Here is a 56,280-nt window from a genome sequence, read left to right as displayed (position 1 = left end):
CCGCGATCGCACTGCGGAACATCGGTGCCCAGAACGTACATGTCTACGAGCAGGCACCCGCGCTGGGCCAGGTTGGCGCCGGTATTGGCCTGCGGCCCATCACAGTGGAGCTGTTCCGGCAGTGGGGCATCTTCGAGGAGATCGCTGCAGTCAGCTCGCCCAGCGACTACCTGGAAATCCTGAGCGCGGACGGCGGGCAGGTCCTGGCCCAGGAAGTCTGGCCGCAGCTAAACGACTTCGAACAGCCCAACCACACCCGCATCATCCACCGCGGGGACTTCATTGAAGCCCTGCTCGGCGTGCTCCCGGCTGAGGTGGTCCACCTGGACCACAAGCTCACCTCCATCGAGGACCTGGGCGGGCAGGCCAAGCTGACCTTCGAAAACGGCAACACGGTTACCGCGGATGTAGTCATCGGCGCCGACGGCATCCGGTCCCTGGTCCGCAAGCAGCTGTTTTCCGACCAGGAGCCGGTCTTCGCCGGAGAGCATGCCTACCGTGCCGTCATTTCCCTGGACGATGCCTTCGGCCTGGGAACCGAGGACAACAACCCGCGCTTCTACATGGGCCAGAACGGCACCATTGCCTACAACCTCCCGCTGCCGCACCGCGGCCAGCTCTCCTACGACATCACCGCCCCGTCCGAGGACGGCTCCTGGGCACCGGAGATCACCAACGATTACCTGGTGTCCCTGCTCGAAGGCTTTGACGAGCGGATCGTGAAGATTGCCCGGAACCTGGACCTCAGCCAGGTCACCAGCCGTTCCGTTTTCGACATCGATCCGGTAGCAAACTGGCACACGGACAGTGTGGCCCTGCTCGGCGACGCCGCGCACGCCATGCTGCACCACCAGGGCCAGGGCGCAAACTCTGCGATCCAGGATGCCGGCGGCCTTGCCGATGCCTTCCTCGAAGCGGGATCCGTAAAGGAAGCACTGGCCCTCTACCAGGCCACCCGCAAGCCGGCCACCGACGAGCTGCAGCGTCTTTCCCGGATGGGCTGGAACGCCAACGCCGTTGAGAACGCCTTCCCCGAGCAGGCTGCGGCCAAGTAAGCGAAAATCAGATATGCCTATTCATCCCGAAATTGCCAAGATCCTTGCCACTATTCCGGCGCCCCCGGAGGGACCGCTGAATCCTGCAGCCATGCGTGCCGGCGAGGAGGCGCAGGTTCCGCCCCTGGCAGACCGTACTCCGGTGCACCGTGTCCAGGACACCGTGGCAGCAACTGCGGCCGGTGACGTGCCGGTGCGGATCTACACCCCGGAGGATGCCGATTCCTACGGTGTGCTTGTCTACTTCCACGGCGGCGCGTTCTTCCTCGGCAGCCTGGACACCCACGACCACGTGGCCCGTGCGCTGGCAAATGAGAGCGGCTACAAGGTCATCTCGGTCGGTTACCGGCTGGCACCGGAAGCCGCTTTTCCGGCCGGGCTCGAAGACTGCTACGGCGTCGTGGAATGGGTCACGGAGCAGGCCGGGGAACTGGACTGGAACGGCAAGGACCTCGCGGTCGCGGGCGACAGCTCCGGCGGCACCTTCGCCGCCGCCGTTACCGCCATGGCCAAGGATCGAGGACTTGGCGCGATTTCGCACCAGATCCTCTTCTACCCGTCGCTGGACCTGGACTTCGACGCCGACCGCTATGCCTCGATGCGGGAAAACGCCGTGGGCTACGGGCTTGAAACCGCAGGGCTGAAACCCTTCAACGCGTTCTACCTGGACAGCGGGGCCGACCCCTCCGACCCGCTGGTCTCACCGATCAAGCGCGAGGACCTCAGCGGCCTGCCCAAGGCGCTGGTCATTACCGCGGAGTTTGATCCGCTGCGCGATGAAGGTGAGCTCTACGCCCAGCGCCTGCGCAGCGCCGGCGGCGAGACCGTGCTGAGCCGGTACGACGGCGCGAACCACGGGTTCGTCGCCAACTTCTCCTGGATTCCGGAGTTCTACGGTGCCCTGGCGGAAGCCGGAAAGTTCCTCCGCGGGGGAGCCTCACAGTGAGTGCCGCAGTCCATCCGCTGGTCTCGCCCTGGGGCCGGTTCGGGCTGTACAGCTACTTCATCGACGCACCGGAGCCGGCCATTGTGGACACCGGCATCGCTTCTTCCCCGGCGGAAGGACTGCTCCCTGCCCTGGAAGCGCTGGGACGAAGCATCGAGGAGGTCCGCTGGATCCTGCTCACGCACGGGCACATCGACCACCTGGGGGGAGCACAGGCACTCTACGACCTCACCGGGGGCAAGGCGAAAGTCGTCATCCACGAGGCGGACGCGCCGCTGCTGCGCTCGCGCCGGGCGCACGTGGAGGAGTACGTCCACGGCCGTCACCGGTACCTGAACGCGCCCGACGGCGTGGAGCAGCAGGCCAGGTCCGCCCAGGCCGTGATTTCCGGCGAGATGGAACCGGCTGTGCTGCTGCGCGGCGGGGAAACCCTGTCCCTCGGCGGAGACGTGCGAGTACAGGTGCATTCCGTTCCGGGCCACACGGCGGGGTCCGTGGCGTACCAGCTGGACGGTGCCGTCTTCGTGGGCGACGCCGTGCAGATTCACGGTGCCGCCAACCGGTTCCCCGGTTACACGGATCCGGCCGCGTACCGTTCCAGCCTCGTGTACCTCCGGGATGAGGTCCGGCCGGAACGCCTGTACCTGGGCCACCCGTACCGCGGGGCGGACGGTGAGCCCTACGGCGTCGAACTTGATGCAGCGCAGGCCCGGCGCGCACTGGACGAGTCCCTGGCGCTGGAAGCACGGATCCGGGCCAGCGTCACCGGGGCGCTCGACGCCGGGCTGGAAGAAACCGGTTCGGTTTACTCGCCCTTCGAAAAGGTCGCCGCGGAGCTCGGCTACACCGCCGACCCCACGCTTGAGCCCTCGCCCTTCTTCACTACCCTCGACGGCTACCGCAGCCGGTACACCCAGCAGATTTCCTAGAGGAGCCGCACCACTCATGGCCACTTTCCAGACGATTAATGCCGGCGGAATGCCCATCACGGTCCAGAAGGACCTACGCGTTCCGATGCGCGACGGCGTCGAACTCGCTGCCGACGCGTACCAGGGTGCCGGGGACAAACCGCGCCCCGCGCTGGTTGCGCTGAGCCCGTACGGCAAGGAACTGCAGGCCATGGCGCTGACCATGCCGCCGCAGCGCCGGCCCAGCCCTATGTGGGACGGCTGCATCGAGGCCGGGGACATAGCCAGGATCGTGAAGGAAGACTACGTCCACGTCATCGGCGACCTGCGCGGTTCCGGCGACTCCGGCGGCGAGCACATCGGCAACTACAACGCCGGCGGGGTGTCCCTGGGCCAGGACGCTTATGACTTCATCGAGTGGGTGGCCGCGCAGCCCTGGTGCGACGGCAACGTGGGCATGGTCGGCATCTCTTACTTCGGCTCCATGCAGGTCCTTGCCGCCGCCGAACGGCCCCCGCACCTGAAGGCGATTTTCGTCTCCGGCGGGCACTACGACTTCTACGAAACCACCTACCACGGCGGCGTGATGTGGTTTATGCCGCGGGCCGCCCGGGAAGGCCGCGGCGGTGACTCCGGCTGGGCGTTCACCGACCGGGTGAAGTCCCGGATGGTGGAAAAGTACTCCCCGGAAGAGCTGAAGAAGCTGGTCGCCAAGCGCCTGGCCGATCCCGATATTGCGGCCTGGCCGAACCTGGTCCATGTGCTGAACTACCCCGTGAACCACGAAGCCTGGTTCGACATTGTGATGAACGACGTCGACGGCGAGTGGTACGAAGAGCGCAATCCGATCACCCTGGCACCGAACATCGACATCCCGGTCTGGCTGCAGCTGGACCAGGGCCGCGGCTGGACGCTGGACGGCACAATCGAGCTCTTCGACGCCCTGAAGGGTCCGAAGAAGCTGGACATTGGGCCCTACCCGCCCATGCAGTCCCGGCCCTTCATCGAAGAGCACGACAAGATGTTCCGCTGGTACGACTACTGGATCAAGGGCATCGACAACGGTGTCATGGACGAGCCCGCGGTCAGCGTGTTCGTGGAAGGCTCCCGCGAGGTTGTCACTGCTGATGCCTGGCCGCCCAAGGAAGTGGAGTACAAGCCGCTGTACCTGCGCACCCGCCGCAAGCTCGGCGTCGAACCCGAGCTGATGGGCACGGAATACGCGGCACCGGACGGCTTCTACCAGGCCCCGCTGACCGTGACGGACAAGGTGGAAATCCTGTCCTGGAGCACCGACGTGTTTGAGGAGCGGGTCGAAATGATCGGCACCGGAGCCGCGCACCTGTTCGTGGAAATTGACCAGCCGGATACCAACTTCATCCTGCGGCTCTGGGATGCGGCGCCGAACGGCAAGCGCCAGCTCATCACTACGGGGTACCTAAAGGCCTCGCACCGGGAGCTGGACGAAGAGCGCACCACCGAGGGCAACCCGTACCACCCGCACACCCGTTCAGTGCCAGTGGAACCGGGGAAGGTCGAAGAGTACGTGGTGCGGCTCTACCCGTTCGCGAACACGTTCCTGCCCGGCCACAAGCTGGTCGCGGAACTCTCCAACAACGAGCCGCTGGCCGACGAGCACAACGCACTGCTGCCGCCGGATGCCTTCCACCTGCCGGTGGGCCGCCCGGTGACGCACAAGGTCTACCGCGACGCCGAGCATCCGTCCCGGCTGGTGCTGCCCTTCACGGTGTCCTAGCCGGCTTCTTCGCCGAGCCTCCCTTCCACCGAGAGGCCAGTTACGGCCGGTTTGAGCGCTCAAACCAGCCGTAACTGTCCTCTCGGCGGGAGGGGGCGTTTTGGTCAGGCCACAAGGTTGCTCGTACCGTTGTCCTGCGAACGTACGGGGCTTGTCCTCGAGAGAGGACACCGAAGACATGGACAACACCCTGATGCAGGCACCGGAGCGCACGGCGCCCTCGCAGGCACCAACCCGGCGGACCGCATCCGTTCTGCTGGCCGTCTGCATAGTGCTCATTGGCTTGAACCTCCGCACCGTCTTTTCCAGCTTCTCCGCGATCCTTCCGGAGATCACTGCCGCTTCGGGAATGCCTGCCGTCCTGGTGACTGCCCTGACCACCGGGCCGGTCCTGCTGCTCGGAATGGTGGCCCCCGCAGCACCCGCGCTGGCCCGGAGACTGGGCATTGAACGGACCATCCTCATCGCCATGATCGTCCTGGCCGCCGGGCTGGCAGTCCGCGGTACCGGCGATTTCGCCGCGATGGCCGCCGGAACCGTCGCCGCCGGTGCGGGCATCGGCATCGTGAACGTCCTGCTCCCAACCCTGGTGAAGCGCGACTTCCAGCACCGCCTGGGCCTCATGAGCGGCCTGTACACAGGATCCATCTGCGCTGCCGCCGCGCTGGGGGCCGGATTCACCCAGCCGCTGCTTGGAGCCTCCGGATCGTGGCAGGCAGCGCTGGGCTTCTGGGCGCTGCCTGCCGTCGTGGTCGTGCTGCTGTTCGCGCCGCTGGCGCTGCGGCGCCGTCCCGCGCCGGACCGCAAACAGGACGACGCCGGCCCTTCCGTCTGGCGCTCGCCGCTGGCCTGGCAGATCACCGGTTTTATGGCCCTGCAGGCCATGATGTCCTTCAGCGTCTTCGCCTGGCTGGCGCCGATCCTGCGGGAACGGGGGATCGACGGCGCCGCGGCCGGCTACGTGGTGGCGGGCTCGATCGTGGTCCAGGTGCTGGGCTCCTTCCTCGCCCCGCCGCTGGCCGCCCGGCTCCGCAGCCAGGGCTGGTTGAATGCCGGCATCGCCCTGCTCACCGGAGCAGGGTTCGCGCTCACGATCCTCGGACCGCTGGACCTGATTTGGGTGTGGGCAGTGATGCTGGGCGTGGGGCAGGGCAGCCTGACCGCACTGGCCCTGACCATGATTGTGCTGCGGACCCGCGATGCTCCCACCGCCGCCCGGGTGTCGGGAATGATGCAGTGCCTCGGTTACGGAATCGGGTCCTCCGGCACGCTCCTGGTCGGGGTCCTCTACACGGCCACGGGATCCTTTACGCCCGCTGCGCTGATGTTCCTGGGCATCGGTGCTGCCGCGGCGGGGATGGGTTTCCTCGCCGGACGCAGCCGGTTCGTCGGCAGGTAGCCGGCTTACGCCACGAAGCCCGGCAGTACCCGGGACAGCGGCGCTCCGAGCGTAAAGCCGTCCAGCGCGGCCGGTTCCTTCAGTCCCGTCAGCGCGCTGGTGACCAGCAGCAGGGGATCCGGGCCCGTAGTGACGAGCACGCTGGTTGGCTGGCTCACCGGCAGCGGGACAGAGCCCAGCAACTGGGTATCTTCGGCGTACACGTCGAGGCGGGCTGCTCCCCACACCGCATTCCAGATCCGCCCGCGGGCGTCGATGTGCATGCCGTCCGGAGACCCGCCGGCTACATCCGCAAACGGCGTGACCGCCGCCGGATCGGCCACCGTGGTGTGCAGGATGCGGCCCGCGTCCGAGTCCGCCACCAGCACGCCGGCACCCTGGGGAAGGAACGCCGGGCCGTTGGGTGTGCTGATGCCCTCAAGAAGTTTCACGACGTCGTTGCTCGCCGGGTCCCAGCGCCAGACGGCGCCGGCGGGCTCCGACCCGTCGTGCACCATCGTGCCGAACCAGAAGGAACCGTCCGGGGCGAAAGCGCCGTCGTTCACGCGGTAGCGGGCAGGATCCAGTCCGGTATCGGCCAGGACACGTTCCCCGCCGCCGTCGAGAAGCTCGGTGATGCCGGTGCCGGCGGCGGCGATGAGCCGGCCCGCACGGTCCAGTTCAGCGACGCCGAGGGGCCGGTCCAGCTTGTGGGTGAGCACCGGCCCGCCGTTGCTTCCCGGCGTCCAGGCATAGAGCTCTCCGGCCATCAGGTCCACCCAGCGGACCCCGCCCGGCGCTGGGCGCAGTCCTTCGCCCAGTGCCAGGGCGTGCGTGCTGACAGGCGTCCATGCTTCGTGGGCCATGCTGTTCCTTCCGATGGTCGAACCAGCGACAAACTAACACGCCAACTGAAGCCGGCACACGCCGGGATGTTAGTCTGATCACTGCGAAGGCGGGCACGAACAGGTGCTAACAACCTGGCATTTTCCCGTGCGGAAAGACCGCCGGGGCTTTGATCGCAGGGGGCAGTACCCATGAGAACTGATGCCGATTACCTGGCCCGGGCCATCGACCTGGCCACCGCAAACGTCGCCGACAGCGGCGGACCGTTCGGGGCCGTTATCCTCACGGCGGACGGACAGACCTTCGACGGCGTGAACCGCGTAACCTCCAGCAACGACCCCACCGCCCACGCCGAAGTCACGGCGATCCGCAACGCCTGCGCTGCGCTGGAGACGTTCGACCTGAGCGGGGCCGTGCTCTACACCAGCTGCGAGCCGTGCCCCATGTGCCTCGCGTCCGCCCTGTGGGCCAGGATCGGCCGCGTCGTTTTCGCCGCGGACCGGCACGACGCCGCGCGCGCCGGCTTCGATGACGCAGTCTTCTACGAGTACTTCGACACTCCGCTCGAGGAGCGCTCCATGCCGGTGGTCCAGGTTTCCGGAGACACCCGCACCGCGCCCTTCGAAGCGTGGAACGCTGCGGTCAGCCGGATCGACTACTAGCCGGGTCCTTCCGGGCGGGCGCGCCGGGGAGCGGATCGGCTCCGGCCAGCCACCGGCTGTTGTGCACGGTCATAATCCTCACCTCCTCATCGGTAAACCCCTCCCGCAGCAGCAGGTCCGCGGCGATCGCCAGGCCGTCCTCTACCGGAGGATTGAACGGCTGGCCCAGGTCGCTGCTGATCACGGAGTGCTCCGGTCCGGCGGAGCGGATATTGGAGAACCACAGGTCCCAGTCGACCTTGCCGGTGAGGGGAGTGGTCAGGCAGCGCTCCAGCAGTGCACCCTGGGCCGCCAGCTCGACCTGCCGGTCCAGGGCCATGCGCTGGGACGTGAATTCCGGGTGGGTGATGACGATGCGCCGTACCCCGCGCTCAAGGGCAGCGGGAACGACCGCCGCCGACTCAGCCGCATGCAGGTGCCCCGTGGCCAGGGTGAGGTCATGCTTGGCGATCAGGTCCAGCACCTGCAGCGTTTCGGTCCGCAGGGACCCGTCTTCGGCCAGCGGCTCCACCGCGTCAGCCGCCATGCCGGCGTTCCGCAGGTCCTCCTGGAGCTGCGCCCACATGGGCGGGGTTGCGCCGTCGGGCTCCTCGGCCAGGCAGCTGCGCTGGTTGGAACTGTCCACGGTGGGCAGCCAGACAAACTGCGCTCCGCTCCGCGCTGCCACTTCCACGGCTATGGGATTCATCCCGCCCACCGAGGCGTTGAGGGTGATGGCGCCCAGCACGTCGACATCCGGGCTCACCTTGCGGACCACTGCCGCCCGCTCCGCCGTCGGCACGTAGTGGGACTTCAGGACAAAGCCGGCCATCCCGAGGTCGCGGAACCTCACGGCGAGATCCACATCATCAATCCTCCGCTCCATCACGTCCGGGGCAATGTGGACGTGGACGTCGTATCCGCCCTTCACCAGCTCCCGGGCGCGGGCCGACGGTTCAGTAAGCTCACGGCGCATCGTTCGTTCCTTCCTGTCCGCCAACCGGAAGCCCGTTCGCTTCGATCCAGGCCAGCCAGTCCAGGGTCCCCTCGGTCATCGAAGACCTGGCGCCCACCTCCCGCGCGTAGTCCAGCGCGTCCTGCACCTCGTGCCTGCGCCGCGGGGCATGGGCAGCCGTACCGGAAAACAGCCGCTCCAGCATCGCATCGCCGTCGGGCCCCAATTCGGCTGCCATCTGTTTGCGGATCCAGTCCCCGACGCCGGCGATGTCCCCTACCTGCGCGGTCTCGATCACCAGGGCAGCCAGCCCCTTCATAAAGATACTGCGAACCAGTTTCCGGGCAGCGGCGTCGCCGGCCTCGGCTCCGATCGGCTCGATGGGGACACCACGGCGGGAAAAGAGCTCGACGGCGGCTTCCGCACCGTCTCCGCTGGCCAGCAGGGGAGTGTGGATCCCGCTGCGGGGAACGGGTGCCAGCACCGCGACGTCCGCGAACCGGATGCCGAGCACCTGCGCGGCTGCAGCCATGGCCTTCTTGGCGAGCGGAGAGGCCGTGTTGAAGTCCGCATACACGGCCGACGGCGGTGCAAGCTCCAGTGCGTCGGCGGCTACGGCTTCGGCGGCCGCGGCACCCACCAGGCTGATTACGACATCGGACCCCGCAAGGGCTTCGTGCAGGGTGCTGCGCTGGTCTATGCCTTCCGCCCGTGCGTCGGTATAGGGATCGTAGGCCAACACCCGGAACCCCGCCGCGGCGAGACCAGCCGCGTAGATCCGCCCGGCTTCGCCGAGACCCAGAACAGTAGCCGTTGTCATTGATGGTCCTTCAAAAGGTTCAGAGTGTTCCCGAATACTCCACCGGATTCCGGCCAAGTGCAACGACCCGCGCACCCGGCAGGGCCACCGTTTCCTGCAGATGCTACCTTTTTGTCAACAAGATAGTTGTGAAACCTGGAGAGTGATGGCTCGTACTTCTGCGGTATCCACGGACATCGGAGCGGTGGTTGCCGCGATCCGCTCGGCTATCCGCGCCGGTGAGCTCGCACCCAACCAGCGCCTCGTGGAGGCCGACCTCTGCGGCGACTACAACGCCAGCCGGTCCACGGTGCGCTCGGCGCTGGCCGAGCTGACGGTCGAAGGACTGGTGGAACGGATCCAGAACCGCGGAGCACGCGTCCGGGCTGTCTCCAAAGAAGAGGCCATCGAGATCGTCGAAGTGCGCTCCGCCGTCGAAGCCCTGTGCGCGGGCAAAGCCGCCGAGAGGATTACCGAGGAGGGCATCTCCGAGCTTCGCGGCCTCGCACGGCGGATGGAAGAATCCGTGGCTGCCGGGGACCTGCTCAGCTACTCGAAGGCCAACCAGGAACTGCACCAGAGGATCATCGACATCAGCGGCCAGCGCACCGCCGCGGCCACAATCGAGCGGCTGCGCGGACAGAGTGTGCGGTACCAGTTCCGGCTGGCCATGCAGCCCGGCCGCCCGGCCGTCTCGCTCCCCGAACACCTCGCCGTCGTCGATGCCATTTGCTCCCGGAACCGCCGGAGGGCGGAGGAAGCGATGGCAGCCCACCTGGCCAGCGTCGCCCGGGCCATCAAAGGCTCTGACGACTCCGCACGGATGTAGCGCCCGCAACGGCGGAAGGCCGGCAAAGCCTGCCGCCGGCGCCGGTACCGCCGTATTCTCCAAGGATGGACCCGGTTCGTGTCTGTCTCTGGACCTTTGCCGCAACCGCCCTGGCCACCTGGGTGCTATCGCTGATCACCCGCGAATACTCCTGGACCGACCGCATCTGGTCGCTGACGCCCGTGGCCTACGTGTGGGTCTTCGCCGCGGCGTCCGGCTGGGATGCGCGGCTGGTGCTGATGGCCGTGCTGGTTAGCCTGTGGGGCGCCAGGCTGACCTTCAATTTCGCGCGCAAGGGCGGGTACGCGCCGGGCGGGGAAGACTACCGCTGGGGTATCCTCCGCCGTCGTATGCGTCCCTGGCAGTTCCAGCTGTTCAACCTGGGCTTCATCAGCCTCTACCAGAACCTCATCATCTGGCTGATGACGCTGCCGGCGCTGACAGCGTACGAGAACCCGCGTCCGCTTGGTCCCTGGGACTGGATCCTGGCTGCCCTCTTTCTCGCTGCCCTGGCGGGCGAGACGACGGCAGACCGGCAGCAGTGGAACTTCCAGCAGTGGAAGAAAGCGGAGAAGGCCGCCGGAAGAAAGCCGGAAACAGGTTTCGTGCAGACCGGCCTCTTCCACTATTCCAGGCATCCCAATTTCTTCTTCGAACAGGCCCAGTGGTGGCTGTTCTACGGTTTCGCGATTGCGGCTTCCGGAACCTGGCTGCACGCCACGATTACCGGCCCGCTGCTGCTCACGCTGCTCTTTGCCGGGTCCACTGTCTTTACCGAGAGCATTTCGAGGGGCCGCTACCCTGCGTACGCGCAGTACCAGCAGCGGACGTCCCCGATTGTTCCCCTGCCGCCGTGCGGGCACGCCCGCCCGCTCGAGGCCGGCTAGAACGCATCCGGAGAAATCCGCCGGGACTTCCCGGCCCCCGGGAAAGAGGTGCTCAGAGCCGTCGACCGCAGCCCGGGCTCAATCACCTTGGCATAACAGGTGGAATGCGGAAGGCCGGTGTACAGACCGAAATTCGGAACCACCATGTAACCGGCATGTTCGTAGAACTTCCGGCCGTCCGACTGGGCTGATCCGGCCTCCGCGGTGATGACCCCGTAGCCCGCTGCACGGGCACGGAATTCCAGTGCGGACAGCACCGTCGTCGCGACCCCGGAGCCCCGGGCGTAGGGCAGGACATAGATTCGCTTGACCTCGGCGGTGGACTCGTCGAGCCGCCGCAGCCCGCCGCAGCCCAGCGGCTGGCCGGAGCTGCGCTCGTAGGCAATCACGAAGACCGCCGTATCCGCCTCCGTCGGGGGAGCGGGATCATGGTCGATCCCGCCGAACCGGGCATCCAGCTCAGCCTGCTGCGCCCGCCGCAGGTCGGCGCCCACCGGGTTGGACCACGGCACCTCTCGGATGCTCAGGCTCGGGGTTAGCGGGAACTGCACATGTTCCTCCTGGGGCGAGGCTGCCGGACTGGTTCACCTCAATCTACGAAGCGCCGGTTTCCTGCGTGTTTCCGCTGTGTGAGAACTGGGCTAAGCCAAAAACGGGATTCCGCGGGGCGTGCAAAAATGGAAGGGATGACTTCCCCCAAGAATTTTCCCGCTGCCCCGAGCGCCGGCGCCGTGCCGCAGGTGCGTCCCGCAACTGAAGGCTGGGAGCAGGCCAAAGAACCCGACGGCCGGCCCCTGCTGCAGTTCAAGTCGCCGCGCGTATCCCAGCCGCCGGAACACCTCGCGGACCTGACCCTGGCGGAGCGCCAGGAGAAGCTGAAGTCCCTGGGCCTGCCGGCGTTCCGCGCCAAGCAGCTCTCGGTGCACTACTTCCAGCACTACACCACCGACCCCGAGAAGATGAGCGACCTCCCCAAGGAGCGCCGCGATGAGCTCGTCAAGGAAATGTTCCCCACCCTGCTCACCGAGGTGAAGCGCCTGACCACGGACAAGGGGGACACCATCAAGTTCCTCTGGCGGCTCTTCGACGGCTCGCTCGTGGAATCCGTGCTGATGCGCTACCCGGGCCGGATCACCCTGTGCGTGTCCAGCCAGTGCGGCTGCGGCATGAACTGCCCGTTCTGCGCCACCGGCCAGGCCGGGTTGACCCGCAACATGTCCGCCGCGGAAATCCTGGACCAGATTGTCCAGGCCAACCGGGTCATCGCCGAAGGCGGACTGGGCGGCAAGCGGCGCGACGGCGGCCACGACGCCGAGCGCGTCACCAACATTGTCTTCATGGGCATGGGTGAACCCCTGGCCAACTACAAGCGGGTCATGAACGCCGTCCACCGGATGGCTGCCGAAGCCCCCGAGGGTCTGGGCATGAGCGCCCGGAACATCACCGTGTCCACGGTGGGCCTGGTTCCCGCCATCAAGAAGCTGGCCGATGAGAACATCCCGGTCACCTTCGCACTGAGCCTGCACGCTCCGGATGACGAGCTGCGTGATGACCTGATTCCGGTCAACAGCCGCTGGAAGGTCGACGAAGCGCTCGACGCCGCGTACCACTACTACCGCACCACCGGCCGCCGCGTCTCGATCGAATATGCGCTGATCAAGGACATGAACGACCACCCGTGGCGTGCCGCCCTGCTGGCCAAGAAGCTGAACTCCCGCGGCCGCGGCTGGGTCCACGTGAACCCGATTCCGCTGAACCCGACCCCGGGCTCGATCTGGACGTCCCCGGAACCCGAGGTGATCCAGGAGTTCATCGACACCCTGATCGACGCCGGTGTTCCCACCACGGTCCGCGACACCCGCGGCAAGGAAATCGACGGCGCCTGCGGCCAGCTGGCTGCAGCGGACTAGCGTTCGGCTGTGACCGCTTAACAACGACGGCGGGAGGCCGGGTACTCAACCCGGCCTCCCGCCGTCGTGCGTTAAGGCTTACTTCTTCAGGTGATCCACCAGCGCGTCGGCAATGCCGGTGTAGGTGGCCGGGGTGAGCGCGAGCAGGCGTGCCTCGGCTTCGGCGGGCAGGCCGAGGCCGGAGACGAACTCCTTCATACGCTCGGCATCCACGCGGTGGCCGCGGGTCAGTTCCTTGAGCCGTTCGTAGGGGTTCTCCATGCCCGGTGCGCCGGCAATCGCTTCGGCGCGCATGACCATCTGGATAGCTTCTCCCAGGACTTCCCAGTTGGTGTCCAGGTCCGCTGCGAGGACGTCCTCGGCGACGTTCAGGCGCTCCAGGCCCTTGGCCACGTTGGAGATGGCCAGAAGGGAGTGGCCGAAGGCGACGCCGATGTTGCGCTGGGAAGAGGAATCCGTCAGGTCACGCTGCCAGCGGGAGGTCACCAGAGTGGAGGCAAGGGTGTCCAGCAGCCCGTTGGAGATCTCCAGGTTGGCCTCAGCGTTCTCGAAGCGGATCGGGTTGACCTTGTGCGGCATGGTGGAGGAGCCGGTTGCTCCGGCCACGGGGATCTGGGCGAAGTAGCCGATGGAGATGTAGCTCCAGACATCCGTGCAGAAGTTGTGCAGGATCCGGTTGAAACGGGCCATGTCGGCGTACAGCTCAGCCTGCCAGTCGTGGGATTCGATCTGGGTGGTGAGGGGGTTCCAGGTCAGGCCCAGGTGCTCCACGAAGGACTTGGCGACCTGCTGCCAGTCCGCTCCGGGAACAGAGGCGTAGTGCGCGGCGAAGGTTCCGGTGGCACCGTTGATCTTGCCCAGGAACTCGGTGCCGGCAACGCGGTCCAGCTGCCGGGTCAGGCGGTGGGCCGTCACCGCCAGTTCCTTGCCCAAAGTGGTGGGGGTGGCGGGCTGGCCGTGGGTGCGGGAGAGCATCGGCACGGCGCGGGTGTCTTCGGCCATGGCGGCAATCCGGTTCACCAGGTCGCGGGCTGCGGGCAGCCAGACGTTCTCCACGGCGCCCTTGACGCCCAGGGCGTAGGAGAGGTTGTTGATGTCCTCGGAGGTGCACCCGAAGTGCACCAGGCTGGTCAGGTCTTCGATGCCGATAGCGGCCAGGCGGCGGCCGATGAAGTACTCGACGGCCTTTACGTCATGGACGGTGACCTGCTCGATTTCGGCCAGTTCGTTGACGGAGCTGCCGTCGAAGCCGGACACGATTTCGCGCAGGGCGGCCTGCTGTCCGGCGGTGAGCGGCGAGGTGCCGGGAAGTACGGAGTTCGAGGTCAGGTGGATCAGCCACTCCACCTCAACGTGGGTCCGGTCGCGGTTCAAGGCGGCTTCGGAGAGGTAATCGACCAGCGGGGCGGTCGCGGAGCGGTAGCGCCCGTCCAGCGGGCCCAGCGCGATCGCTGGGGTCACGGAGGCAAGGGGGACGCGGGGTGCGGAAGCAGAATCGGCCATAGGGCAATTCTTCCACGTTCGGCCTGGCGGCCTGCTCTGTGACGGCGGGCCGGATGTTCCCCCACAGTGCCGTGATGACGGGCTCCCTGTCCACAGCTGGTGGTTCCGGCGGTTTGTCCAACGGCACCCGTACTTAGTTTTGCCTCTGGGGCCAGGATGCGGCGTCTGGCTGGCGGGCGGGGCGCCGGCGGCAGGAAGAGGAAGGCAAACAGGATGGACGAACCGTGGGAAAGATGCCTTCCCGGACAGGGGGAGGAAATCCGGCGTGGTGCGCTGAAGCTGGACGGGCTGGCGGAAGAACTGCGGGACATACAGCGCAGCCTGGTCTCCGTCGACGAAAACGCCTGGCGCTCGCCGGCTGGCCGGCAGTTCGAGCAGTGCGTGCAGCAGGGTGCACGGACGCTCGCCTCGTGCCTTGAATCGCTGGCACTTTCGGTGCAGGCCCGCCGGGAAGTGGCTGCCGCAGCCGAGGAGGAGGCGTGGGCATGGAATTAGGCATGCAGGGCAGCGCCCCGGCCACGGAATACCGGGTGCGGGGCGGTGCCGGGTCGGTCATGGTGGAATTCGAGTCCCTCGAATCCCGGGCAGCGGTCCTCCGGGGCGCAGTGGAACGGATGGAGGGGATCTCGCGGGAGCTCCGGCGTAGCCAGTATGCGGAGGACGGATATATCCGGAACAGCGCCACTCCGGCCGCTGCTGCTGCCATGGAGAAACTCTCCGAGGCAGCCGCACAGCTGGAGCGGTGCCGGCTCATGGTCGACGAGGCCGCACAGGATCTGATGACCGCGGTTGCGCGCTACCGCGAGGTTGAGGGCCAGATGGAGCGGACGGACCGGCTTCCGTTGGTCACCGCTCTCAGCCTGCTCGCCCTGGGGCGGGGAGCCGCAGGGTTCCCTGAGCGCGCCGTCGCCGAAACCTTGCCTTTGCGGGTCTTCGACGAGGGTGTCCTCAAAGTGCTGGCGGGAGCGGTTTCTCCCGGACGGAGGGGGCTGCGCAGGATCGAGGTCGAAAAATCCGGCCGGTCCGGTGAGCAGGTGTACGTGGAAGCAACCGCTGCCGGATTGCTTGAGCGGAGTGCCGTCCTGCTGGAGGAGAATGATCCCGGCGTGATCGAGGTGCTGCGGCTGGAAGGTCCGGAGGGCCCGGTCTTCGTGGTGACGCTCCCGGGAACCCAGGCAGGCGGGCTCACCGCCGGAGAAAACCCCTTCGACACTTACGGCGTTGTTGAAAGCCGCGCCCATCAGAGCCGGTATCTTGCGGCAGCCGTCGCGGAGGCACTGCGCCAGGCGGAACTGGAGGCCGGGGACGCCGTGATCCTGGTCGGCTACAGCCAGGGCGGAATCCATGCCGCCAATGCCGTCGGACCGATCCAGGACACCACGGGCGCGGAGGTTCGGTACCTTCTCACAGCCGCCGCTCCGGCTGGTGACGCCGAGATCCCCGCCGGGACCCAGGCGCTGCACCTGGAGCATGTGCTGGATTGGGTTCCGGGAGCTGACGGTACCTCCAACCCGGACCGCCCCAATCGTGTCACCATGACCCTGGGCGGCCCCGTTCCGGGAGTGGCCGTCGAGGATCAGGGGCTTGGGCCGGCACACAAGCTGCCGGTCTACACCGCGGGCGCGGCAGCCGCCGATGCCAGCACGGATCCGTCCCTGCGGGAGTCCTTGGACGGGTTGGCGGCAGTGATGGGAGCAGGCGGCACGGCAACGCGGCAGTTGTACCGGCTCAGCCGGGCGGCGCCTCCCTTTGCGGCGGTTGTGCCGAAGGGAGCGCCGCAGCAAGCGCACAAGCCGGCGCAGCAGCAGGCACCGCCGGGGGCGGATGGCAAAGCTGCAGGAAGGAAAGGCTAGCGGCGTGATCCGGTGAGGGAACCCGCCACCATGGACACGATGCTGATGATGATCGAGGCGAGTATTGCGGTCCAGAAGAAGGAATCGACCGCGAAATGCACCGGCGTGAAACTGGTGAGCCAGGAGGTGAGCATCAGCATGCCGGCATTGATGATGATGGAGAAGAGTCCCAGGGTCAGGATCGTCAGCGGCAAGGCCAGCAGACGGACGATGGGGCGGACCAGGGCATTCACCACGCCGAAGACCAGGCCGATGAACAGGTACGCCAGCACTACGTCCAGCGTCTCGTTTCCGGTCATGGTTCCTGATTCACTGACGGTGATTCCGGGCAGGATCCAGCCGGCTACCCAGAGGGCCAGGCCATTAACGAGGATTTGCAGCAGCAGGCGCATGCTCCCATGCTGGCACAGCCGGTGTTCTGTTCCCAAGACCGTGGAGCGGCCGGCTGTGGAGCACGTCACAATGGCACCACCATTTGAGCATTAGTCTTAAGCCATGACCACTACCGAGAATGACATCAACGCTGCGTCCGTTCCGGCGCCCGGTATCCGCCCGCGCCCCGTCGTAGACCGGTTGCCGCGCTACGCCGCCGGGAAGCCGCCCGTGGTGATTGAAGGGCTCGAGAGCTACAAGCTCTCCTCCAACGAGAATCCCTTCCCGCCGCTGCCGTCGGTGCTTGAGGCCATCAGTGCCCACCCGAACGTCAACCGCTATCCGGACCCGCTGGCCACTGCGCTCCGCACCGAGCTTGCGTCCTTCCTTGATGTTCCCGCCGAAGACATCGTTACCGGCGCCGGCAGCCTTGGTGCCCTGAACCAGCTGCTGGCCACTTTCACGGGCCAGAACGAGGACGGTGTCCAGGATGAAGTGGTCTATCCCTGGCGCTCCTTCGAGGCCTATCCCATTTCCGTCGGTCTCTCCGGAGCACGGGATGTCCAGGTTCCGCTGCGCAGCGACGGGCACCATGACCTTGACGCCATGGCGGCAGCGGTGACCCACCGGACCAAGATGGTTCTCCTGTGCACCCCGAACAATCCCACCGGGCCGGTGCTGACCCGGGATGAAGTGGAAGGTTTCCTGGCGAAGGTCCCCGAGGACGTCATCGTCGTGATCGACGAGGCATACGAGGACTTCGTCCGCGACCCGGGGGCGGTCAACGGTGTCGATGTGTACCGCCGGCACCAGAACGTCGTGGTCCTGCGTACCTTCTCCAAGGGTGCCGGACTGGCAGGGCTGCGGGTGGGTTATTCCATCTCGCATCCCCACCTGACCCAGTACCTGCGGGTGGCAGCCGTGCCTTTTGCCGTGTCGCAAATTGCCGAACAGGCCGCCGTCGCTTCCCTGCGCCACCACAGCGAACTTGTGGAAAGAATACAAGCGCTCGTCGCGGAACGGACCCGTGTTGTGGGCGGGCTGAAGGCCTTGGGATGGGACATTCCGCAGGCTGAAGGGAACTTCGTCTGGCTGGCCCTCGGCGAGAATACGCCCGAGTTTGCAGTGCTGGCGGAGCAGCAGGCACTGTCCGTCCGGGCTTTCGGAACCGAAGGCGTCCGGGTAACGATCGGCGAGGCGGAAGCCAACTCCCGTTTCCTCGCTTTATGTGCAACCTATACAAAAGGCCCCCGGGTTTCCTAGCGTGTCTTAAGTGCTTGTTGGGGCACTGCCCTCGTTAGGCTGTGGGAAGTAACTTCCACGTATATGTCATGACAGGTATGTATTCCTGGTGTGGCATATTTCTAGCGGGGGCAGGGCAACGGCCCGCCCGGCGAGGAGAAGTATGGCCCTGGAGCACCTGCCCGCCAGCGAATTCGATTCGGCGGAGCTGGACGAAACCCTCATGCGTGCTGCCGGCAGCGCGCCCGAGGGAATGGTCCAGCTCCTCACGCCGGACGGCGAACGGGTTGGCCACCAGCTGTATGAGCAGTACGCCCTGGACGTCGACGCCGAGGTGCTCCGGTCCTTCTACCGGGACATGTTCCTCATCCGGCGCTTCGATATCGAGGCAACCGCCCTCCAGCGGCAGGGCGAACTGGTCATGTGGGTTCCCCTGACCGGGCAGGAAGGGGCGCAGATCGGTTCCGGCCGTGCCCTTGCCGCCCAGGACTACGTCTTCCCCACGTACCGCGAGCACGGCGTTGCCCTGACCCGCGGGCTTGAACTCTCCCACCTCCTGCGCCGCTTCCGCGGCATCTCCCACGGCGGCTGGGACCCCAGGGAATCCAACTTCCACCTGTACACACTGGTCCTCGCCGCACAGGTGCCGCACGCAGTGGGCTACGCCATGGGCATGGCCAGGGACCAGGCAGCAGATCCGTCGGTCCCCGCGGGCGCCACAGTTGCCTACTTCGGCGACGGCGCCAGCTCGGAGGGCGACGTCCACGAAGCCATGGTCTTCGCCGCCTCCTATGACGCTCCGGTGGTCTTCTTCTGCCAGAACAACCACTGGGCCATCTCCGTTCCGACGGAAGTCCAGTCACGGATTCCGCTGGCAAACCGCGCCCAGGGTTACGGGTTCCCGGGTATCCGGGTGGACGGCAACGACGTCCTGGCCGTGCATGCCGTGACCCGGTGGGCCCTTGAACACGCCCGCTCCGGCAAAGGCCCCGTGCTGATCGAAGCGTTCACCTACCGGATGAGCGCCCACACAACAGCGGACGACCCCACCAAGTACCGTTTGTCTGCGGATGAGCAGGCGTGGACCACGCGTGATCCGCTGCTCCGGCTGGAAAAGTACCTCCGTTCCAGCGGCGGCGGCGACGATGCTTTCTTCGCTGCGCTGGCTGCAGAGGGCGACGAGCTTGCGGCAAAGCTTCGTGCCGACGTCCAGGCGATGGAACCGCCGGTGTTCGAGGATTCCTTTACTGACGTCTACGCGGACCCCCACCCCTTGATCCGCGAGGAGCTGGCGTTCCACCAGGCCTACGAAGACGGATTTGCCGACGATGACGAGGAAGACGCGGAGGAAGCCGGCGAATGAGCACCATGACCATGGCGAAGGCCATCAATGCAGGGCTGCGCGCCGGCCTCGCTGACAACCCGAAGGCACTGCTTATGGGGGAGGACATTGGTTCCCTGGGTGGGGTCTACCGGATCACTGAAGGACTCAAGGCGGAGTTTGGTGCCGACCGCGTGGTCGACACGCCCCTGGCCGAATCCGGAATTATCGGCACGGCGATCGGCCTGGCGCTGCGGGGTTACCGGCCCGTCTGCGAGATCCAGTTCGACGGCTTCGTCTTCCCCGGCTTCAACCAGATCACCACGCAGCTGGCCAAGATGCGCTCCCGCAGTGAAGGGGCGCTGAGCGCTCCCGTGGTCATCCGCATTCCCTACGGCGGCGGCATCGGATCGATCGAGCACCATTCGGAATCTCCGGAGGCGCTTTTCGCGCACACCGCCGGAATCCGGATCCTCACGCCGTCCAATCCGCAGGACGGCTACTGGATGATCCAGCAGGCCATGTCCGGCCAGGATCCGGTCATCGTTTTCGAGCCCAAGCGCCGCTACTGGCTCAAGGGTGAAGTGGACACCGCAGCCCCGGCAGGTGATCCCTTCTCGGCGCACGTGGTGCGCCCGGGCACCGACGCCACCATCGTCGCCTATGGGCCGCTGGTGCCTGTTGCCCTGGCAGCCGCAGAGGCGGCGGCGGAGGACGGGCGCAGCATCGAGGTGATCGACCTGCGGTCCATCTCGCCCATCGACTTTGACACCGTCACGGATTCTGTCCGCCGCACCGGACGCCTGATCGTCACCCATGAAGCCCCCACCTTCGGCGGGATCGGCGGAGAGATCGCGGCCCGCGTCAGTGAACGGGCCTTCCTGCACCTGGAGGCACCGGTGATCCGGGTGGGAGGCTTCCACATGCCCTATCCGGTGGCTGCCGTGGAGGAACACTACCTTCCGGATATCGACCGGCTCCTGGACGCCGTTGACACCGTGTTCTCCTACTGACCGCGTCCCTGACAGATTCCCGCCCGCCGGTCCGCCGGCCATCGCCAGATCGAGAACTTCCATGACAGAGAAAACATTCAAACTGCCCGACGTCGGTGAAGGACTCACTGAGGCCGAAATCGTCCAGTGGAGGGTCAAGGAAGGCGATACCGTCGCCGTGAACGACGTGATTGTCGAGATCGAGACGGCCAAATCCCTCGTCGAGCTTCCCTCACCGTTCGCCGGGACGGTCAGCAGCATCCTGGTTGAGGAGGGCCGGACCGTCGAGGTTGGAACGCCCATCTTCCAGGTTGCGGTGGACGCCGAGGGCAAGGCGCCGGCGAAAAAGGCTGCCAAGACCACCAAGCGAAACCAGGGCACGGCGCAGGCCGCCGAGCCGGACGGTCCGCCGGCGTCGTCCCTGACCGGGACCGGCCCGAAGGCCGACGCCGTCAAGCGCCGTCCGCGGCGCAGCGGGCTGCGTTCCTCCGCCGGACAGCCGCCTGCCCCGAGCGCGCCCCCGGCCCCCAGCGCGCCCGTTGCTTCCGCTGGGCCTGCCCGGCCGGAACCTGCGCCCGTGCCTCCGCGGCAGGATCCCCGCAGCCAGGCTGTTGCCGCGGCGGGTGCAGCCGTTCAGGACCGGTTCAACCAGCTGCTCCAGCGGGTCTTGGCCAAGCCGCCCGTCAGGAAGGCGGCCAAGGATCTTGGCATCAACCTCGCAGACGTGCCGGCGACCGGTGCCGGCGGCGAGGTGACCAAGCAGGACCTCATCAGCTACCAGGCCCAGCGTGAGTCCGAAGTGGACTCCGCGGACACCTTCTGGACTCCGGCTGCGGGTCCCGAAGACACCCGGATTGAACGGATCCCCGTGAAGGGTGTCCGGAAAGCCACGGCCAAAGCCATGGTGGACAGTGCGTTCAGCGCGCCGCACGTCAGCATTTTCGTGGACGTAGACGCTTCCCGGACCATGGAGTTCGTCAAGCGGCTCAAGGCCTCCCGCGACTTTGAGGGCATCAAGGTCTCCCCGCTGCTGATCCTGGCCAAGGCGGTCATCTGGGCAGCCGCCCGCAACCCTTCGGTCAACGCCACCTGGGCGGGCGACGAAATCCACGTCAAGCACTTCATGAACCTGGGCATTGCTGCGGCGACACCCCGGGGGCTGATGGTTCCCAATATCAAGGACGCACAGGACCTCTCGCTGAAGGAGCTCGCGCTTGCGCTGAACAACCTGGCGGGTACGGCCCGGGCAGGGAAGACACCGCCGGCCGACATGCGCGGCGGAACGCTGACGATCACCAACATCGGCGCCCTGGGCATCGACACGGGAACGCCGATCATCAACCCGGGCGAAGTCGCGATCGTGGCGTTCGGAACGATCAAGCAAAAGCCGTGGGTGCTCGACGGCGAGGTCATTCCGCGGTGGATCACCACCCTCGGCGGGTCATTCGACCACCGGGTGGTCGACGGCGACCTTTCGGCCCGTTTCATGGCCGATGTTGCTGCCATCCTGGAAGAACCCGCACTGCTTCTGGACTAGTCTCGAAGGAGGACAACGATCGGAGAAGCATGGCAATGAATCCCGGACCGGGCAACGGCGGCGGCCCGCAGATTGACTGGAAGCGTACGGCCTGGATCCTGGCTGGCGCGTTCATCGTGTCCAGCCTGCTCATCATCCTGTTTCCGAACCTCGGCATGCTGTGGCGGCTGGCGATCATGGCCCTGCTGTTCGTGATCGTCGTCCCCTTCTTCGACCGGCGGCGCCGCAAGTAGCAGGGGACTGGCCGTCCCGCGGCCAGGACGTGCGCTCAGCCGTCCCCGACCGCACGGCGGATCACGGGTGCCAGGCGGCGCACGCCCTCCCGGATGTCGTCAGGGGAGACTGCGCTGAACGCCAGGCGCAGCCGGGAACTCGGTTCATCTCCGGGAGTGAATGCGGCTCCGGGAATGAACACAGTGCCCGCCTCGATGGCCTCCGTGAGTAGCGGGTACGTGTCGATTCCTTCCGGCAGGGACACCCACACAAAAAAACCGCCTTCGGGCACGGTCCAGGTGACGCCGTCGGGCATCTGGTCTTCCAGTGCGGAGAGCATGGCGGCGCAGCGGTCCGCATAGAGTCTCCGTGAGTCGCGGATGCGGCCCATCCAGTCGAAGTCGCGCAGGTACGCCGCGGTGATCATCTGGGTCAACGGCGAAGGGCAGAGAAGCACGGCCTCGCAGGCGAGATAGAAGCGGCGGAACAAGTGCTTCGGTACGAGGGCCCAGCCCAGCCGCAGGCCCGGCGCGAAGATCTTGGAAAAGGAACCCAGGTACAGCACGTCCTCCGGGTGCGCAGCCCGCAGCGGCGTCAGCGGCTCGCCGTCGAACCGGAGCAGGCCGTACGGATTATCTTCGAGCACCAGTATGTTGTTCTCGCGGCAGATACGGACCACCTCATCCCGCCGGTCTGCTGAGAGGGTGACCCCGCTGGGATTGTTGAAACTGGGAATCGTGTACAGCATCTTGACCCGTTTGCCCGCAGCCTTCAGGGACTGGATCCGTTCTTCGAGGGCTTCGGGAACGAGCCCGTAGGCGTCCATCGGTACGGGCTGCATGTCTACTTCGTAGGCCTCGAACGCGTTGAGGGCGCCCACATAGGTCGGGTCCTCGCACAGCACCACGTCGCCGGGGTTGCAGAACACTTTCGCGGCAACATCCTGCCCGGACTGCGAACCGGTGGTGATGACCACGTCCTCGGGATCGGCGCCGGTGATTCCTTCGGCTGCCATGACCTCGCAGGCCAGTTCGCGCAGTTCCTGGAGGCCCTGGCCCGGTCCGTACTGCAGGGCGGCCAGCCCCTGGGTACGGATGATGGCGGCCGCGGCGTCGGCCAGTCCATCGAGCGGAAGGGACTGGAGGTACGGGCTGCCGCCGGCGAGCGAAATGAGCCCCGGCCGGATGGAGATGTCAAAAACGTCCCGCACCGCCGACTGTTTGATGTGGAAGGCCCGGTCTGAAAGCAGCTCGTGGTGCCGGTGGGCCGAGCCCGTTGCGCGGTCCAGGGCAACCTGTGCTTCCGGTGTCAGCACCGACCCCGTGGTTTCCTCAAAAGTCATGCCACATCATGGCATCCGAGTTGACCGCCAAGCAACACAGGTTTCCTAGATCCAGCCTGCCTTGTGGGCCTTGATCCCCGCCTGGAACCTGCTTTCCGCCCTCAGCTCCTCGAGCATCCACGCGATGTGGCGGCGGCAGGTGCGCACGCTGATGCCGACGCGGCGGGCAATGACCTCATCCGAGTGCCCTGCCGCCAGTCCGGCCAGGACGGAACGCTGGGTGCTGCTCAGCACCGCTTTCCGGGGTTCCTCATCGAGGAAGGGATCTGCAAGGCTCCAGGCGAATTCAAAGAGCATGGAAAACAGGGCGATGAGGTTCGGATCGCGGATGACCAGCCCGGCACGGTCATAGCTGTGCAGCTGCCGGGCCACCACTGCTACTTTGTCATCGAAGATGAGCGTGCGCAGCGGAACGTAGGGGAGGGTTCGGAACTCCCCGCCGGCGTGGCTGATCATTTCCACAGCCTTGCGCGTTGGGACATGGTCCCTGGTGCTGGCATGGTACAGGGTCTGGCGCTTGACCCCGCCCCGGAGCAGGTCCAGGTCCTTTTGGACGCTCTCTTCCTGGAAATCGGCGTTTGAGCCTTGTCCCGGACGTGCAATCAGCACCCGTTCGGACGCCGAGCGGCCATACTCAATCAGTACCCGCTGGACCTGCTCCGGGTCCTCCAGGACCTCGACGGAAGCATCCGCTTCGACTTGGCGGCGTGCCTCAGCGAAGGTAGGCACCAGACTGGCGAGTTCCCGGCGTTTGGCGCCAATGCGCGTGCGCAGTTCCAGCATGGCCCGTTCGTCGGGGTCCACGAGTTCGGCCAGGGCGACATCCGGCGAGACTGCGGTGTAGATCGGAGTCTCCGATCCCTCGATAAACAGCAGGCAGCGGGAGCGAAGCTCGTCAACGGCACGGTCTATCGCACGCGTTGTGTATCCGAGCGCATCCGATGCCTCCGCCGGCGTCCAGCCCGGGTGGGAGACAGCATAGCGGTAGACCTCAACCGACACCTGATCGAGCAAATCTTCCTCCTGGACCGCGGTTCGCCCCGCTGGTAACTGGTACCTTATCCGTCTGCCGGCCGGGATGGCTGGCCCCCGTGGAAATCGTTCCGTGTCGAAATTGGAACCCGGAGAAACTGACATGGCAGGTTAATGCCATTGTCCACCGAAACCAGCTTTTTCGGCACCCAAAGAACACAAAACCGCAGTTCAGAGTCATTTCCGGGGGTGTTTTGGAGTGTCTTCGGGGCTCGTCCGGGCATCATCCGGACATGACAGGAAGCTGAAATTGGTAACTGTGGACAGCCCTCCGCGGGGCGGGGGAAGCTTTCGGAGTCAAACACGACCGGCTGTGCAACCAGCCGAATAATAAGAGGGGATACGACATGAAGAAGACCACGGCATCGGTTTCCACCAAGAGCTGGGAGTGGTTCTAGTACTCACCCCTCGTATTGGGGGGAAGAACCAACCAGTAGCAACTATCTAGACCCGCCCCAGTGGGGTAACCAGCTTTGAACCCGGAGGAAGAAAGCCATGAGCCAGCTAACAGCAGTTCGAAACGCCTCGCGAACTAATGCAAGCACTCATTGGTGGACACTTTCCATCTATACCGGCGGCTTCGATGTAGCGGACGGCATCATTGGAGAACTGGTTACCCCACTGGCGGCGCAGGCGCAGGTTTGGGGCGCCCAGCGGTGGTTCTACACCCGCTGCTCCGAACCCTCCAACGCCCATGTGCAAATGAAGATCCTGGCGCCGCAGGAGACGCTGGACCGACTGCACTCACTGCTTGGTGCGTTGCAGGAACAGGCAAGCGGAGTCATTGGGCACCTCACCGTTACGCATGCGTTCGGGGAGCCGGCTTCGGATCGCCTCGGCCCCGGGGGAGCTGAACAGCAGGACCCGAGGGTTGAGGCCGCCCTGGCCAAGTATGGCGGCGTTGAGGGCCTTGCCCTCGCCGAAGAAGTTTTCGAACTCTCATCGGATCTCGGCACCTGGGCTACTGCCCGCTTCCCGAAGGTTCAGAACAGGTGGGCACTGGGCTCGCTGCTCCTGTTCGATTCGGCGCGCAGCATGATGAAGGGTCCCCGTGCCTCCAGCTGGCCCGACCGGCGGCGGCTTTCCTGGGACTACTACTGGGACAGCCACCTGCGCAGCTGCACCGCGGGGTTTGGCCCCCGTGCCGCAAGCGTCAGGCAGGCCATGACGGTCCAGGTCAGCGCCAAAGTCATGCCCACGCACCGGCTGATGGCGGCAACAGCCGCAGAGTCCGCGGTGGAGAACTGGCGCCGTCGATGGTTCCGCACCATGGATACCTACCTATACCGGGCAGATAAGGCCAGGGTCAGCCGCAGTGCCCAGCACTTGACGGTTTATCAGGCGCACATGCTCCTGAACCGCCTTGGTTTATCCCTGCGGGAAGAGGCAGCTATGGGCCTCTACGCCAGGACGTGGAGCACTGAGCGCGAAGCCATGCTCCTGGATAAGCACTAAGGCCTTCCGGATGGACCGGGGGGAGCCCTTGAAGGATCAGGAGGTCGTCATGGGAGCGCGGCACGAAGTCGTTCTGGTGGGGGACGGCAAAGACTTGGGAACGGTTCTTGGCTGCAGCGAAGACACCGTCGAGGACATGCGGGACATGGGGTACGTTGAGTCCCGCGGGGAACTCTGGAGCGTCGGCCCGGCCCGTGATTACCTTCGGGATCAGGCATGGGCGGACGGTTTGTGGGACTAAAGCGGTCCCAGCAGCAGATTTCGGGACGAGTGGCGCAGGGGCCGCTCGAGCTCGGCTAAGGATGTCCATCCGGCGCGGTGCCCATTGCGGCTCGGTCGGATGGCAGGGGCTAGCGCCCCGTAAGGACGGATTTGCCTGTGCCCCCCCTACAGGCAGATCCGTCCTTTTATTTTGCCCCGGCCAGCCGACACGGGCGGGCCCGCGTGCAATGTGTTAAGTACCCTTACTAATTTTCGATAAGGTGGTGGCGGGGCGGCGCCTCAAGCGCGGCCAGCATGTTCGACGAGATGGAGGCCTTATGCCTGATCAGAGCACACCCGCCAACGAAGTTCCCATCCCCGGGGCACCAGCACCCCAGGCACCATCGCTAACGGAGCCCACAGAGCCCCACGATCCGCTGCCGCCAAAGCCGGATCAGGACGCCCCGGAAACGGTTTCACCCACTGGTGTTCCCAGCGGTGCGCCCAAGACATCAAACGCGCAGTCCGGACGGTACCTGACTACCGCACAGGGAGCCCGGCTGCAGAACACCGACCATTCGCTCAAGGCAGGCCCCCGCGGCCCGGTGCTGCTGCAGGACCATCACCTGCGGGAGAAAATCACCCACTTCGACCATGAGCGGATTCCGGAGCGCGTGGTGCATGCCAGGGGTGCGGCAGCCCACGGCGTTTTTGTTGCGAACGGCGCCGCCGAAGGCATTACCCGCGCAGGGTTCCTCGCCAAGGACGCCCAGACACCCGTGTTTGTTCGGTTCTCCACGGTGCTCGGTTCCCGCGGATCCGCCGACACCGTGCGTGATACCCGCGGCTTTGCCACGAAGTTCTACACGGACGAGGGGACCTTCGACCTGGTGGGCAACAACATCCCGGTGTTCTTCATCCAGGACGCCATCAAGTTCCCGGATGTCATCCACGCCGGCAAGCCCCACCCGGACCGGGAAATCCCCCAGGCACAGAGCGCCCATGACACCTTCTGGGACTTCGTGTCACTGCACACCGAGGCCCAGCACCACACGATGTGGAACATGTCCGACCGCGGCATTCCCCGCTCCTACCGGACCATGGAAGGATTTGGCGTCCACACGTTCCGCGTTGTGAACGCCAAGGGTGAGACGTCCCTGGTCAAGTTCCACTGGAAGCCCCGGCTGGGCGTGCACTCCCTCGTATGGGAGGAAGCACAGATCATCAACGGCATGGATCCCGATTACCACCGCCGCGACCTCGCCGATGCCATCGAAGCCGGCGCCTACCCCGAGTGGGACCTGGGCGTGCAGGTCTTCCCCGATACCGAGGAAGAGATGTTCGCGGGCATCGACCTGCTGGATCCGACCAAGATCGTTCCCGAAGAACTGGCACCCGTCCAGATCATCGGCACGATGACACTGAACCGGAACACCACGAACTACTTCGCCGAAACCGAGCAGGTCGCGTTCCATCCGGGCCATCTGGTTCCGGGGATCGACGTCACCAACGACCCGCTGCTGCAGGGCCGGCTGTTCTCCTACATCGATACGCAGCTGACCCGGCTCGGCGGACCGAACTTCCACCAGATCCCGATCAACCGTCCGCACGCGCCGGTCAACGACATGCTGCGGGACGGCTTCCACCAGGATGCCGTGCACAGCGGCGTGGCTCCGTACCAGCCCAACTCGCTCGACGGCGGATGTCCCTTCCTGGCGGGCGCTGACATGGGTGCCTTCATCGACGTTCCCGTGCCGGTGGCTGAGTCCCGCAAGGTCCGGCAAAACCCGGCAACATTTGATGACCACTACAGCCAGCCGCGGCAGTTCTTCCGCTCCCTCACTCCGGTGGAGCAGGACCACGTGATCCAGGCCTACACGTTCGAACTCGGCAAGTGCTACGAGGAGAACATCAAGGTACGCCAGCTCCAGGCGCTCGCAAACATTGATGAGCGCCTTTGCACGGAAGTCGCGGCAGGCCTGGGCCTTCCCGCACCGGCACCAACTGTGCAGCCGGAAGACACGGACCCGAGCCCTGCACTGCGTCAAGTGGGCCGGACCTGGCCCGTGGACGGCCGCATCATTGGGATCCTCGCAGACGACAGCACCGACCTGGCGGACCTGGAACGCCTCCGGACTGCGGTCGACGCAGCCAACATGGTCCCGCTGGTCATCGCACCCAAGGGCGGCATGCTCGGCGGCCAGGTGCCGGTCCAGCGGACCTACCTCACCGCCCGGTCCACGGAGTTCGACGCCGTGATCGTCGCCGGTGCAGGTGAGCATGGGCCCGATGCCTTGGACAGCCTCGATGCCAAGGCCGGGAATCCGGCCGGACATCCGGCTATCGACCCGCGCGTCGCCATACTCCTCACGGAGGCGTACCGGCATTCCAAGGCCCTGGCGGCCTGGGGCAGCGGCACAGCTGTGCTGGCCGCGTCCGGGATCCCGGAGGAAGCCCCGGGCGTGCTGATGGAAGATGTGGACTCGCTGGTCCCCCGATTGACTGAGCTCCTCGCCCAGCACCGGGTCTGGGAGCGTTTCCCCGTCGCGCAATCGGCATAGCGGCACAGACAGAAACAGCAGGTCCGGAAGGTCTTCCGGACCTGCTGTTTCGTTAAGTACCTAAGCCAGGTCCGGAAGACTGGTGTCCATGGATTGGAGCAGCAGGAGCAGCGCCCTGCGGAGTTCGGACTCATCTGTCCGCTCGGAACAGGCTTCATGCAGCTTCTCCAGCACGTGTGTTCCCGAGGAAGTGCGGGCCCACCGTTTCCTCGGAGCGGTGCGGACATAGCCCGCGCCGAGCAGGGACGCGAGGGCAAAAGCAGTCTCCGGGACTCCCATCTCGGCCTGCCAGGCGATTCCCGGGAGAAGCGACTCCTCCTCCGGCATGGCGTTCAAGACCAGCAGGGTCTTCTCCGTCAGCGCGAGGTCATCAAGGAGGCGGCGGTCGGCCAGCTCTCTGAGGTGTGCTGCCGCTGACAGCAGCCAGGCGAGTTCTCCGGCGGGGGCGGGCGAGTCAGTGCCCAACACGCCACCCTGGGGGAGACCAGCCGGCGGGAACTTCGTGCCCCGCAAAGGTTTCACACGCTGAACAGGTGTAGCTCACCATTCCCGGAGCGTCATCGGAGGGAGCAGTGTAGAACTCGTAGATCAGATAGTCGTCAACACCGCAGTGGTGGCAGGACGGCAAATGCGCCGGTAGGCCCATTGATTACTCCATCAGGGTACGAAGGAAGCCATGGCCGCGTCTTGACCGTCTCCAGTTATCGTAGTATCTAAGCTCAGACACGACAATCAGGGGGACCGAGTGCCTGCATCAGGGCAGGAAACGGATGTGGACGACCTCAGGTCTGCCACCGCTACGGCAGCGCAGCTGCAGGACCTTTTGGTACATCACGAAGACGTCTTGGAGTTCCTGCAGCAGCTGGCCCGGCTCAGCGCATCGTCGCTCTCTTCCCGGGGCCAGGTCTTCTGCGGAATTACGCTCCAGCGTTCCAGGGAACACAGCTACACCGTCGCAAGCAGCGACAGCACCGCCCTGGAAATGGATGAAATGCAGTACGCGTTCGATGACGGTCCGTGCCTGCATGCCCTCCGCGTCCATGAGGCCGTGTACGTTCCCGACACTTCGGCTGACGACAGATGGCCGCAGTACCTGCAGCATGTCGTTGCGCAGGGAGTGCGGTCAATGTACGCGGTGCCGCTGAGCCTGGAAGGCCACGCCCGCGCCGCGCTGAACCTGTACTCGCGCTCAGCCGGCACCTTTGACGAGGATTTCCAGCGGACCGCCCGCACCTACGGCGCGGAGGCTTCCCTGGCCCTGCGCCTCGCCGTCCGGATGTCGCAGCGGGCCTCCACGGTCGAAGACCTGCAGGCGGTCCTGCAGTCCCGCACCGACATAGACCTTGCCATCGGAATCATCATGGGCCAGAACCGCTGCTCCCAGCGTGAAGCTTTCGAAACGCTGAAACGGGCGTCCAACAGCCGTAACCTCAAAATCAAGGTGCTCGCCGGCGAGATTGTGGCCCGGCTGAACGGCGCTCCTTCCGTAACGCACTTCCAGAACTCGTGAGTGCTCCGCCGATCCGCACCGTCCTCTTCGGCTACGGCCTGGGCGGCCGGGTTTTCCATGCTCCCCTGATCGCCCGGGACCCGCGGTATTCGCTGGACGTCATTGTCACGGCCGATCCCGTGCGCGCCGCAACTGCAGCGGCTGCGTACCCAGCCGCCGTCGTTGTTCCCACTGCGGAGGCCGCGCTTCAGCGTGCCGGGAGCCTCGACCTCGCTGTCGTCAGCACCCCGCCGGCCACCCATGGGCCGATCGCCCTCAAGGCCCTGGAATCCGGGCTGGCCGCGGTGGTGGACAAGCCCTTTGCCCACTCGGCCCAGGCTGCGGCGGACCTCATTGCCGCAGCAAAGTCCCGCGGACTGGTTCTCTCGGTGTTCCAGAACAGGCGCTGGGACGGTGACTTCCTCACCCTGCGCAGGCTCGTGGAACAGGGAGCGTTTGGAACCGTGAGCCGCTTCGAGTCACGGATGGAGTCTTACAAACCCGTGGTCGCCAAGGAGTGGAAACGCAAAGCAGGCGCGGACGACGGCGGCGGCATCCTCTTCGATCTGGGCCCCCACCTGATCGACCAGGCGCTCGCCCTTTTCGGCCCGGCCGAGCCGGTGCACGCCGAAGTCCGCGCCCGGCGCGTGCCGCAGGGACCGGATGACGACGTGTTCGTTGTCCTCCGGCACGACTCGGGCGTCATGTCGCACCTGTGGATGAATTCGCTGGCGCCGCAGCCGGGGGAGCGGTTCCGTGTTGTTGGCTCTGAATCGTCCTGGGTAAAGAGCGGAACAGACCCGCAGGAAGGACAGCTGGACGCCGGACTCCTGCCCGGCGATCCCGGGTACGGGGCGGAGGACCCGGCACTGTGGGGCCTGCTGGGCACCGGTGCGGATACTGCTGCGGTTCCCACGGCAGCCGGGCGGTACCAGGACTACTATTCCGGCCTGGCGGGGGCGCTGCTGGACGGCACAGAGGTACCGGTTGACCCGGCCGACTCCCTGCGCGGGCTGGAAATCATCCAGCGGATCCACGCCGGGCTGTAGCCGCGCGGACGGCTGCGCCGACCTTGTCGCAGAGCGACCCAAATCACGTTGTGGGCCTCGTCTCCTTTATTATTTGAGGAATGCACCTCAAAGACCGGATCGAAGATTCCACCCTGAGCCGGCGGCAAGTCGGAATCATTGCAATTTGTACAGCCCTCTACATGATCGACGGATTCGATGTCCTGGTCATGGCCTTCAGCGCAGCGGATGTGTCCCGGGAGTGGGACCTGAACGGCGCGGAACTCGGTTTCCTCCTCAGCGCGGCCCTTGTGGGCATGGCGGTTGGCTCCATTTTCGTGTCCACCATCGCAGACGTGATCGGCCGGCAAAAGACACTGCTGATCGGAGTCTGCGTCGTCGCGGCCGGAATGCTGGCCTCGGTCTTTGCCCCGTCCTACGCAGTCCTGCTGATTCTGCGCCTGATAACCGGCGTGGCCATCGGTACCCTGCAGGCGACCATCAACGTTTTCGCCTCCGAGTTCTCCAATGCCAAGCGCCGCTCGACGGCCCTGGCGATCGTCAGCATCGGCCAGCCCGTCGGCGGAGTTCTGGGCGGACTCGTCACCGGGGTATTGATTGCCTCCTTCGGCTGGCGCTCCGCATTCCTTTTCGGAGCCGTAGCCACGGTCCTGATGATCCCGCTTGTCATGAAGGTCCTGCCTGAATCGATCGACTACCTCTCTGTCCGCCGGCCGGAGAACGCCCTGGAACGCATCAACAAGACCCTCCGTTCCATCGGCCAGGAACCTGTCACCGAACTCCCTGATCCGGCGCCGCGCACGGAGAAGAAGTCCCGCTTTGCGGACGTCCTGACAGGCAGCAACGCCCGCCGGACCATCCTGCTTTCGCTCGCGTACTTCATCCTCATGGCCAGCTTCTACTTCGCGAACTCGTGGACACCGAAGCTGATCACCGCCAGCGGATTCAGCGCCCAGGACGGCATCAACGCCGGCGTGTTGTTCAGCGTCGGCGCCATCACCGGCGCCGTTGTGCTGGGCGTTTTTGGATCGCGCTTCGACATGCGCCGCGTCCTGGCCGTCTTCTTCGTCATCGGCGCTGCTACCTTCGTGGTCTTCGCCAACTCCACCCAGGGCTCCCTGCCGCTGGCACTGTTCGCGGCGGCGCTCGTGGGCTTCGGCTCCAACGCCCCGATCGCCGGCATGCTGGCGATCAGCCCCACGTATTACGACTCTGAGGTCCGCGGAACCGCGCTCGGCCTGGTCATCGGCATGGGCCGCGTTGGCGCGATCATCTCTCCAATTCTTGCCGGCAGCCTGATCGACGGCGGCTGGACACCCGGAGACCTGTACTTCCTGTTCGTTATCCCCATGGCGATGGGCGCCGTCGTAATTTCCCTGCTGGGTGCCCCTGTCCTGCGGGGCGCAGCAGCCAAGGTGCCGGTGGCCCACTAGCACCGCAGTCCCGGACAGACCGGAGGCCGGCAGCTCCGTCGACGGAGCTGCCGGCCTCCGGCCGTTGCTGGAAACTACGGAGCCACAAGCTCCAGCCAGCCGTCAGCGAGTTCCAGGCCGTGGGCGTCGGAGACGGAGTGGTGCGTCACCGCCCCGTTGGCGATGTTCAGGCCGCGGGCCAGCGCCGGGCTGTCCTCGAAGGCCTGGCGGACGCCCTTGTCTGCCAGTGCGACGGCGTAGGGCAGGGTGACGTTGGTCAGCGCGTAGGTGGAAGTGTTCGGCACTGCACCCGGCATGTTGCCCACGCAGTAGAACAGCGAACCGTGCACCCGGAAGGTCGGGTCCTCATGGGTCGTGGGGCGGCTGTCCTCAAAGCATCCGCCCTGGTCCACGGCAATGTCCACCAGGACACTGCCGGGCTTCATGCGCGCGACCATGGCGTTGGTGACCAGCCGGGGTGCGCGTGCCCCCGGGACCAGGACCGATCCGATGACCAGGTCCGCATCCAGCAGGGAACGCTCAATTTCGAACGCGTTGGATGCGACGGTCTTGATCCGGCCGGCGTACTGGGCGTCCAGTTCACGCAGCCGGTTGATGTTGATGTCCAGCACGGTGACATCGGCGTGCGCTCCGACGGCGATCGCCACGGCGTTCGTGCCTGCCACACCGGCACCCAGCACCACGACCTTGGCCGGACGGACGCCGGGAACACCGCCGAGCAGCAGGCCGGGTCCGCCGGCCGGAGCCATCATGCACTGTGCGCCGACCTGCACTGCCAGCCGTCCCGCAACCTCGGACATGGGTGCCAGCAGCGGCAGGGCCCGGCCCTCCTGGACGGTCTCATACGCGATGGCCGTAACGCCGGAGTCCAGCAGCTCCCGGGTCAGTTCTTCGGTGGCGGCAAGGTGCAGATAAGTAAAGAGGATCAGACCCGGCCGGAAATGCCGGTACTCGGAAGCGATCGGCTCCTTGACCTTCATGATCATGTCCGAGCGGCTCCAGACAGCCTCCGCTGCGGCCACGATTTCGGCTCCGGCAGCCGCATATTCCGCGTCGGTAATATTCGAGCCCAAGCCGGCTCCCGCTTCTACGAGGACCTTGTGGCCGCGGCCTGTCAGTTCATGCACTCCGGACGCCGTTATGGCGACGCGGAATTCGTTGTTCTTGATTTCTTTGGGAATGCCGATAATCACGTGGGTAACTCCGTCTTCAGGGTCTAAGTGGTGGGACTAATACAGTGCTGGAAAGCAGATAGGGCGAGCCCGCGGTCCTGCGGTGCTCCTATGTATCAGTCCCCCCTGAAATCTCCGGTGCTGCCTGGCCTGCAGCCTTTGCGGCGGCCGCCGCGCGCTGGGCTTGAAGCCAGGACTCGACGTCGGACATGCGGATGCGCCGGTGCGTTCCACGGTATTCCACCGGGATCACGCCCGCGTCCGTCAGGTTCCGAAGGTAGGTGTGGGAAATCCCTGCCGCTGCCGCCGCCTGCGACGTGGTGAGGAGCGGGTTGTGGACCGGGGACGGCGCGGGTTCTGCCGAAGCTGACGTGATGCTGACCGAGTCGCCGGCGGCCAGCCTGCCGAGCAGATCCAGGACGGCGTCCCGCGCGGCCGGCGGAAGCCGGAGCGCGGTGCCGTCAACGAAGACCGTGACATCTCCCGCGGCCAGCGCACGGACCAGCGCCTTGGCCTCTTTCCCGGGAAGTGCCGGGGTGGTCGTCGTCCTTTGGGTCATGCAGAACATCTTGCCAAATGAAATGAGAAGGAAACACACCACCGCGTCACAGATTTGCAGGCGCGTCGCCGCCCGGGTCCTTTTCGAGATGCAGGTACCGTGCTGGAATGGTTGCCAGCGCCCGCCGGGACCCCTCGCGCGTGCCGGTAAGCGACGGATTCGAAGGGGAAACCATGAGCAGCCGAACCATCCGCGGAGCAGTCCTGGAACGCACCGGGGAACCGGGACCCTACTCCCGGACACGACCGATCACGGTGTGCAGCCTGGAACTGGACCCGCCGGGCCCGGGGGAGGTGCTGGTGCGGATCGAGGCCGCGGGAATCTGCCACTCGGACCTCTCCGTGGTGAACGGGAGCCGGGTCCGTCCGGTGCCCATGCTGCTCGGCCATGAAGCAGCAGGACGTATCGAGGCGCTGGGACCGGACGTGCCGGGCCTGGAAGAAGGGCAGCGGGTGGTGATGGCCTTCCTGCCCCGCTGCGGAACCTGCGACGCCTGCCGAACCGACGGTAAAATGCCCTGCACCCCGGGAAGCGCGGCGAACAACGCCGGAACCCTGCTCGGCGGCGCTCGGCGGCTGCGCCGCAACGGGGAAGAAGTCCATCACCATCTCGGGGTGTCTGCCTTCGCGACCCACGCCGTCGTCAATTACCGATCCGTGGTGCCGGTTGATGATGACGTTCCGCCCGCCGTGGCCGCGCTGCTTGGCTGTGCCGTGCTCACCGGAGGCGGGGCAGTCCTCAACGCTGCCCGCCCAGGCCCGCAGGACGACGTCGCGGTGGTGGGGCTTGGGGGAGTGGGCATGGCTGCACTGCTGACGGCGCGTTCGCTGGGTGTGCGCAGTGTCGCCGGGATCGACGCGGTGGACGCAAAGCTCAAGCGCGCCCTGGAACTGGGGGCGGACACGGTCTACACGCCCCGGGAGGCGCTCGAGGCCGGCATCCGGCCGGCACTGGTGGTGGAGGCAGCGGGCCATCCGCGTGCATTCGAAACCGCCGTCCAGATCACCGCTCCCGGCGGAACCACCGTGACGGTGGGATTGCCGGCGCCGGAGGCGCAGGCTGAGATCACACCGCTGACGCTCACCGCCGAGGCACGCACGATCATCGGCAGCTACCTGGGCTCGGCTGTACCCTCGCGTGACATCCCGGTCTACGCAGACCTGTGGCGGCAGGGAAAACTGCCCGTCCAGGAGCTGGTCTCGGCAGAAATCGACCTGGAGGACATCAACGGGGCAATGGACACCCTGGCGGATGGACAGGCCATCCGCCAGGTCATCCTGTTCGACTGACCGCTAGTCGATGAGCTCGTAGGCGGGCAGGGTGAGGAAGTCAGGGTAGTTCTCGGCCAGGCTGATGCGCCCGATAAGCTCGCTGGCCGGGGCGTAGTACTTCGAGAAGGCTTCCTCCCCTACTTCCCCGCGCAGGCGTTCGGTTTCCTCGGCCAGCAGGCGCTTGACCAGATCCTCCGTCACGGTTTCGCCGGTGTCTTCCAGCGTGACGGAGTTGCGGACCTGCTGCCACACCTGGGAACGGGAGATCTCCGCGGTCGCGGCGTCTTCCATCAGGTTGTGGATGGCCACGGCGCCGTTGCCGGAGAGCCAGACGGCCGTGTAAGCCACCGCGACGTAGAGGTTGGAACGCAGTCCGGCTTCGGTGATCGCCCCTTCCGCGGTGGTGACGTCCAGCAGGTCCTTTGCCGTTACGGAGACTTCCTCGCGGAGCTTGTCCACCTGGTTCGGCTTCTCGCCGAGGACGGAGTCGAAGACTTCGCGGCAGGTGTCCACCATGTCAGGGTGCGCCACCCAGGAACCGTCGAAGCCGTCATTGGCTTCGCGGGTCTTGTCTGCGGTGACCTTCTCGAAGGCCTTGGCCGTGATCTCGGGTTCGCGCCGGTTGGGGATGAAGGCCGCCATGCCGCCCATGGCAAAGGCGCCCCGCCGGTGGCACGTCTTGACCAGCAATTCCGTGTAGGCGCGCATGAACGGGGCAGTCATGGCAACATCGGCGCGGTCCGGGAGCAGGAAGTCCTTCCCAGAGTCACGGAAGACCTTGATCATGCTGAACAGGTAGTCCCAGCGTCCGGCGTTCAGGCCGGCGGCATGCTCGCGCAGTTCATAGAGGATTTCCTCCATCTCGAAGGCTGCCGGAATCGTCTCGATCAGGACCGTGGCGCGGACCGAACCCTGCGGGACGCCAACGTAATCCTCAGCGAAGGTGAACACGTCGTTCCACAGCCGGGCTTCGAGGTGGCTCTCCATCTTGGGGAGGTAGTAGTACGGCCCCTGTCCGTTCTCCAGCAGCTGCTTGGCGTTGTGGAAGAAGTGCAGGCCGAAGTCGACCAGGGCGCCCACCGCGGGTTCGCCGTCGATCATCACGTGCTTCTCCGGCAGGTGCCAGCCGCGCGGGCGCATCACGACGACGGCGAGCGGCGCGTCCGTGCGCAGGGCATACTCCTTGCCCTCGGGTGAGGTGAAGGAGAGGTCACCGCGGGCAGCCCGGTACAGGTTGTACTCCGCATCCACCACGTTGTGCCACGTCGGAGTGGAAGCGTCTTCCAGGTCGGCCAGCCAGACCTTGGCTCCGGAGTTCAGGGCATTGATCGCCATTTTGGCCGGTGACGCCGGGCCGGTCATCTCCACCCGCCGGTCCTGCAGTGCGGGCGGCGCGGGCGCGACCTTCCAGTCACCTTCGCGGATTTCGGCGGTCTCGGGCAGGAAATCCAGGGTTTCCCCGGCGGCAATAGCCTCGCGGCGTGCCGTGCGGGCAGCGAGGAGGTCGTTGCGGGTGGAGGCGAAGCGCCGGTGGAGTTCTTCCACAAAGGCAAGCGCTTCCGGAGTCAGGATGGTTTCGGCACCATCTGCGGGACGCGGATCGGATAGTTCAATGGCCATGGCGTTACTCCCTCTTGCAGGTCTGCTTCGTTGCGGTTCTCCGCCGGTGAACGTCATCAGGTCGGAATCAAAAAATCTGGAATCCGTCAAAAATGAAAAAGTTCTTTCGTATCGTGAATATTATGGTCCGTCCGGGGTAAGGGCAAGGGTAGCGCACGGTTCCCGCGGCACAGTTGGCCCGCAGGGCTGCGCTGTAAGCGTGGGAGGAATTGCCTTCGACGGCGGCAGGGAATCTTGCCGCCGTCGGCATAAATAATGGGGCGAAGGGTGACGCTACGGGCACCGTGCCGTCTTAATGGAAGTACGTGATCCGATTCCGGACACCATTTTTCAGGAGATGAGTGCGATGTCAGAATCCGCAAATAACCCTGGACATTCTTCCTCCACAACAGCGCAGCCTGCATCCAGCAGCACTCAGGGCAGCACTGAGGGCGCCATCGGAGATGAACGCCGTTCGGGTCCGCTCCACACGCCGCGGGGTGATACGACCATAGAAGAAACGGTGGTCCAGAAGCTGGCCGGTATCGCGACCCGGGAGGTACCCGGTGTCGCTGCGATGGGCAACGCGACCAGGCGGGCGTTCAGCGCCGTCACGGACCGGATACCCGGTTCGCAGACCAACGTCAGCAACGGCGTCTCGGTGGAGAAAGGCGAGCGGCAGACAGCGATCGACGTGAGCATCGTCGTCGAGTACGGGTACTCCATCGTGGAGGTCAGCCAGGGAATCCGCCGCAATGTGATCCGCTCGGTGGAGAATGCCACCGGCCTGGAAGTACTGGAAGTGAACGTGAACGTTACCGACGTCCAGCTGCCCGGTGAAGGCAGCGAGGGCGACGATAGCGGGAGCCACAGCCAGAAGCCTTCGGACCGCCTCCAGTAGGCGGTCCCGCCGGCCCGCGATAACGGGCCGGACCCACAAATGTACTAAGGAGAGCGTCCATGTCTGCAACGAGATGGTGCTTAGCAGTTGGTGTGGTCTTGGGAATTGTCCTGGCTTTCGGCGGGTGGTTCGCCTTCCTGGTGACCATCCTGTTCGGACTCGTCGGCCTGCTTGTCGGCATGGCAGCTGACGGGAAACTGGACATGGCGGGGATGTTCGGAAGGGCGTCCAGCAGATGACCACAGCGCAGGTCCAGGCCGCCCGGCGCCCGCGCCGTGATGTCGGAGACCGCGGCAGCACTTCCATGTCCCGGAAGGTGCTGGAGAAAATCGCGGCCCAGGTGGCCAGGGACGAGACACAGGCGGGCGGCACTTCGGGCGGGTTCCTGGGAATGGGCGCCCGCGCGGACTTCGGAGCCCGCCCGGATGCGACTGTCGCATTGGCGGGGAACATCGCCAGCCTGAAGGTAACCGCAGGGCTCCCCTACCCCTTGCCCCTGCGCCGGGCGACGGATCAGCTGCGCCAGCGGATAGCCGAGCGCGTGACCGAACTGACCGGTGTCCAGGTTCGGCAGGTGGACATTACGGTGGCGTGGCTTCTGCCCCGGAACGGGTCTTCGGGTCAGAGGAAGCTGCTGTGAGCCGGCCGGAGAGACCACCGGTCGCTCTGCGGCAGCGCCCCAGCCGTTCGGTTGCGGCGACTATCTGTGCGGTGCTGCTCGTGGCGCTGGGGGTTGCCCTCGTGTGGAGCGCAGTATTCCGCCTCACCACCGGGTCCTGGTCCCAGGCCTTCACCGAACCGTTCACCTGGTTCTCGGAACAGGCGTGGAACAGCACTGCCGTCTGGACCCTAGGCGCGCTGGTGGCAGCGGCCGGGCTGATCCTGCTGCTTGCCGGTGTCCTTCCCGGGCGGTTCCATGCACTTTCGGTTCGGGTGCCGGACGCCGGCGGGTCCTCTTCTGCCCATAGCGTGAGCGGTGAGCCGGAAGCCGTGATGTCCCGCCGTGCCGTGGCGCAGCTTGCTGCTGCAACCTGCGAACACATCGACGGCGTCTCCTCCGCTTCCGCCACGGCTACGGACCGCGAAGTCAGGGTGACCGCCTCGACGGCGCTGCATGACACCCGCGATCTCCACCGCTGGGTAGGCGAGGGCGTGCGGTCCCGGCTGGAAGCCTCCGGCCTGGACCCGGTTCCCGGCGTCAAGGTCTTCATCCGCTCCAGTGACTGAAAGGACGCGCCATGCGACATCATGCAGGAGCGACGAACCGGACGTGGCTGATCATCATCGGAGCCGTGCTGCTGGCCGCAGGGATCCTCTCGCTGCTGCTCTCGGCAGGTGTCCTGGGCGGCATGACGCCCGGACCGGACAGCGCCGTGCTCCCGGACGGGCCCGAAACCCTGCTCCAGCCGGACTGGGTAGCGCCCTCGGTCCTGATCGCAGGGATCATCCTGGGGATCCTGGGACTGTGGTGGCTCCTCGCCGAAGTTCCGCGCAAGAAGGGTGCCTCGGGGTTCCGGCTGCAGGAGGACCCCGCCCGCGGCATCACCACCTGTGAGCCGGGTGTCCTGGCCCGCGCCGTCGAGCACGACGCCAACAGCGTTCCGGGCGTGGTTGATTCATCGGTGCTGCTGCGTGGAACGGCAGATTCGCCCGACGTCGCCATGCGCCTGACGGTGAACGAGCGCAGCGACATTCAGGAGTCCCTGCGGCGCGTCTGCTCGGACGTCCTGCCTAACCTGAGCCAGGCACTGGAAACCCCGCTGCATACCGTGGGGATCAGCCTGGAGGTCAGCGCCCGGAGTGCGCAGCTGGGCAACACCGTGGAATCCACGGGCACAGTGGTCTACTGAGGTTACGGAATCGTTATCGCAAAAATGGTACGGAACCCGTTGCCCGCGGTGTCGCAGGCCGCCGCCGCCCGGTAGCCTGACCGGCACTTCGGACACCTGCTCATGAACGGGTTACTGACGATGGTGCAGCACTTTAGGGAAGCACTCCCGCCAAACGACTATCCGATCTGCGTCACCTGCGGGACGCAGTACTCTGGCCCGCGCCCTGATTGCCCTGTGTGCGAGGACGAGCGGCAGTACGTCCCGCAATCCGGTCAGGAATGGACCACCCTGACCCGGCTCCGGTCCGGTGCCCGCCGTGCCAGCGTGCATCCGCAGGGGCCCGGTGTCCTCGGCGTGGGCTGCGAACCGAAGTTCGCGATTGGCCAGCGGGCCCTGCTGGTCAAGGGGACGGAGGGCAACGTGCTCTGGGACTGCGTGCCGTACCTGGATGAGGAACTGATCGACTACATCAATGCCGAAGGCGGGCTGACGGCCATAGCCATCAGCCACCCCCACTACTACTCCACAATGGTGGACTGGGCCCGGGAGTTCGGTGTCCCGGTCTACCTGCACATTGCGGACCGGGAATGGGTGGGCCGAAGCGATCCCGCCCTGCAGTTCTGGGACGGCGACCGGCTGGACCTTGCCGCGGGACTGGTCCTGTACCGCCCGGGCGTCCACTTCGCCGGCGGGACAGTCATGCACTGGGCAGACGACCCGGACGGTGCCGGAGCCCTCTTCAGCGGAGACATTGTCCAGGTCATCCCGGACTTCAACCATGTCGCGTTTATGTACAGCTATCCCAACCTCATCCCGGAGCGCCCGGATGTGGTGGAAGCGGCGGCGGAACTGCTGGCGCCGCTGTCCTACGAACGGCTCTACGGCGCGTGGTGGGACTACATCCTGCCCCGCGGGGCGGACCGGATCGTGCAGGATTCGGCCCGCCGCTACCTCAAGTTCACGCGCGGCTGAGCGACTTCACTGCTTCCCGTTCGGCCTTGGCCATCGACTTGTACTCGGCGACCCGCGCCTGGTGGAGCGGCGTGCGGCGCAGTACGGCGTACACGGCGCCCAGGAGCACGAACCAGATGGGCGTCACCAGCAGGGCCGTGAGCGTGTCCGTCTGCGTAGTCAAGGCCCAGACAATGAAGCCGAAGAACGCCAAGACCACGTAGACCATGGGCCGGCCGCCGGGCAGCTTGAACTTCGACTCCCGGTGCAGGTGCGGACGCCGGCGCCTGTAGGCGAGGTAGCTGAACAGGATGATGGTCCAGACAAACATGAAGCACAGCGCCGAAATGGTGGTCACCATGGTGAACGCCGCACTGACCGAATCGCCGGCATACAGCAGGACGACGCCGGCCAGAAGGAAGGTGCAGGAGAAGAACAGTGCGTTCTGGGGAACCTTGCGGCGGGACAGGCGGCCAAACGCCTTGGGGGCGTCGCCGTCGTGCGCCAGGCCAAAGACCATCCGCGAGGTGGAATAGATACCCGAGTTGGCGGAGGACGCCGCGGATGTCAGGACCACGAAATTGACGACGGCGGCGGCCGTGCCCAGCCCGGCGAGGGCAAACATGCCAACGAACGGACTCTCGTCCGCACTGAATTCCGTCCACGGGATGACTGCCATCAGGATCACCAGCGCGCCTACGTAGAAGAGCATGATGCGCAGCGGAATGGAGTTGATCGCCTTCGGCAGGTTCTTTTCCGGATCCTTGGTTTCAGCTGCGGCGGTGCCGACCAGCTCAATGCCCACGAACGCGAAGACGGCAATCTGGAAACCGGCGACGAAGCCCATGGGACCGGTGGGGAAGAACCCGCCGTTTTCCCACAGGTTGCCGAAGCTGGCTGTCTTGCCGGGTTCGGATTCGAAGCCGGTGAGGATCATGGCAAGGCCCACGACGATCAGGGTCAGGATGGCGATGATCTTGATCAGGGCGAACCAGAACTCGGTCTCACCGAAGGCCTTCACAGTGGGAAGGTTCAGCGCCACCAGCAGGAGGATGCACGCCAGCGCCGGAATCCACAGCGGAATCTCGGCCCACCAGAAGGTCACGTAGTGGGCAATCGCCACGACGTCGGCAATGCCGGTGACCACCCAGCAGAACCAGTAGGTCCAGCCCGTGAAGAAGCCGGCCCAGGGACCCAGCAGGTCGGAGGCGAAGTCGCTGAAGGACTTGTAGCGCAGGTTGGAAAGGAGCAGTTCGCCCATCGCCCGCATCACGAAGTACAGCATGAAGCCGATGACCATGTAGACGAAGATGACCGACGGCCCTGCAACGGAGATCGTCTTACCGGAACCCATGAACAGGCCTGTGCCGATGGCTCCGCCAATGGCGAGGAGCTGGATGTGGCGGCTGGAGAGCGAACGCGAAAGGTTCGGGTCCTGGGAACTGGAAACTGCGGGGGACTGCGCCGTGCTGGACACGGGGGTGGAGCTACCTGGCATGGAGTTCTTTCTCATAGGCACCGATCGGCGCGCCGCCGCCAAGACACGCTGCTTACACCGGTTATCAATGAGCCTCATGAGATGTGGCGAAACCGCCGACCAATTCAGTTTCTGCAGTGCTCGCGGCCATGTCAATTTGGGGCAGGACTGCAGGGGCCGGTGTGCTTGGTGTGGCCGGAAGCACAAGTTCCTGGGGATGGCTCGTCGTGTGTGTCTGCCTTGTTGCGCCACGAAGCCCGCTACACCCCTCCTGAGCAGCGTCGAACCCGCAAAAGCATGTTCCACGTCATACCTTGAAGCGGTCTTGGCGGCAGGCTAGAGTCAGGAATGCAGTCCCAACTGAATATGCCTTTTGCAGCCGTGGCGGGAGAGTCCCGCGAATCAACGTTGACGCGGGCGCCGTAGGAGCAAACCCTCCCCGGGAATCTCTCAGGCCCCTGTACCGCCACAGCGAGGCAACTCTGGAAAGCAGGACCGGCACGCCGGTTCCTCACCGACGGTGCAAGCGGATCACACCCGCGGAATCTCTCAGGTCCAATACAGAGCGGGGAGGAACCAATCGTCTTATTGGCGTACCCTCGCCCGCCTTTTGGAGCCTCTCATGACAGCAGTCCCGTCCACCGCAGCCTTCCTAGACCGCCATATCGGCGCCCGTGCGACAGAAACCGACGCCATGCTCAAGGCCGTCGGCTACGACACCTTGGATAACCTCGTGGACACAGCCGTCCCCGCAGCCATCCGGCAGGACGCTCCGCTGGTGCTGAACGCGGCGCAGAGCGAGCAGGAAACAGTCGCCGCACTGCGGAAGATCGCCGCCAAGAACAAGACCGCCGTGCAGATGATCGGCCAGGGCTACTACGACACCCACACGCCGCCGGTGATCCTGCGCAACGTCGTCGAAGACCCCGCCTGGTACACCGCCTACACCCCGTACCAGCCGGAAATCTCCCAGGGACGCCTCGAAGCGCTGTTGAACTTCCAGACCATGGTCCAGGACCTCACCGCGCTCCCGGTTGCCAACGCATCGCTGCTGGACGAAGCCACCGCCGTCGCCGAAGCAGTGCTGCTGATGCGCCGCTCCAACAAGGCCAAGTCCGAGGGCAAGATCGTCCTCGACGCCGACGCCCTGCCCCAGACCATCGCCATCGTTAAGGGCCGCGCCAAGGCCCTGGGCTTCGAGGTCGAGGTTGCTGACCTCGCCGCAGGCCTGCCCGACGGCGAGATCACCGGCGTCGTGCTCCAGCAGCCCGGCGTTTCCGGTGCCGTCCGCGATCAGTCCGCGCTGATCGCGGAAGCCAAGGAACGCGGCGCGCTGGTCACCGTCGCAGCCGACCTGCTGGCCCTCACGCTTCTGACTCCTCCCGGCGAGCAGGGGGCCGACATCGCCGTCGGCTCCGTGCAGCGTTTTGGCGTGCCGCTCTTCTTCGGCGGTCCGCACGCAGCGTACATGGCTGTGCGCAAGGGGCTGGAGCGCTCGCTGCCCGGCCGCCTGGTGGGTGTCTCCAAGGATTCCGCCGGGACCCCCGCCTACCGCTTGGCGCTGCAGACCCGTGAGCAGCACATCCGCCGCGAGAAGGCCACGTCCAACATCTGCACCGCCCAGGCGCTGCTGGCAATCGTGGCGTCTATGTACGCCGTCTACCACGGCCCCGAAGGGCTGAAGGCAATCGCCCTGCGCGCTCACGGCCATGCCCGGGCACTGGCCACCGCGCTCTCCAGCGCCGGAATGGAACTGGTCTCGGACACCTTCTTCGACACGGTTACCGCCCGCGTTCCCGGACGCGCCGCCGACGTGGTGGCCGCTGCCGAGGCCAAGGGCATCAACCTGCGCCTGGTCGACGCGGACACCGTGGGGGTCTCCGCGGACGAGACCACCACGGACGCCGTGATCGCCGACGTCGCTGCCGCCTTTGGCGCCGAAGCTGCCGAAGCTGCCGGGTTCGAACTGCCGGCCGGGCTGCTGCGCACCTCGGACTTCATGACCCACCCGGTGTTCTCCTCCTACCGCTCCGAGACCCAGATGCTGCGCTACCTTCGCCGCCTCTCGGACCGCGACCTGGCCCTGGACCGGACCATGATCCCGCTGGGCTCGTGCACCATGAAGCTCAACGCCACCGCCGAAATGCAGGCCATGACCTGGCCGGAGTTCGCCTCAATCCACCCCTTTGCGCCCGATTCCCAGACCGAGGGCTGGCGCGAACTGATCGAGGACCTGGAAGCCCAGCTGGCCACGATCACCGGGTACGACCAGGTCTCGATCCAGCCCAATGCCGGCTCCCAGGGCGAACTCGCCGGGCTGCTGGCGATCCGCGGCTATCACCATTCCCGCGGCGAGGAACAGCGCAACATCTGCCTGATCCCAGCCTCGGCGCACGGCACCAACGCGGCCTCCGCCGTGCTGGCCGGAATGAAGGTCGTCGTCGTCGGCACCGCCGGTGACGGTGCGATCGACCACGCAGACCTGCGCGCCAAGATCGACGCCCACCGCGAGAACCTTGCCGCGATCATGATCACCTACCCCTCCACCCACGGGGTGTACGACGACGACGTCCGCGACGTCTGCGACGCCGTGCACGAGGCAGGCGGCCAGGTCTACATCGACGGCGCGAACCTCAACGCCCTGGTGGGCCTGGCCCAGCCCGGCGAGTTTGGCGGCGACGTCTCCCACCTGAACCTGCACAAGACCTTCTGTATCCCGCACGGCGGCGGCGGTCCCGGCGTCGGCCCGGTTGCAGCCAAGGCACACCTGGCACCGTTTATGCCCGGCAATGCCGCAGCCTGGGACGGCGGCGACGATATCCCGATCTCGGCGTCCCGTTTCGGCTCGGCCGGCGTGCTGCCGATCTCCTGGGCCTACGTCCGGCTGATGGGTGGGGACGGCCTGACCGCCGCGACCAAGAGCGCCCTGCTGGCCGCGAACTATGTGGCAGCCCGCCTGAACGACTACTTCCCGGTGCTCTACACCGGCAAGGGCGGCCTGGTTGCGCACGAGTGCATCCTGGACCTGCGTGAACTCACGGCGAAGACCGGCGTCACGGCCGAGGACGTGGCCAAGCGGCTGGTGGACTACGGTTTCCACGCCCCGACCCTCTCCTTCCCGGTGGCGGGCACCCTGATGGTGGAGCCCACCGAGTCTGAGGACCAGGGCGAGATTGACCGGTTCATCGACGCGATGATCGCGATCCGTGCCGAGATCGACCAGGTGGCTGCCGGTGACTTCCCTGTGGAGGAGAGCCCGCTGCGGAACGCCCCGCACACTGCAACCGTCGCGGCAGGCAACGAGTGGACACGGCCGTACCCGCGCGAACAGGCCGTTTTCCCGCTGAAGACCCTGCGCATGGATAAGTACTTCCCGCCCGTGGGCCGCATCGACGGCGCCGCGGGGGACCGCAACCTGGTGTGCTCCTGCCCGCCGATCGAAGACTTCGAAAACTAAAGGGGACCCACCGACATGACTGAGCAGTACACCGCGCTTTACGAAGAGCACAAACGCCTGGGTGCTTCTTTCACCGACTTTGGCGGCTGGCAGATGCCGCTCAAATACAGCTCCGAGCTGGCTGAGCACCATGCGGTGCGCAAGGCCGCCGGCCTCTTCGACCTCTCCCACATGGGCGAAGTGGAGGTCACGGGACCGGACGCCGCCGCGTTCCTGGACTACGCGCTGACCGGCAGGCTTTCGGCCGTCGCCGTGGGCCGGGCCAAGTATTCGCTGATCACGGGCGCCGACGGCGGGATCATCGACGACCTGATCAGCTACCGCCTCGAGGAAGAGTCCTACCTGGTGGTCCCGAACGCGGGCAACGCAGCTGTTGTTGCCGCCGAGCTGGCGGCGCGTGCCGAAGGGTTCGACGTCGCTGTGGAGGACAAGACTGCCGTCACCTCCCTGGTCGCCGTTCAGGGCCCTGAGGCCGAAGCAATCCTGCTGGAACTGGTGCCCGCTGGACAGCAGGAGCTGGTCACCGGCATGAAGTACTACGCCGCCGCCACCGTGCCCCTCGCCTTCGATGAGCGGACCGCTGACCTGCTGGTGGCACGCACCGGTTACACCGGTGAGGACGGTTTCGAGATCTACGTTCCGAACGACTCCGCGCCGGCCCTGTGGCAGGCGCTGCTCGCCGCGGGTGCCGGACGCGGACTGGTCCCGGCCGGCCTCGCCTGCCGCGACTCGCTGCGCCTGGAAGCCGGGATGCCGCTCTACGGCAATGAGCTCAGCCTGGACCTGGACCCCTACGCGGCCGGCCTCGGCGGCGTCGTCGCACTCTCCAAGGACGGCGACTTCGTGGGCCGCGCGGCCCTCGCCGCCAAGAAGGAGCAGACCCCGGCGCGCAAACTGGTGGGACTCAAGGGTTCCGGCCGCCGGTCGGCCCGCTCGCACTACCCGGTCCTCAAGGACGGCGAGGTCGTCGGAGAAGTCACCTCCGGCGCTCCCAGCCCCACCCTCGGCTACCCGGTCGCCCTGGCCTACGTCGACGCAGCCTTCTCCGAGCCCGGCACCGCCCTGGACGTCGACCTCCGCGGCAAACCCGAACCCTTCGAAGTCGTCCAGCTCCCGTTCTACAAGCGCGACAAGTAAGACGTCCCTCCCGCCGAGAGGCCACTTACGGCTCTTTTCAGCCCTGAAACGAGCCGCAACTGCCCTCTCGATGGGGATGGCACCAAGCCGGCCAGCTTGTCGGTGCCGTACCGTCTGCCCCAGACGCCCGCTCGACAACGCCACATCCGTAGACTTTGAACCAACGACTCCAGCTTCCGAAAGGCACATCCCATGAGCAAAGTTGACTCCTCCCTCCGCTACTCCGCCGAACACGAATGGGTAGACGCGTCCAGCCCCGTAAAGGTCGGGATTTCCGCCGTCGCCGCTGACGCCCTGGGCGACGTCGTCTACGTCGACCTCCCCGCCGTCGGCGACACCGTCACTGCAGGTGAGACCTGCGGCGAGGTCGAGTCCACCAAGTCCGTCTCGGACCTCTACGCTCCGGTCTCCGGCACCATCGTGGAGATCAACCAGGAAGCCGTGGACAACCCGGCCATCCTGAACGAGGACCCGTACGGCGCCGGCTGGCTGTTCACCGTTGAGGTCACGGAGGAGGGCGAGCTGATGAGCGCTGCCGATTACGCCGAGAAGAACGGCGGCGAGCTGTGACCGATTTCCTGAACTCGCACCTCGCGGAGATCGATCCCGAGGTTGCCGAGCAGATCGACAACGAGCGCCGCCGGCAGCAGGACGGCCTGGAGATGATCGCCTCCGAGAACCACACCGCGGTGGCCATCATGGAAGCCCAGGGCTCCGTGCTGACCAACAAGTACGCCGAGGGCTACCCCGGGCGCCGCTACTACGGCGGCTGCGAATTCGTTGACGTCATTGAGCAGCTGGCAATCGACCGCGCCAAGGCACTGTTCGGCGCAAACTTCGCGAACGTCCAGCCGCACTCCGGTGCGCAGGCCAACGCGTCCGTGATGCATGCGCTGATCCGTCCGGGTGACACCGTGCTGGGGCTTTCCCTGGCCGACGGCGGCCACCTGACGCACGGCATGAAGATCAACTTCTCCGGCCGCCTGTACAACATCGTTCCCTACGGTGTGGACGAAACCACCCACACCGTGGACATGGACGACGTCGCGCGCCTGGCCCGGGAGCACAAGCCGAAGCTGATCGTCGCCGGCTGGTCCGCTTACGCGCGCCAGCTGGACTTCGAGGCGTTCCGCCGCATCGCCGACGAGGTGGGTGCCTACCTCATGGTGGACATGGCGCACTTCGCCGGACTGGTCGCGGCCGGACTGCACCCCAGCCCGGTTCCGCACGCCCACGTGGTTACCTCCACCACGCACAAGACCCTGGCCGGTCCGCGCGGCGGCATCATCCTCTCCAACGACGCGGACATCGCCAAGAAGATCAACTCCGCTGTCTTCCCCGGGCAGCAGGGCGGGCCGCTGGAACACGTGATTGCCGGCAAGGCCACCGCGCTGAAGATCGCCGCCACCCCGGAGTTCCGCGAACGCCAGGAACGCACCCTGGCCGGCTCCCGCATCCTCGCCGACCGGCTGCTCGCCGAGGACGTCGCTGCGAAGGGTATCTCCGTGGTTTCCGGCGGCACCGACGTGCACCTGGTCCTGGTGGACCTCCGCAACGCCGAACTGGACGGGCAGCAGGCCGAAGACCGGCTCGCGCAGATCGACATCACCGTCAACCGGAACGCTGTGCCGTTCGATCCGCGGCCGCCCATGGTGACCTCTGGTCTGCGTATCGGCACGCCGGCGCTGGCCACCCGCGGCTTCGACCAGGCGGCATTTGAAGAAGTCGCAGATATCATCGCGCTGGCGCTCATTGCCGGGAACGGCGAGGACCTCAGCGCACTGAAGGACCGCGTCCACGCGCTGGCCGCGGCGCACCCGCTCTATCCGCAGGTCGCCGACCTTGCCGGAGCACCCACCCGCGTCTAGGCGCGAACCAAAGGACACCGCATGGCTGTTGGCGTTTTCGACTTGTTCACCGTTGGCATCGGCCCCTCAAGCTCCCACACGGTGGGGCCGATGCGGGCTGCCGCTGCCTTCGCCGTTGAACTGGCCGAAGCCGGTGTCCTGGAGTCCGTGGCCGGTCTCCGCGTGGACCTGTACGGGTCCCTCGCGGCGACCGGCCGTGGACACGGCACTTTTCCTGCCGTGCTGCTGGGGCTGGAAGGATTTGCCCCGGAAGAAATCCTCCCGGACCAGATGGAAGAGCGGCTGGCGGAGATCCAGGCCAGCGGCAAGATCCAGCTCGGCGGCCAGTTCGGCAGCGGGGTGGCCCTTGAATACGGAATCGACGACCTCATCCTGCACCCGTTGACGATTCTTCCCCGGCACACCAACGGCGTCCGGTTTGCAGCCAGCGACGCGGACGGCGAAGTCCTGCACGAAACCACGTTCTACAGCGTGGGCGGCGGATTCATTGTGCGCGACGGCGAGGAGGATCTTGCCGCCGTCGAACTCGAAGCGTCCAAGGAATCGCTCCCGTATCCCTTCCGCACCGCCGTGCAGTTGCTGGAACACTGCACCGCCACAGGGCTCTCGATCAGTCAGGTCATGCTCGCCAACGAACTGGTCTCCCGGTCCGAGGAAGAGATCCGTGCAGGCCTGCTGCACATCCGCGACGTGATGGATGAGTGCAAGGACTCGGCGATTTCCCGCTCCGGCCTGCTGCCCGGGGGACTGAAGGTCCGCCGTCGGGCGCCCCAGTGGCACACCCGGCTGCGCGAGGAAGACCCTACCCGGGACCCCCGTTTCTGGCAGGAGTGGGTGAACCTGGTGGCCCTCGCCGTCAACGAGGAGAACGCCTCCGGCGGGCGTGTGGTCACCGCCCCGACCAACGGCGCCGCCGGAATTATCCCCGCCGTGCTCTTCTATGCCACGCACTACGGCCCCGGCATGGACACCGCCACCCCGGAACAGAAGGACGACGCCGTCGTCCGCTTCCTGCTTGCCGCAGGCGCGATCGGGGTGCTCTATAAGGAGCAGGCCTCCATCTCCGGCGCGGAGGTGGGCTGCCAGGGCGAGGTGGGCTCGGCGTCGTCCATGGCCGCTGCAGGCCTGGCGGAAATCCTCGGCGGATCGCCCGAGCAGGTGGAAAATGCCGCCGAGATCGCGATGGAACACAATCTTGGCCTGACCTGTGATCCGATCGGCGGGCTGGTGCAGGTTCCGTGCATCGAGCGCAATGCGATCGGCGCCGGCAAGGCCGTGAATGCGGCCAAAATGGCGCTGTGGGGCGACGGCGAGCACCGGGTTTCGCTGGATGAGGTCATCGTGACCATGCGCGAAACCGGCCGGGACATGAGCTCGAAGTACAAGGAAACCGCCATGGGCGGCCTCGCCGTGAACGTCGTGGAGTGTTGACGCGAGCGGGTTGAGGCGGACCCTTCCGGGTGGTAGACAGAAAGTTCGCTGAGTAAGTCGCCGACCGGAAGGAAAGCATCATGGCCGAACGCGGAAACAGCACCCATGGGCGCCGCATGGATGAGGAAATGAAGCACGAAACCCGGGACCTCACCCGCAACGCCGTCCCTGGCCACACGCAGGAATGGCGCCAGCCGGAACCTCTCGCGGATGACACGGACAGCGTCGAAGTCCAGGAGGCCATGGGTGCCGCCACGGACGCGGACACCGCCCCGCCGGAAGGGGATGAGTAATGCCCAAGACCACCAAGGCCGGTACCGCGAAGAAGAGCGAACTGCCCTCCACCCTGGAACGCTCGGAGAAGAAGGCGCAGGACACGTTCGCCAAGACCTATGACTCAGCGCTCGAAGAGTACGGCGACGAGCAGCGCGCTGCACAGACGGCGTATGCGTCGCTGAAGCACACGTATGAGAAGGTCGGCGACCACTGGGAACCCAAGGAAGCCAGCGGCCCGTCGGACAAGAAAGCCGAGCAGGGCCGGAAATCCAGCGCCCCGACCGCAGGGGGTGTGGATGCCAACGCCACCAAGGAACACCTTTACGGCGTCGCGTCCCGGCTGGACATCACCGGACGCTCCCGGATGACCAAGGGTGAGCTGGTCAATGCCATCCAGAAGGCCAATGAGAAAGAGACGCGGAAGGCCCGCTCCTAGCCAGCGTTCACAGAGCGCCTGGGGTGTGATTTGTGTTACCCGTGGGACTTAGGTAAAGCTGTACTGCAGTTAACTCAGCTTGCTTACTAGTTCCGGAGGTGCCGCATGGCCGCAAGTATTCCTGTCCCGCTGGCACCCGATTCCGGGATCCTCGGCACCATAGACACCTCCGTGAATGGGTTCATGGAACCCATTGCCACGGCATTCAATGACATTGTCTTCTTCCCGCTGACCATCGGGGACTTCAGCTTCCCGATCGTTGTAGCCTGGCTGATCATTGCCGGAGTGGTGATCACCTGCTATTTCGGTTTCATCCAATTCCGCGGTCTTCGGGTCTCCGCTGAGGTGGTCCGCGGCAAGTTCTCCACCAAGGAGGACCCCGGAGAAGTGCCGCACTTCCAGGCACTCACCTCCGCGCTGTCCGGCACGGTGGGCCTGGGCAACATCGCCGGCGTCGGAGCGGCAATGGCACTGGGCGGACCCGGAGCCACGTTCTGGATGATCCTTGCCGGGCTGCTGGGTATGGCCACGAAGTTCGCCGAATGCACCCTGGGGGTCAAGTACCGGGAGGTCCACGAGGACGGCACGGTCAGCGGCGGCCCCTTCAAATACCTTCCCGTCGCCTTTCAACGTTTCGGTTCGCTCCCCGCCAAGGTGCTGACCGGCGTCTTCGCCGTGGCGATCCTGCTGTTCGGCGTCGCCGGCGGCAACATGTTCCAGGCCAACCAGACTTTCGCCCAGGTCCGCAACGCCACCGGTGGCGAGGATGGCCTTATGGGCTCGGACGGCGCCGCACTTCTCTTCGGCCTGATCCTCGCCGTCCTCGTCGCCGTCGTCATCCTGGGTGGCATCAAGTCCATCGGCGCCACCACGTCCAAGCTGGTTCCGGCCATGGCGGCGATCTACATCCTGGCCTGCGGTGCGGTGATTGCCGTGAACCTCGAGAACGTCCCCGCTGCCTTCGGCGCCATTATCGAGGGTGCGTTCCGGCCGGAGGGCTTCGCCGGCGGAATCCTCGGCGTCATGATTGTCGGTTTCCAGCGGGCATCCTTCTCGAACGAAGCCGGGGTCGGCTCGGCCGCGATTGCGCACTCGGCAGTCAAGACCCGCCGTCCCGTCAGCGAGGGCTTCGTGGCGATGTTCGAACCGCTCGTGGATACGGTGCTGATCTGCACCATGACCGCCCTGGCGATCGTCATGGCCGGAGCCCCCAGCCTGCAGGCAGGCATCGATCAGGTGCAGGGCGGCGGTGGAGCTCCCGACGGCGTTATCCTCACCTCCGACGCGTTTGCCACCGTGCTGCCGTGGTTCCCGATCGTGCTGGCCGTCGCCGTCGCACTGTTTGCCTACTCCACCCTGATCACGTGGTCCTACTACGGACTCAAGGCCTGGGAGTACCTCTTCGGCCGGGGCCGGAAGCGGGAAATCGCCTACAAGGTCATCTTCCTGACCTTCACCGTGGCCGGCTGCATCCTCTCCTTCAGCCAGGTCATTTCCTTCACCGACGCGGCCCTGTTCATTTGCGCCTTCGTAAACCTGCTCGGGGTGTACCTGCTCCTGCCGGTGATCAAGCGGGAGATGAAGGCCTACCTGGCCGACCGCAAGAGCGGGAAGCTGGACATCCTGGGGATCGACGACGAGGACATTGAGGATGCGGCCCCGGTGCGGTAAGCGTTTGTCCTAGCCCCGGCCCAGGTACGGCATTCCGGCCGCGGTCAGAACCACGGATCCGGGATTGGCCGACGCTGGCAGCTCGGCCATGAACAGCACCGTGCGAGCCGCCTCTTCCGCAGGGAATGTCGGTTCCACCCTGCGGCTCCCGTCAGGCTGGAGCGCCCCGCCGGTGGTGATGCCCGCCAGCAATCCGGTGGCAGCATTGCCGATGTCGATCTGGGCGCAGCTGATCCCGTAGGCCCGTCCGTCCAGGTCAATGGACTTCGTCAGTCCCGTGACGGCGTGCTTCGTGGCGGTGTAGGCAGCTGCGAGCGGGCGCGGGGCGATGGCGGAAAGGGAACCGTTGTTGATGATCCGTCCGCCCTGTGGATCCTGCGCTTTCATCTGCCGCACCGCCGCAGCGGCACAGAGCATGGTGCCGGTGAGGTTCACGGCGATGGTGGTGTTCCAGTCGTCCAGGCTGACCTGGTCCACGGATCCGGAGGGGCCGAAGCTCCCGGCGTTGTTAAACAGCACGTCCACGCGGCCGAAGGTTTCAGCGGCGCTCCGGAAGAGGTGTTCGACGTCGTCGGGCCGGGTGACGTCCGCAGGCACCACTAACGCGCGGGCATCGCCATCGGCCGTCTCCTGCAGCGCCGCTTCCCGGCGGCCCGCCAGCACAACCTGCCAGCCGGCTCCGAGGAACGCCCTGGCCGTGGCCCGGCCGATGCCTGAGCCCGCGCCGGTGATGACAGCCGTACGAAGTGAATGATCCAAACCCATGAACATATCCTGCCCCAACCATGGAAAGCGCGGAAAATGTTCGTGTTCATGCTGAAAAGGGCAGTTTGTGCTCTCTTGGGAAAAAGGGCAGGGCTGCACCGTTGACCGTGCCGAACCCTCGGGCCTAGGGTCTACCCAACTTATGCACCAGCAGGACCGGGGAAATCCGGTCCGGCAAAAACAAAGGGGTTTTTGTGCATCTTCCAGCAGCGCAGTATGAACAGGTCCTTGATCCAATCGGCGATTCCCTGGTGCTTTCCGCCATCCTCGCCGCCCTTCCACTGCTCCTGTTGTTTGTGATGCTGGGGGTTTTCCGGCTCAAGGCGTACCAGGCCGGCATTATTTCCCTGGTGCTCTCCATCCTGCTGGCCCTCTTCGGCTGGGGCATGCCGCTGGACCAGACCCTCTCCGCCACCGCGCTGGGCGCGTTCTACGCCGTTTTCCCGATCCTCTGGATCCTCATCAACGCCCTGTGGATCTACAACCTCACGGTTGCCACACCGTGGTTTGATGTGCTGGGACGCACCATCCGGTCCATTTCCGATGACCTGCGGATCCTCTCCATCCTGATCGCGTTCTGTTTCGGCGCGCTGCTGGAGTCCCTGGCCGGATTCGGCGCCCCGGTAGCCATCGCCGCAGCCATGCTCATGGCCGCCGGCATGAAACCGCTGAAGTCGGCGATTGTGGCGCTCCTGGCCAACACCGCGCCGGTGGCGTTCGGGGCCATGGCCGCTCCGATTATCGCCCTGAACGGAGTCACCGGTATTCCGCTGCAGGAACTCTCCTCCATGACTGGCCGGCAGACACCCTTCATTGCCTTGGTGGTGCCGCTGATCCTGGTCTTCATCGTGGACGGCAAACGCGGGGTCCGGCAGACCTGGCCGGTGGCCCTTGTGGCCGGCTTCGTGTTCGGACTGGCCCAGTTCGTGGCCTCGAACTTCTTCGTGGTGGAGCTGACTGACGTGGTCGCCGCAGTGGCCACAGTCATTGCCGTGCTGCTGATGCTCCGGGTCTGGCAGCCGAAGGAACTGATCGGCATGTCCGGGGAGTCAATGAACGACGACGCCGCCGGGGTCCGCAGCAGCACCGCCGCCGTCGGCGGCGAAGGTTCGGACACCCTTACCAAAACAACCGGGAGCAGTGAATCCGGCGGGGCCGGAGACGGCCAGGGGAAGGGAAACAGCGGCTCCGGCATCCCTACCGGGGGAGGCCTCGATGCTGAAGGCAATCAGCAGGAACCGCGCGATAACACCCGTCCGGCTGCCCGCAGCGTGTGGCTCTCTGTTGCTCCGTACCTGATCATCATTGTGGTCTTCTCGCTCGCGCAGATTCCGCCGATCAAGGCGTGGCTGACCCAGGTGGGCGGGGTGACGTTCCACTGGCCGGGCCTGGACGTGGTGAACTCCTCCGGCGATCCGGTGGGAGCCCAGAACCTGCGCTTCGACCACCTCAAGGCCACCGGCACGCTGCTGCTGATCTCCGGCATCCTGACGATGATCCTGTACCGCATCGCCCCGGCCAAGGGCGTGCGGATCTACGGTGCCACCCTGAAGACCCTGCGCTGGACGATTGTCACGGTGTGTTCGGTGCTCGCCCTGTCCTTTGTGATGAACCTGTCCGGGCAGACCACCACCTTGGGCGTCGCGCTCGCCTCCGCCGGCGGCTTCTTTGCCCTGCTTTCACCTCTGCTGGGCTGGATCGGCGTGGCGCTGACCGGCTCGGACACGTCCTCGAACTCACTGTTCGGCCAGCTGCAGGTGGCCGCCGCCGAGGAGACCGGGCTCTCACCCACCCTGATGGCGGCGTCGAACTCCTCCGCCGGCGTGCTGGGCAAGATGCTGTCGCTGCAGAACCTGGCCATTGCGGCAGCCGCAGTGGGCCTCAACGGGGTGGAAGGCACACTGCTGCGCAAGCTGATCGGCTGGTCCCTGGGGCTGCTGGTCCTGATGACCCTGCTGATCTGGCTCCAGTCCACGCCGGTGCTCGGCTGGATGGTTCCTTAAGTTGCCAATGCAAGGAGAGTCTGTGAGCACCGAGTCCCTGAACGCACCCGGAACCACCTTTGCGGAAGGGCATGCTGCAGTACTCAGCGCAGCAGCCCGGTCTTCCGTGGAGCACGAGGACCGGTTGAAAGCCAGCACCGACCGTTCAGGCTTTGTTGCTGCCAGCCTCCCGGAAGGAGTGGTCTTTGCCCAGGACGCCGGGGAAGTGGCGGAAGTCCTGCGCCGGGCCACCGCCCACCGCGTGCCGGTGGTTCCGCGCGGAGCCGGAACCGGACTGGCCGGAGCCTCCTCAGCCCGGCAGGGCGAAATCGTCCTCGATGTCTCCGGTATGAACCAAATCCTGCGCATCGATCCCGATGAGCAGCTCGCCGTCGTGGAGCCCGGAGTGCTGAACGCTGAACTGAACGCCGCCGCCGCAGAGTACGGGCTCTTCTACGCACCGGACCCGGCCAGCACCGCCATCTGCTCTATCGGCGGGAACATCGCCACCAATGCCGGGGGTATGCGCTGCGCCAAGTACGGCGTCACCCGTGAGGCTGTGCTGGCCTTGCGCGTGATTCTTGCTGACGGACGCGAACTGCGCACCGGACGGGAAACCATCAAGGGCGTCAGCGGCTATGACCTCAACGCCTTGATGATCGGTTCCGAAGGCACGCTCGGCATCGTCGTCGAGGCAACGCTGCGGCTGCGCCCGCTGCCTGTGCAGACCGCCACGGTTGCCGCCTTCTTCCCGAATGTGGAGCAGGCGGCCCGGGCGGCGTCGGCCGTGGTGGCGGCTCGCATCCAGCCGTCCATGATGGAGCTGATGGACAGGCAGACCCTCGAAGCAGTGGACGCTGCACTGGGCACCGACTACCGTTCCCGCGGCGCATCCTTCCTGCTGGTCCAGACCGACGGGCACGGCGCGTTCCTGGAGCAGGACGTGGTGATGGACGCCGTCTCACCCTTTGGTATCTGTGAACGCGCGGTCGACGACGAGCAGGCTGCGGC

General features: G+C 65.9%; 53 protein-coding genes and 1 riboswitch (1 of these 54 only partly in view). Of the genes, 39 read left to right on the top strand and 14 right to left on the bottom strand.

Annotation, left to right across the window (positions count from 1 at the left end; translation table 11 throughout):
- From LOC59_RS13630 to LOC59_RS13610, 5 genes are all read left to right on the top strand, one after another.
- On the top strand, positions 1-1,055 hold the 3' portion of the coding sequence (locus tag LOC59_RS13630) for an FAD-dependent oxidoreductase (protein ID WP_227896082.1). It extends 67 nt beyond the left edge of the window; only the last 1,055 of its 1,122 coding nucleotides appear in the window; its start codon lies off the left edge, out of view; it ends in the stop codon at positions 1,053-1,055.
- Between the two features lie 13 nt (positions 1,056-1,068).
- Positions 1,069-2,001 carry an alpha/beta hydrolase gene (locus tag LOC59_RS13625; RefSeq protein WP_229972591.1) on the top strand — a complete coding sequence of 311 codons (933 nt, stop codon included), beginning with the start codon at positions 1,069-1,071 and terminating at the stop codon, positions 1,999-2,001.
- Positions 1,998-2,930 carry an MBL fold metallo-hydrolase gene (locus tag LOC59_RS13620; RefSeq protein WP_229972590.1) on the top strand — a complete coding sequence of 311 codons (933 nt, stop codon included), beginning with the start codon at positions 1,998-2,000 and terminating at the stop codon, positions 2,928-2,930. Before LOC59_RS13625 ends, LOC59_RS13620 begins: the two co-directional genes overlap by 4 nt.
- Before the next feature lie 16 nt (positions 2,931-2,946).
- Positions 2,947-4,665 (top strand): CocE/NonD family hydrolase, encoded by a 1,719-nt coding sequence (locus tag LOC59_RS13615; RefSeq protein ID WP_229972588.1) that lies wholly within the window; start codon positions 2,947-2,949, stop codon positions 4,663-4,665.
- Between the two features lie 151 nt (positions 4,666-4,816).
- The gene (locus LOC59_RS13610) at positions 4,817-6,064 is read left to right on the top strand and encodes an MFS transporter (protein ID WP_227916027.1); all 1,248 of its coding nucleotides are present in this window, start codon (positions 4,817-4,819) and stop codon (positions 6,062-6,064) included.
- Between the two features lie 5 nt (positions 6,065-6,069).
- Here the strand turns inward: LOC59_RS13610 and LOC59_RS13605 are convergent, their stop codons facing one another.
- A complete protein-coding gene (locus LOC59_RS13605) occupies positions 6,070-6,909 on the bottom strand; it encodes an SMP-30/gluconolactonase/LRE family protein (RefSeq protein ID WP_227896064.1) in 840 nt (279 codons plus the stop codon).
- A 171-nt stretch (positions 6,910-7,080) separates the two neighbouring features.
- Between LOC59_RS13605 and LOC59_RS13600 the strand changes: the two genes are divergently transcribed.
- Entirely contained in the window at positions 7,081-7,551 is a 471-nt protein-coding gene (locus tag LOC59_RS13600) for a nucleoside deaminase (RefSeq protein ID WP_227896063.1), read from the top strand.
- On the opposite strand, the gene LOC59_RS13595 is transcribed toward LOC59_RS13600, so the two are convergent.
- On the bottom strand, positions 7,532-8,506 hold the full coding sequence (locus LOC59_RS13595) for a DUF6282 family protein (protein WP_227896062.1): 975 nt from the start codon (positions 8,504-8,506) through the stop codon (positions 7,532-7,534). The two genes, LOC59_RS13600 and LOC59_RS13595, sit on opposite strands and share 20 nt — an antisense overlap.
- Positions 8,496-9,380, bottom strand: coding sequence for a DUF1932 domain-containing protein (locus LOC59_RS13590; protein WP_227916029.1), 885 nt, complete (start codon positions 9,378-9,380; stop codon positions 8,496-8,498). Before LOC59_RS13590 ends, LOC59_RS13595 begins: the two co-directional genes overlap by 11 nt.
- A 70-nt stretch (positions 9,381-9,450) precedes the next feature.
- On the opposite strand from LOC59_RS13590, the gene LOC59_RS13585 reads away from it, so the two are divergent.
- Together LOC59_RS13585 and LOC59_RS13580 are read left to right on the top strand one after the other, a co-directional pair.
- The gene (locus tag LOC59_RS13585; RefSeq protein ID WP_229972585.1) at positions 9,451-10,113 is read left to right on the top strand and encodes a GntR family transcriptional regulator; all 663 of its coding nucleotides are present in this window, start codon (positions 9,451-9,453) and stop codon (positions 10,111-10,113) included.
- Between the two features lie 65 nt (positions 10,114-10,178).
- Positions 10,179-11,000, top strand: coding sequence for a DUF1295 domain-containing protein (locus LOC59_RS13580; RefSeq protein WP_229972582.1), 822 nt, complete (start codon positions 10,179-10,181; stop codon positions 10,998-11,000).
- On the opposite strand, the gene LOC59_RS13575 is transcribed toward LOC59_RS13580, so the two are convergent.
- Positions 10,997-11,551: a GNAT family N-acetyltransferase gene (locus LOC59_RS13575; protein ID WP_229972580.1), complete on the bottom strand. Its 555-nt coding sequence runs from the start codon at positions 11,549-11,551 to the stop codon at positions 10,997-10,999. The two genes, LOC59_RS13580 and LOC59_RS13575, sit on opposite strands and share 4 nt — an antisense overlap.
- A gap of 135 nt (positions 11,552-11,686) precedes the next feature.
- On the opposite strand from LOC59_RS13575, the gene rlmN reads away from it, so the two are divergent.
- Positions 11,687-12,910: a 23S rRNA (adenine(2503)-C(2))-methyltransferase RlmN gene (rlmN, locus tag LOC59_RS13570; RefSeq protein WP_442860593.1), complete on the top strand. Its 1,224-nt coding sequence runs from the start codon at positions 11,687-11,689 to the stop codon at positions 12,908-12,910.
- A 78-nt stretch (positions 12,911-12,988) separates the two neighbouring features.
- On the opposite strand, the gene purB is transcribed toward rlmN, so the two are convergent.
- Entirely contained in the window at positions 12,989-14,413 is a 1,425-nt protein-coding gene (gene purB, locus LOC59_RS13565; protein WP_227896055.1) for an adenylosuccinate lyase, read from the bottom strand.
- Positions 14,414-14,626: 213 nt separating this feature from the next.
- Between purB and LOC59_RS13560 the strand changes: the two genes are divergently transcribed.
- Both LOC59_RS13560 and LOC59_RS13555 read left to right on the top strand, forming a co-directional pair.
- Positions 14,627-14,908, top strand: a complete 282-nt coding sequence (locus LOC59_RS13560) for a hypothetical protein (RefSeq protein WP_227896054.1) — start codon at positions 14,627-14,629, stop codon at positions 14,906-14,908.
- Positions 14,899-16,266, top strand: a complete 1,368-nt coding sequence (locus LOC59_RS13555) for a hypothetical protein (protein WP_227896053.1) — start codon at positions 14,899-14,901, stop codon at positions 16,264-16,266. The genes LOC59_RS13560 and LOC59_RS13555 overlap by 10 nt, the downstream gene beginning before the upstream one ends.
- Here LOC59_RS13555 and LOC59_RS13550 read toward each other — a convergent pair.
- The gene (locus LOC59_RS13550; protein WP_227896052.1) at positions 16,263-16,658 is read right to left on the bottom strand and encodes a phage holin family protein; all 396 of its coding nucleotides are present in this window, start codon (positions 16,656-16,658) and stop codon (positions 16,263-16,265) included. The two genes, LOC59_RS13555 and LOC59_RS13550, sit on opposite strands and share 4 nt — an antisense overlap.
- 103 nt (positions 16,659-16,761) lie before the next feature.
- Here LOC59_RS13550 and LOC59_RS13545 point away from each other — a divergent pair, with 103 nt between their 5' ends.
- The 5 genes from LOC59_RS13545 to LOC59_RS13525 all read left to right on the top strand — a co-directional run bounded on the left by LOC59_RS13545 (position 16,762) and on the right by LOC59_RS13525 (position 21,963).
- Positions 16,762-17,901 carry a histidinol-phosphate transaminase gene (locus tag LOC59_RS13545; RefSeq protein WP_229972578.1) on the top strand — a complete coding sequence of 380 codons (1,140 nt, stop codon included), beginning with the start codon at positions 16,762-16,764 and terminating at the stop codon, positions 17,899-17,901.
- Positions 17,902-18,043: 142 nt separating this feature from the next.
- Entirely contained in the window at positions 18,044-19,243 is a 1,200-nt protein-coding gene (gene pdhA / locus LOC59_RS13540) for a pyruvate dehydrogenase (acetyl-transferring) E1 component subunit alpha (RefSeq protein WP_227896050.1), read from the top strand.
- The gene (locus tag LOC59_RS13535; protein ID WP_229972575.1) at positions 19,240-20,214 is read left to right on the top strand and encodes an alpha-ketoacid dehydrogenase subunit beta; all 975 of its coding nucleotides are present in this window, start codon (positions 19,240-19,242) and stop codon (positions 20,212-20,214) included. Before pdhA ends, LOC59_RS13535 begins: the two co-directional genes overlap by 4 nt.
- Before the next feature lie 61 nt (positions 20,215-20,275).
- Positions 20,276-21,730, top strand: a complete 1,455-nt coding sequence (locus tag LOC59_RS13530) for a dihydrolipoamide acetyltransferase family protein (protein WP_229972573.1) — start codon at positions 20,276-20,278, stop codon at positions 21,728-21,730.
- 29 nt (positions 21,731-21,759) lie between these two features.
- Positions 21,760-21,963 (top strand): hypothetical protein, encoded by a 204-nt coding sequence (locus LOC59_RS13525; RefSeq protein ID WP_227896047.1) that lies wholly within the window; start codon positions 21,760-21,762, stop codon positions 21,961-21,963.
- 35 nt (positions 21,964-21,998) lie between these two features.
- Here the strand turns inward: LOC59_RS13525 and LOC59_RS13520 are convergent, their stop codons facing one another.
- Together LOC59_RS13520 and LOC59_RS13515 are read right to left on the bottom strand one after the other, a co-directional pair.
- Positions 21,999-23,285 carry an aminotransferase-like domain-containing protein gene (locus LOC59_RS13520; RefSeq protein WP_229972571.1) on the bottom strand — a complete coding sequence of 429 codons (1,287 nt, stop codon included), beginning with the start codon at positions 23,283-23,285 and terminating at the stop codon, positions 21,999-22,001.
- A 45-nt stretch (positions 23,286-23,330) separates the two neighbouring features.
- Positions 23,331-24,299 (bottom strand): helix-turn-helix transcriptional regulator, encoded by a 969-nt coding sequence (locus LOC59_RS13515; protein ID WP_229972570.1) that lies wholly within the window; start codon positions 24,297-24,299, stop codon positions 23,331-23,333.
- 513 nt (positions 24,300-24,812) lie between these two features.
- Between LOC59_RS13515 and LOC59_RS13510 the strand changes: the two genes are divergently transcribed.
- The 3 genes from LOC59_RS13510 to LOC59_RS13500 all read left to right on the top strand — a co-directional run bounded on the left by LOC59_RS13510 (position 24,813) and on the right by LOC59_RS13500 (position 28,534).
- Complete coding sequence (locus tag LOC59_RS13510; protein WP_227896044.1) at positions 24,813-25,772, top strand: lantibiotic dehydratase C-terminal domain-containing protein; 960 nt, start codon at positions 24,813-24,815, stop codon at positions 25,770-25,772.
- A 28-nt stretch (positions 25,773-25,800) separates the two neighbouring features.
- On the top strand, positions 25,801-26,013 hold the full coding sequence (locus LOC59_RS13505) for a hypothetical protein (RefSeq protein WP_227896043.1): 213 nt from the start codon (positions 25,801-25,803) through the stop codon (positions 26,011-26,013).
- A gap of 298 nt (positions 26,014-26,311) precedes the next feature.
- A complete protein-coding gene (locus LOC59_RS13500) occupies positions 26,312-28,534 on the top strand; it encodes a catalase (RefSeq protein WP_229972568.1) in 2,223 nt (740 codons plus the stop codon).
- Positions 28,535-28,594: 60 nt separating this feature from the next.
- Here the strand turns inward: LOC59_RS13500 and LOC59_RS13495 are convergent, their stop codons facing one another.
- On the bottom strand, positions 28,595-28,999 hold the full coding sequence (locus tag LOC59_RS13495; RefSeq protein WP_229972567.1) for a hypothetical protein: 405 nt from the start codon (positions 28,997-28,999) through the stop codon (positions 28,595-28,597).
- A gap of 307 nt (positions 29,000-29,306) precedes the next feature.
- Between LOC59_RS13495 and LOC59_RS13490 the strand changes: the two genes are divergently transcribed.
- The 3 genes from LOC59_RS13490 (at position 29,307) to LOC59_RS13480 (ending at position 32,484) form a co-directional block, all read left to right on the top strand.
- Positions 29,307-30,044, top strand: a complete 738-nt coding sequence (locus LOC59_RS13490; protein WP_227896040.1) for a GAF and ANTAR domain-containing protein — start codon at positions 29,307-29,309, stop codon at positions 30,042-30,044.
- Positions 30,041-31,072 carry a Gfo/Idh/MocA family protein gene (locus tag LOC59_RS13485; RefSeq protein ID WP_229972565.1) on the top strand — a complete coding sequence of 344 codons (1,032 nt, stop codon included), beginning with the start codon at positions 30,041-30,043 and terminating at the stop codon, positions 31,070-31,072. Before LOC59_RS13490 ends, LOC59_RS13485 begins: the two co-directional genes overlap by 4 nt.
- 80 nt (positions 31,073-31,152) lie before the next feature.
- Positions 31,153-32,484 carry an MFS transporter gene (locus LOC59_RS13480; RefSeq protein WP_227916040.1) on the top strand — a complete coding sequence of 444 codons (1,332 nt, stop codon included), beginning with the start codon at positions 31,153-31,155 and terminating at the stop codon, positions 32,482-32,484.
- 74 nt (positions 32,485-32,558) lie between these two features.
- Here LOC59_RS13480 and ald read toward each other — a convergent pair whose 3' ends face one another.
- A complete protein-coding gene (gene ald / locus LOC59_RS13475) occupies positions 32,559-33,677 on the bottom strand; it encodes an alanine dehydrogenase (protein WP_227896037.1) in 1,119 nt (372 codons plus the stop codon).
- Positions 33,678-33,765: 88 nt separating this feature from the next.
- Positions 33,766-34,215, bottom strand: coding sequence for a helix-turn-helix domain-containing protein (locus LOC59_RS13470; protein ID WP_227896036.1), 450 nt, complete (start codon positions 34,213-34,215; stop codon positions 33,766-33,768).
- Between the two features lie 173 nt (positions 34,216-34,388).
- Between LOC59_RS13470 and LOC59_RS13465 the strand changes: the two genes are divergently transcribed.
- Entirely contained in the window at positions 34,389-35,504 is a 1,116-nt protein-coding gene (locus tag LOC59_RS13465; RefSeq protein WP_227896077.1) for an alcohol dehydrogenase catalytic domain-containing protein, read from the top strand.
- A 3-nt stretch (positions 35,505-35,507) separates the two neighbouring features.
- Here LOC59_RS13465 and aceB read toward each other — a convergent pair whose 3' ends face one another.
- Positions 35,508-37,106 carry a malate synthase A gene (gene aceB, locus LOC59_RS13460; RefSeq protein ID WP_229972563.1) on the bottom strand — a complete coding sequence of 533 codons (1,599 nt, stop codon included), beginning with the start codon at positions 37,104-37,106 and terminating at the stop codon, positions 35,508-35,510.
- Between the two features lie 346 nt (positions 37,107-37,452).
- Here aceB and LOC59_RS13455 point away from each other — a divergent pair, with 346 nt between their 5' ends.
- From LOC59_RS13455 to LOC59_RS13430, 6 genes are all read left to right on the top strand, one after another.
- A complete protein-coding gene (locus LOC59_RS13455; RefSeq protein ID WP_229972561.1) occupies positions 37,453-37,986 on the top strand; it encodes an Asp23/Gls24 family envelope stress response protein in 534 nt (177 codons plus the stop codon).
- A gap of 59 nt (positions 37,987-38,045) precedes the next feature.
- On the top strand, positions 38,046-38,225 hold the full coding sequence (locus LOC59_RS13450) for a hypothetical protein (RefSeq protein WP_227896033.1): 180 nt from the start codon (positions 38,046-38,048) through the stop codon (positions 38,223-38,225).
- The gene (locus LOC59_RS13445; RefSeq protein ID WP_229972559.1) at positions 38,222-38,626 is read left to right on the top strand and encodes an Asp23/Gls24 family envelope stress response protein; all 405 of its coding nucleotides are present in this window, start codon (positions 38,222-38,224) and stop codon (positions 38,624-38,626) included. Before LOC59_RS13450 ends, LOC59_RS13445 begins: the two co-directional genes overlap by 4 nt.
- A complete protein-coding gene (locus LOC59_RS16795; protein WP_229972557.1) occupies positions 38,623-39,213 on the top strand; it encodes a DUF6286 domain-containing protein in 591 nt (196 codons plus the stop codon). Before LOC59_RS13445 ends, LOC59_RS16795 begins: the two co-directional genes overlap by 4 nt.
- A gap of 11 nt (positions 39,214-39,224) precedes the next feature.
- Positions 39,225-39,836 carry an alkaline shock response membrane anchor protein AmaP gene (locus LOC59_RS13435; protein ID WP_229972555.1) on the top strand — a complete coding sequence of 204 codons (612 nt, stop codon included), beginning with the start codon at positions 39,225-39,227 and terminating at the stop codon, positions 39,834-39,836.
- Positions 39,837-40,052: 216 nt separating this feature from the next.
- Positions 40,053-40,790, top strand: coding sequence for a hydrolase (locus LOC59_RS13430; RefSeq protein ID WP_227916047.1), 738 nt, complete (start codon positions 40,053-40,055; stop codon positions 40,788-40,790).
- Here LOC59_RS13430 and cycA read toward each other — a convergent pair.
- The gene (gene cycA, locus LOC59_RS13425) at positions 40,777-42,267 is read right to left on the bottom strand and encodes a D-serine/D-alanine/glycine transporter (protein WP_227896028.1); all 1,491 of its coding nucleotides are present in this window, start codon (positions 42,265-42,267) and stop codon (positions 40,777-40,779) included. The two genes, LOC59_RS13430 and cycA, sit on opposite strands and share 14 nt — an antisense overlap.
- A gap of 354 nt (positions 42,268-42,621) precedes the next feature.
- A riboswitch (glycine riboswitch) is annotated at positions 42,622-42,722 on the top strand.
- A gap of 146 nt (positions 42,723-42,868) precedes the next feature.
- On the opposite strand from cycA, the gene gcvP reads away from it, so the two are divergent.
- From gcvP to LOC59_RS13385, 8 genes are all read left to right on the top strand, one after another.
- The gene (gcvP, locus tag LOC59_RS13420) at positions 42,869-45,703 is read left to right on the top strand and encodes an aminomethyl-transferring glycine dehydrogenase (RefSeq protein WP_229972552.1); all 2,835 of its coding nucleotides are present in this window, start codon (positions 42,869-42,871) and stop codon (positions 45,701-45,703) included.
- Between the two features lie 15 nt (positions 45,704-45,718).
- Positions 45,719-46,840 carry a glycine cleavage system aminomethyltransferase GcvT gene (gene gcvT / locus LOC59_RS13415; RefSeq protein WP_229972550.1) on the top strand — a complete coding sequence of 374 codons (1,122 nt, stop codon included), beginning with the start codon at positions 45,719-45,721 and terminating at the stop codon, positions 46,838-46,840.
- 192 nt (positions 46,841-47,032) lie between these two features.
- Positions 47,033-47,410, top strand: a complete 378-nt coding sequence (gene gcvH, locus LOC59_RS13410; protein WP_227896025.1) for a glycine cleavage system protein GcvH — start codon at positions 47,033-47,035, stop codon at positions 47,408-47,410.
- On the top strand, positions 47,407-48,708 hold the full coding sequence (gene glyA, locus LOC59_RS13405; RefSeq protein WP_279324713.1) for a serine hydroxymethyltransferase: 1,302 nt from the start codon (positions 47,407-47,409) through the stop codon (positions 48,706-48,708). Before gcvH ends, glyA begins: the two co-directional genes overlap by 4 nt.
- A 21-nt stretch (positions 48,709-48,729) precedes the next feature.
- A complete protein-coding gene (locus tag LOC59_RS13400; RefSeq protein ID WP_227896024.1) occupies positions 48,730-50,139 on the top strand; it encodes an L-serine ammonia-lyase in 1,410 nt (469 codons plus the stop codon).
- An 80-nt stretch (positions 50,140-50,219) separates the two neighbouring features.
- Entirely contained in the window at positions 50,220-50,432 is a 213-nt protein-coding gene (locus LOC59_RS13395; RefSeq protein ID WP_229972548.1) for a hypothetical protein, read from the top strand.
- Entirely contained in the window at positions 50,432-50,851 is a 420-nt protein-coding gene (locus tag LOC59_RS13390) for a ChaB family protein (RefSeq protein ID WP_227896022.1), read from the top strand. Before LOC59_RS13395 ends, LOC59_RS13390 begins: the two co-directional genes overlap by 1 nt.
- A gap of 105 nt (positions 50,852-50,956) precedes the next feature.
- The gene (locus LOC59_RS13385; RefSeq protein WP_229972546.1) at positions 50,957-52,522 is read left to right on the top strand and encodes an alanine/glycine:cation symporter family protein; all 1,566 of its coding nucleotides are present in this window, start codon (positions 50,957-50,959) and stop codon (positions 52,520-52,522) included.
- Between the two features lie 9 nt (positions 52,523-52,531).
- On the opposite strand, the gene LOC59_RS13380 is transcribed toward LOC59_RS13385, so the two are convergent.
- Positions 52,532-53,287 (bottom strand): SDR family oxidoreductase, encoded by a 756-nt coding sequence (locus LOC59_RS13380; RefSeq protein ID WP_227916052.1) that lies wholly within the window; start codon positions 53,285-53,287, stop codon positions 52,532-52,534.
- Between the two features lie 194 nt (positions 53,288-53,481).
- On the opposite strand from LOC59_RS13380, the gene LOC59_RS13375 reads away from it, so the two are divergent.
- A complete protein-coding gene (locus LOC59_RS13375; RefSeq protein WP_229972544.1) occupies positions 53,482-55,290 on the top strand; it encodes an L-lactate permease in 1,809 nt (602 codons plus the stop codon).
- A 22-nt stretch (positions 55,291-55,312) separates the two neighbouring features.
- Positions 55,313-56,280, top strand: a 968-nt coding sequence (locus LOC59_RS13370; protein WP_229972542.1) for an FAD-binding oxidoreductase, incomplete at its 3' end; no start/stop codon positions are given.

Origin of the sequence: Arthrobacter sp. zg-Y916 (assembly GCF_020907385.1) — a bacterium.
Taxonomy (GTDB): Bacteria; Actinomycetota; Actinomycetes; order Actinomycetales; family Micrococcaceae; genus Arthrobacter_B; species Arthrobacter_B caoxuetaonis.
The sequence above is the reverse complement of the archived record's forward strand: the minus strand, read 5'-3'. Positions and strand labels throughout refer to the sequence as shown.

What these genes read in the sequence shown, in the direction of transcription:
- LOC59_RS13395 (WP_229972548.1), top strand. Translation starts at nt 50,220, where the DNA reads ATGGCCGAACGCGGAAACAGCACCCATGGGCGCCGCATGGATGAGGAA.
- LOC59_RS13470 (WP_227896036.1), bottom strand. Translation starts at nt 34,215, where the DNA reads ATGACCCAAAGGACGACGACCACCCCGGCACTTCCCGGGAAAGAGGCC.
- LOC59_RS13580 (WP_229972582.1), top strand. Translation starts at nt 10,179, where the DNA reads ATGGACCCGGTTCGTGTCTGTCTCTGGACCTTTGCCGCAACCGCCCTG.
- LOC59_RS13465 (WP_227896077.1), top strand. Translation starts at nt 34,389, where the DNA reads ATGAGCAGCCGAACCATCCGCGGAGCAGTCCTGGAACGCACCGGGGAA.
- LOC59_RS13605 (WP_227896064.1), bottom strand. Translation starts at nt 6,909, where the DNA reads ATGGCCCACGAAGCATGGACGCCTGTCAGCACGCACGCCCTGGCACTG.
- LOC59_RS13390 (WP_227896022.1), top strand. Translation starts at nt 50,432, where the DNA reads ATGCCCAAGACCACCAAGGCCGGTACCGCGAAGAAGAGCGAACTGCCC.
- gcvP (WP_229972552.1), top strand. Translation starts at nt 42,869, where the DNA reads ATGACAGCAGTCCCGTCCACCGCAGCCTTCCTAGACCGCCATATCGGC.
- LOC59_RS13480 (WP_227916040.1), top strand. Translation starts at nt 31,153, where the DNA reads ATGCACCTCAAAGACCGGATCGAAGATTCCACCCTGAGCCGGCGGCAA.
- LOC59_RS13525 (WP_227896047.1), top strand. Translation starts at nt 21,760, where the DNA reads ATGGCAATGAATCCCGGACCGGGCAACGGCGGCGGCCCGCAGATTGAC.
- LOC59_RS13435 (WP_229972555.1), top strand. Translation starts at nt 39,225, where the DNA reads ATGCGACATCATGCAGGAGCGACGAACCGGACGTGGCTGATCATCATC.
- LOC59_RS13520 (WP_229972571.1), bottom strand. Translation starts at nt 23,285, where the DNA reads ATGACTTTTGAGGAAACCACGGGGTCGGTGCTGACACCGGAAGCACAG.
- LOC59_RS13595 (WP_227896062.1), bottom strand. Translation starts at nt 8,506, where the DNA reads ATGCGCCGTGAGCTTACTGAACCGTCGGCCCGCGCCCGGGAGCTGGTG.
- cycA (WP_227896028.1), bottom strand. Translation starts at nt 42,267, where the DNA reads ATGCCAGGTAGCTCCACCCCCGTGTCCAGCACGGCGCAGTCCCCCGCA.
- LOC59_RS13385 (WP_229972546.1), top strand. Translation starts at nt 50,957, where the DNA reads ATGGCCGCAAGTATTCCTGTCCCGCTGGCACCCGATTCCGGGATCCTC.
- LOC59_RS13500 (WP_229972568.1), top strand. Translation starts at nt 26,312, where the DNA reads ATGCCTGATCAGAGCACACCCGCCAACGAAGTTCCCATCCCCGGGGCA.
- gcvT (WP_229972550.1), top strand. Translation starts at nt 45,719, where the DNA reads ATGACTGAGCAGTACACCGCGCTTTACGAAGAGCACAAACGCCTGGGT.
- LOC59_RS13615 (WP_229972588.1), top strand. Translation starts at nt 2,947, where the DNA reads ATGGCCACTTTCCAGACGATTAATGCCGGCGGAATGCCCATCACGGTC.
- LOC59_RS13450 (WP_227896033.1), top strand. Translation starts at nt 38,046, where the DNA reads ATGTCTGCAACGAGATGGTGCTTAGCAGTTGGTGTGGTCTTGGGAATT.
- LOC59_RS13535 (WP_229972575.1), top strand. Translation starts at nt 19,240, where the DNA reads ATGAGCACCATGACCATGGCGAAGGCCATCAATGCAGGGCTGCGCGCC.
- LOC59_RS13625 (WP_229972591.1), top strand. Translation starts at nt 1,069, where the DNA reads ATGCCTATTCATCCCGAAATTGCCAAGATCCTTGCCACTATTCCGGCG.
- LOC59_RS13600 (WP_227896063.1), top strand. Translation starts at nt 7,081, where the DNA reads ATGAGAACTGATGCCGATTACCTGGCCCGGGCCATCGACCTGGCCACC.
- LOC59_RS13545 (WP_229972578.1), top strand. Translation starts at nt 16,762, where the DNA reads ATGACCACTACCGAGAATGACATCAACGCTGCGTCCGTTCCGGCGCCC.
- LOC59_RS13550 (WP_227896052.1), bottom strand. Translation starts at nt 16,658, where the DNA reads ATGCGCCTGCTGCTGCAAATCCTCGTTAATGGCCTGGCCCTCTGGGTA.
- LOC59_RS13555 (WP_227896053.1), top strand. Translation starts at nt 14,899, where the DNA reads ATGGAATTAGGCATGCAGGGCAGCGCCCCGGCCACGGAATACCGGGTG.
- aceB (WP_229972563.1), bottom strand. Translation starts at nt 37,106, where the DNA reads ATGGCCATTGAACTATCCGATCCGCGTCCCGCAGATGGTGCCGAAACC.
- purB (WP_227896055.1), bottom strand. Translation starts at nt 14,413, where the DNA reads ATGGCCGATTCTGCTTCCGCACCCCGCGTCCCCCTTGCCTCCGTGACC.
- LOC59_RS13510 (WP_227896044.1), top strand. Translation starts at nt 24,813, where the DNA reads ATGAGCCAGCTAACAGCAGTTCGAAACGCCTCGCGAACTAATGCAAGC.
- LOC59_RS13560 (WP_227896054.1), top strand. Translation starts at nt 14,627, where the DNA reads ATGGACGAACCGTGGGAAAGATGCCTTCCCGGACAGGGGGAGGAAATC.
- LOC59_RS13530 (WP_229972573.1), top strand. Translation starts at nt 20,276, where the DNA reads ATGACAGAGAAAACATTCAAACTGCCCGACGTCGGTGAAGGACTCACT.
- LOC59_RS13585 (WP_229972585.1), top strand. Translation starts at nt 9,451, where the DNA reads ATGGCTCGTACTTCTGCGGTATCCACGGACATCGGAGCGGTGGTTGCC.
- LOC59_RS13455 (WP_229972561.1), top strand. Translation starts at nt 37,453, where the DNA reads ATGTCAGAATCCGCAAATAACCCTGGACATTCTTCCTCCACAACAGCG.
- rlmN (WP_442860593.1), top strand. Translation starts at nt 11,687, where the DNA reads ATGACTTCCCCCAAGAATTTTCCCGCTGCCCCGAGCGCCGGCGCCGTG.
- gcvH (WP_227896025.1), top strand. Translation starts at nt 47,033, where the DNA reads ATGAGCAAAGTTGACTCCTCCCTCCGCTACTCCGCCGAACACGAATGG.
- LOC59_RS13400 (WP_227896024.1), top strand. Translation starts at nt 48,730, where the DNA reads ATGGCTGTTGGCGTTTTCGACTTGTTCACCGTTGGCATCGGCCCCTCA.
- pdhA (WP_227896050.1), top strand. Translation starts at nt 18,044, where the DNA reads ATGGCCCTGGAGCACCTGCCCGCCAGCGAATTCGATTCGGCGGAGCTG.
- LOC59_RS13380 (WP_227916052.1), bottom strand. Translation starts at nt 53,287, where the DNA reads ATGGGTTTGGATCATTCACTTCGTACGGCTGTCATCACCGGCGCGGGC.
- LOC59_RS13445 (WP_229972559.1), top strand. Translation starts at nt 38,222, where the DNA reads ATGACCACAGCGCAGGTCCAGGCCGCCCGGCGCCCGCGCCGTGATGTC.